At 73.7% G+C, this 55,414-nt stretch carries 52 protein-coding genes, 1 tRNA gene and 4 pseudogenes (1 of these 57 running past the window's edge); 25 read left to right on the forward strand and 32 right to left on the reverse strand.

Translation table 11 applies throughout. The features are described from left to right. Both ACZ4V6_RS07730 and ACZ4V6_RS07735 read left to right on the forward strand, forming a co-directional pair. On the forward strand, positions 1-962 hold the 3' portion of the coding sequence (locus ACZ4V6_RS07730; protein WP_467823614.1) for a helix-turn-helix transcriptional regulator. Its footprint begins 73 nt before the window's first position; only the last 962 of its 1,035 coding nucleotides appear in the window; the start codon falls outside the window, past its left edge; it ends in the stop codon at positions 960-962. Continuing rightward, positions 959-1,942 carry a helix-turn-helix transcriptional regulator gene (locus tag ACZ4V6_RS07735; protein ID WP_467823616.1) on the forward strand — a complete coding sequence of 328 codons (984 nt, stop codon included), beginning with the start codon at positions 959-961 and terminating at the stop codon, positions 1,940-1,942. The genes ACZ4V6_RS07730 and ACZ4V6_RS07735 overlap by 4 nt, the downstream gene beginning before the upstream one ends. Here the strand turns inward: ACZ4V6_RS07735 and ACZ4V6_RS07740 are convergent. The 7 genes from ACZ4V6_RS07740 to ACZ4V6_RS07770 form a co-directional block, all read right to left on the reverse strand. Then, entirely contained in the window at positions 1,905-2,927 is a 1,023-nt protein-coding gene (locus ACZ4V6_RS07740) for a helix-turn-helix transcriptional regulator (protein WP_467823618.1), read from the reverse strand. The genes ACZ4V6_RS07735 and ACZ4V6_RS07740 overlap by 38 nt on opposite strands. A 139-nt stretch (positions 2,928-3,066) precedes the next feature. Next, entirely contained in the window at positions 3,067-4,185 is a 1,119-nt protein-coding gene (locus ACZ4V6_RS07745; protein WP_467823620.1) for a sugar ABC transporter substrate-binding protein, read from the reverse strand. 246 nt (positions 4,186-4,431) lie between these two features. Further along, the gene (locus tag ACZ4V6_RS07750; protein ID WP_467823623.1) at positions 4,432-4,887 is read right to left on the reverse strand and encodes a heat shock protein transcriptional repressor HspR; all 456 of its coding nucleotides are present in this window, start codon (positions 4,885-4,887) and stop codon (positions 4,432-4,434) included. Positions 4,888-4,892: 5 nt separating this feature from the next. Further along, the gene (gene dnaJ / locus ACZ4V6_RS07755) at positions 4,893-6,077 is read right to left on the reverse strand and encodes a molecular chaperone DnaJ (protein WP_467823626.1); all 1,185 of its coding nucleotides are present in this window, start codon (positions 6,075-6,077) and stop codon (positions 4,893-4,895) included. A 42-nt stretch (positions 6,078-6,119) separates the two neighbouring features. Beyond that, positions 6,120-6,767, reverse strand: a complete 648-nt coding sequence (gene grpE, locus ACZ4V6_RS07760; RefSeq protein WP_467823629.1) for a nucleotide exchange factor GrpE — start codon at positions 6,765-6,767, stop codon at positions 6,120-6,122. Further along, positions 6,764-8,614, reverse strand: coding sequence for a molecular chaperone DnaK (dnaK, locus tag ACZ4V6_RS07765; protein WP_467823632.1), 1,851 nt, complete (start codon positions 8,612-8,614; stop codon positions 6,764-6,766). The genes grpE and dnaK overlap by 4 nt, the downstream gene beginning before the upstream one ends. 94 nt (positions 8,615-8,708) lie before the next feature. After that, the gene (locus ACZ4V6_RS07770) at positions 8,709-9,842 is read right to left on the reverse strand and encodes an MraY family glycosyltransferase (protein ID WP_467823635.1); all 1,134 of its coding nucleotides are present in this window, start codon (positions 9,840-9,842) and stop codon (positions 8,709-8,711) included. A gap of 245 nt (positions 9,843-10,087) precedes the next feature. On the opposite strand from ACZ4V6_RS07770, the gene ACZ4V6_RS07775 reads away from it, so the two are divergent. After that, complete coding sequence (locus tag ACZ4V6_RS07775) at positions 10,088-12,370, forward strand: heterodisulfide reductase-related iron-sulfur binding cluster (RefSeq protein WP_467823637.1); 2,283 nt, start codon at positions 10,088-10,090, stop codon at positions 12,368-12,370. Positions 12,371-12,553: 183 nt separating this feature from the next. After that, a complete protein-coding gene (locus ACZ4V6_RS07780; RefSeq protein WP_467823640.1) occupies positions 12,554-13,579 on the forward strand; it encodes a Yip1 family protein in 1,026 nt (341 codons plus the stop codon). A gap of 64 nt (positions 13,580-13,643) precedes the next feature. On the opposite strand, the gene ACZ4V6_RS07785 is transcribed toward ACZ4V6_RS07780, so the two are convergent. Together ACZ4V6_RS07785 and dcd are read right to left on the reverse strand one after the other, a co-directional pair. Continuing rightward, positions 13,644-14,141 carry a phosphoribosyltransferase gene (locus ACZ4V6_RS07785; protein ID WP_399875245.1) on the reverse strand — a complete coding sequence of 166 codons (498 nt, stop codon included), beginning with the start codon at positions 14,139-14,141 and terminating at the stop codon, positions 13,644-13,646. Between the two features lie 13 nt (positions 14,142-14,154). After that, complete coding sequence (dcd, locus tag ACZ4V6_RS07790) at positions 14,155-14,730, reverse strand: dCTP deaminase (RefSeq protein WP_189230045.1); 576 nt, start codon at positions 14,728-14,730, stop codon at positions 14,155-14,157. Positions 14,731-15,254: 524 nt separating this feature from the next. Between dcd and ACZ4V6_RS07795 the strand changes: the two genes are divergently transcribed. Further along, positions 15,255-15,328, forward strand: a tRNA-Gly gene (locus ACZ4V6_RS07795). A 49-nt stretch (positions 15,329-15,377) separates the two neighbouring features. On the opposite strand, the pseudogene ACZ4V6_RS07800 reads toward ACZ4V6_RS07795, so the two are convergent. Beyond that, positions 15,378-15,644, reverse strand: a pseudogene (locus ACZ4V6_RS07800) (tyrosine-type recombinase/integrase); the annotation flags it as partial. A 105-nt stretch (positions 15,645-15,749) separates the two neighbouring features. On the opposite strand from ACZ4V6_RS07800, the pseudogene ACZ4V6_RS07805 reads away from it, so the two are divergent. Both ACZ4V6_RS07805 and ACZ4V6_RS07810 read left to right on the forward strand, forming a co-directional pair. Continuing rightward, positions 15,750-17,093: pseudogene (locus ACZ4V6_RS07805) on the forward strand (IS1380 family transposase). 45 nt (positions 17,094-17,138) lie between these two features. Continuing rightward, positions 17,139-17,705 carry a Uma2 family endonuclease gene (locus ACZ4V6_RS07810; RefSeq protein ID WP_467823645.1) on the forward strand — a complete coding sequence of 189 codons (567 nt, stop codon included), beginning with the start codon at positions 17,139-17,141 and terminating at the stop codon, positions 17,703-17,705. 720 nt (positions 17,706-18,425) lie between these two features. On the opposite strand, the gene ACZ4V6_RS07815 is transcribed toward ACZ4V6_RS07810, so the two are convergent. From ACZ4V6_RS07815 to ACZ4V6_RS07825, 3 genes are all read right to left on the reverse strand, one after another. Next, positions 18,426-21,287: an FtsX-like permease family protein gene (locus ACZ4V6_RS07815; RefSeq protein WP_467823648.1), complete on the reverse strand. Its 2,862-nt coding sequence runs from the start codon at positions 21,285-21,287 to the stop codon at positions 18,426-18,428. Continuing rightward, positions 21,284-22,024 (reverse strand): ABC transporter ATP-binding protein, encoded by a 741-nt coding sequence (locus tag ACZ4V6_RS07820; protein WP_467823651.1) that lies wholly within the window; start codon positions 22,022-22,024, stop codon positions 21,284-21,286. The genes ACZ4V6_RS07815 and ACZ4V6_RS07820 overlap by 4 nt, the downstream gene beginning before the upstream one ends. A 208-nt stretch (positions 22,025-22,232) precedes the next feature. Further along, the gene (locus ACZ4V6_RS07825) at positions 22,233-22,883 is read right to left on the reverse strand and encodes a PadR family transcriptional regulator (RefSeq protein ID WP_467823654.1); all 651 of its coding nucleotides are present in this window, start codon (positions 22,881-22,883) and stop codon (positions 22,233-22,235) included. A gap of 523 nt (positions 22,884-23,406) precedes the next feature. On the opposite strand from ACZ4V6_RS07825, the gene ACZ4V6_RS07830 reads away from it, so the two are divergent. Together ACZ4V6_RS07830 and ACZ4V6_RS07835 are read left to right on the forward strand one after the other, a co-directional pair. Then, a complete protein-coding gene (locus ACZ4V6_RS07830; RefSeq protein ID WP_467823657.1) occupies positions 23,407-24,183 on the forward strand; it encodes a polysaccharide deacetylase family protein in 777 nt (258 codons plus the stop codon). A gap of 265 nt (positions 24,184-24,448) precedes the next feature. Then, positions 24,449-25,033: a TerD family protein gene (locus tag ACZ4V6_RS07835; RefSeq protein ID WP_467823659.1), complete on the forward strand. Its 585-nt coding sequence runs from the start codon at positions 24,449-24,451 to the stop codon at positions 25,031-25,033. Positions 25,034-25,192: 159 nt separating this feature from the next. On the opposite strand, the gene ACZ4V6_RS07840 is transcribed toward ACZ4V6_RS07835, so the two are convergent. Further along, positions 25,193-25,579 carry a BlaI/MecI/CopY family transcriptional regulator gene (locus tag ACZ4V6_RS07840; RefSeq protein ID WP_467823662.1) on the reverse strand — a complete coding sequence of 129 codons (387 nt, stop codon included), beginning with the start codon at positions 25,577-25,579 and terminating at the stop codon, positions 25,193-25,195. 126 nt (positions 25,580-25,705) lie between these two features. On the opposite strand from ACZ4V6_RS07840, the gene ACZ4V6_RS07845 reads away from it, so the two are divergent. From ACZ4V6_RS07845 to ACZ4V6_RS07860, 4 genes are all read left to right on the forward strand, one after another. Beyond that, on the forward strand, positions 25,706-25,969 hold the full coding sequence (locus ACZ4V6_RS07845; RefSeq protein ID WP_467823665.1) for a GlsB/YeaQ/YmgE family stress response membrane protein: 264 nt from the start codon (positions 25,706-25,708) through the stop codon (positions 25,967-25,969). Between the two features lie 400 nt (positions 25,970-26,369). After that, on the forward strand, positions 26,370-26,573 hold the full coding sequence (locus tag ACZ4V6_RS07850; RefSeq protein ID WP_077796268.1) for a cold-shock protein: 204 nt from the start codon (positions 26,370-26,372) through the stop codon (positions 26,571-26,573). Between the two features lie 268 nt (positions 26,574-26,841). Beyond that, positions 26,842-28,464 (forward strand): DEAD/DEAH box helicase, encoded by a 1,623-nt coding sequence (locus ACZ4V6_RS07855; protein ID WP_467823668.1) that lies wholly within the window; start codon positions 26,842-26,844, stop codon positions 28,462-28,464. Between the two features lie 103 nt (positions 28,465-28,567). Then, positions 28,568-28,888, forward strand: a complete 321-nt coding sequence (locus tag ACZ4V6_RS07860) for an SCO5918 family protein (RefSeq protein WP_467823671.1) — start codon at positions 28,568-28,570, stop codon at positions 28,886-28,888. Between the two features lie 38 nt (positions 28,889-28,926). On the opposite strand, the gene ACZ4V6_RS07865 is transcribed toward ACZ4V6_RS07860, so the two are convergent. From ACZ4V6_RS07865 to ACZ4V6_RS07885, 5 genes are all read right to left on the reverse strand, one after another. Beyond that, entirely contained in the window at positions 28,927-29,289 is a 363-nt protein-coding gene (locus ACZ4V6_RS07865; RefSeq protein ID WP_467823673.1) for a DUF952 domain-containing protein, read from the reverse strand. 34 nt (positions 29,290-29,323) lie between these two features. After that, positions 29,324-29,866: a hypothetical protein gene (locus ACZ4V6_RS07870; RefSeq protein WP_467823676.1), complete on the reverse strand. Its 543-nt coding sequence runs from the start codon at positions 29,864-29,866 to the stop codon at positions 29,324-29,326. Then, positions 29,850-30,341 carry an RNA polymerase sigma factor gene (locus tag ACZ4V6_RS07875; RefSeq protein ID WP_467823678.1) on the reverse strand — a complete coding sequence of 164 codons (492 nt, stop codon included), beginning with the start codon at positions 30,339-30,341 and terminating at the stop codon, positions 29,850-29,852. Before ACZ4V6_RS07875 ends, ACZ4V6_RS07870 begins: the two co-directional genes overlap by 17 nt. Before the next feature lie 61 nt (positions 30,342-30,402). Then, complete coding sequence (locus tag ACZ4V6_RS07880) at positions 30,403-31,065, reverse strand: class F sortase (protein WP_467823680.1); 663 nt, start codon at positions 31,063-31,065, stop codon at positions 30,403-30,405. Then, positions 31,062-31,451 (reverse strand): sortase-dependent protein, encoded by a 390-nt coding sequence (locus ACZ4V6_RS07885; RefSeq protein WP_467823683.1) that lies wholly within the window; start codon positions 31,449-31,451, stop codon positions 31,062-31,064. Before ACZ4V6_RS07885 ends, ACZ4V6_RS07880 begins: the two co-directional genes overlap by 4 nt. 227 nt (positions 31,452-31,678) lie before the next feature. On the opposite strand from ACZ4V6_RS07885, the gene ACZ4V6_RS07890 reads away from it, so the two are divergent. The 4 genes and pseudogenes from ACZ4V6_RS07890 to ACZ4V6_RS07905 form a co-directional block, all read left to right on the forward strand. Then, positions 31,679-32,680 carry an NAD-dependent epimerase/dehydratase family protein gene (locus ACZ4V6_RS07890; protein ID WP_467823686.1) on the forward strand — a complete coding sequence of 334 codons (1,002 nt, stop codon included), beginning with the start codon at positions 31,679-31,681 and terminating at the stop codon, positions 32,678-32,680. A 51-nt stretch (positions 32,681-32,731) separates the two neighbouring features. Further along, on the forward strand, positions 32,732-33,460 hold the full coding sequence (locus ACZ4V6_RS07895; protein ID WP_467823689.1) for a glycosyltransferase family 2 protein: 729 nt from the start codon (positions 32,732-32,734) through the stop codon (positions 33,458-33,460). Between the two features lie 2 nt (positions 33,461-33,462). Next, complete coding sequence (locus ACZ4V6_RS07900; RefSeq protein ID WP_467823691.1) at positions 33,463-34,095, forward strand: TIGR04282 family arsenosugar biosynthesis glycosyltransferase; 633 nt, start codon at positions 33,463-33,465, stop codon at positions 34,093-34,095. Next, positions 34,092-34,382, forward strand: a pseudogene (locus ACZ4V6_RS07905) (SAM-dependent methyltransferase); the annotation flags it as partial. The gene ACZ4V6_RS07900 and the pseudogene ACZ4V6_RS07905, both read left to right, overlap by 4 nt. 365 nt (positions 34,383-34,747) lie before the next feature. Here the strand turns inward: ACZ4V6_RS07905 and ACZ4V6_RS07910 are convergent. Together ACZ4V6_RS07910 and ACZ4V6_RS07915 are read right to left on the reverse strand one after the other, a co-directional pair. Next, on the reverse strand, positions 34,748-35,236 hold the full coding sequence (locus ACZ4V6_RS07910) for a hypothetical protein (RefSeq protein WP_467823694.1): 489 nt from the start codon (positions 35,234-35,236) through the stop codon (positions 34,748-34,750). After that, positions 35,233-36,474, reverse strand: a complete 1,242-nt coding sequence (locus ACZ4V6_RS07915) for a molybdopterin-dependent oxidoreductase (protein ID WP_467823696.1) — start codon at positions 36,472-36,474, stop codon at positions 35,233-35,235. The genes ACZ4V6_RS07910 and ACZ4V6_RS07915 overlap by 4 nt, the downstream gene beginning before the upstream one ends. 113 nt (positions 36,475-36,587) lie before the next feature. Between ACZ4V6_RS07915 and ACZ4V6_RS07920 the strand changes: the two genes are divergently transcribed. Further along, entirely contained in the window at positions 36,588-37,952 is a 1,365-nt protein-coding gene (locus tag ACZ4V6_RS07920; RefSeq protein WP_467823699.1) for a hypothetical protein, read from the forward strand. Between the two features lie 68 nt (positions 37,953-38,020). On the opposite strand, the gene ACZ4V6_RS07925 is transcribed toward ACZ4V6_RS07920, so the two are convergent. From ACZ4V6_RS07925 to ACZ4V6_RS07940, 4 genes are all read right to left on the reverse strand, one after another. Then, positions 38,021-38,224, reverse strand: coding sequence for a cold-shock protein (locus tag ACZ4V6_RS07925; RefSeq protein ID WP_003975194.1), 204 nt, complete (start codon positions 38,222-38,224; stop codon positions 38,021-38,023). A 238-nt stretch (positions 38,225-38,462) separates the two neighbouring features. Then, entirely contained in the window at positions 38,463-38,828 is a 366-nt protein-coding gene (locus ACZ4V6_RS07930) for a MerR family transcriptional regulator (RefSeq protein ID WP_467823701.1), read from the reverse strand. Positions 38,829-38,959: 131 nt separating this feature from the next. After that, positions 38,960-39,982: a hemolysin family protein gene (locus ACZ4V6_RS07935; protein WP_467823704.1), complete on the reverse strand. Its 1,023-nt coding sequence runs from the start codon at positions 39,980-39,982 to the stop codon at positions 38,960-38,962. Then, positions 39,979-41,349 carry a hemolysin family protein gene (locus ACZ4V6_RS07940; RefSeq protein ID WP_467823707.1) on the reverse strand — a complete coding sequence of 457 codons (1,371 nt, stop codon included), beginning with the start codon at positions 41,347-41,349 and terminating at the stop codon, positions 39,979-39,981. Before ACZ4V6_RS07940 ends, ACZ4V6_RS07935 begins: the two co-directional genes overlap by 4 nt. A gap of 285 nt (positions 41,350-41,634) precedes the next feature. On the opposite strand from ACZ4V6_RS07940, the gene ACZ4V6_RS07945 reads away from it, so the two are divergent. From ACZ4V6_RS07945 to ACZ4V6_RS07955, 3 genes and pseudogenes are all read left to right on the forward strand, one after another. Further along, positions 41,635-42,636, forward strand: a complete 1,002-nt coding sequence (locus tag ACZ4V6_RS07945) for a sporulation protein (RefSeq protein WP_467823709.1) — start codon at positions 41,635-41,637, stop codon at positions 42,634-42,636. Positions 42,637-42,824: 188 nt separating this feature from the next. Then, complete coding sequence (locus tag ACZ4V6_RS07950; RefSeq protein ID WP_467823712.1) at positions 42,825-43,103, forward strand: twin-arginine translocase TatA/TatE family subunit; 279 nt, start codon at positions 42,825-42,827, stop codon at positions 43,101-43,103. Next, positions 43,076-43,732 (forward strand): annotated as a pseudogene (locus ACZ4V6_RS07955) (serine hydrolase); the annotation flags it as partial. The gene ACZ4V6_RS07950 and the pseudogene ACZ4V6_RS07955, both read left to right, overlap by 28 nt. A gap of 40 nt (positions 43,733-43,772) precedes the next feature. Here ACZ4V6_RS07955 and ACZ4V6_RS07960 read toward each other — a convergent pair. After that, positions 43,773-45,398 (reverse strand): right-handed parallel beta-helix repeat-containing protein, encoded by a 1,626-nt coding sequence (locus ACZ4V6_RS07960; protein WP_467823715.1) that lies wholly within the window; start codon positions 45,396-45,398, stop codon positions 43,773-43,775. A gap of 147 nt (positions 45,399-45,545) precedes the next feature. Here ACZ4V6_RS07960 and ACZ4V6_RS07965 point away from each other — a divergent pair, with 147 nt between their 5' ends. Together ACZ4V6_RS07965 and ACZ4V6_RS07970 are read left to right on the forward strand one after the other, a co-directional pair. Beyond that, positions 45,546-45,914: a DUF6479 family protein gene (locus ACZ4V6_RS07965; protein WP_467823718.1), complete on the forward strand. Its 369-nt coding sequence runs from the start codon at positions 45,546-45,548 to the stop codon at positions 45,912-45,914. A gap of 140 nt (positions 45,915-46,054) precedes the next feature. Further along, positions 46,055-46,558 carry a hypothetical protein gene (locus ACZ4V6_RS07970; RefSeq protein WP_467823721.1) on the forward strand — a complete coding sequence of 168 codons (504 nt, stop codon included), beginning with the start codon at positions 46,055-46,057 and terminating at the stop codon, positions 46,556-46,558. A gap of 47 nt (positions 46,559-46,605) precedes the next feature. On the opposite strand, the gene ACZ4V6_RS07975 is transcribed toward ACZ4V6_RS07970, so the two are convergent. The 4 genes from ACZ4V6_RS07975 to ACZ4V6_RS07990 all read right to left on the reverse strand — a co-directional run bounded on the left by ACZ4V6_RS07975 (position 46,606) and on the right by ACZ4V6_RS07990 (position 52,073). Next, a complete protein-coding gene (locus ACZ4V6_RS07975) occupies positions 46,606-48,276 on the reverse strand; it encodes a glycoside hydrolase family 13 protein (RefSeq protein WP_467823724.1) in 1,671 nt (556 codons plus the stop codon). A 105-nt stretch (positions 48,277-48,381) separates the two neighbouring features. Beyond that, positions 48,382-49,377: a nucleoside hydrolase gene (locus ACZ4V6_RS07980; RefSeq protein ID WP_467823727.1), complete on the reverse strand. Its 996-nt coding sequence runs from the start codon at positions 49,375-49,377 to the stop codon at positions 48,382-48,384. Between the two features lie 561 nt (positions 49,378-49,938). After that, positions 49,939-50,646, reverse strand: a complete 708-nt coding sequence (locus ACZ4V6_RS07985; protein ID WP_467823730.1) for a GAF and ANTAR domain-containing protein — start codon at positions 50,644-50,646, stop codon at positions 49,939-49,941. A 77-nt stretch (positions 50,647-50,723) separates the two neighbouring features. Next, positions 50,724-52,073, reverse strand: coding sequence for a helix-turn-helix domain-containing protein (locus ACZ4V6_RS07990; RefSeq protein ID WP_467823733.1), 1,350 nt, complete (start codon positions 52,071-52,073; stop codon positions 50,724-50,726). A 115-nt stretch (positions 52,074-52,188) separates the two neighbouring features. Here ACZ4V6_RS07990 and ACZ4V6_RS07995 point away from each other — a divergent pair, with 115 nt between their 5' ends. After that, the gene (locus ACZ4V6_RS07995; protein WP_467823735.1) at positions 52,189-52,410 is read left to right on the forward strand and encodes a hypothetical protein; all 222 of its coding nucleotides are present in this window, start codon (positions 52,189-52,191) and stop codon (positions 52,408-52,410) included. 74 nt (positions 52,411-52,484) lie between these two features. Here ACZ4V6_RS07995 and ACZ4V6_RS08000 read toward each other — a convergent pair whose 3' ends face one another. Together ACZ4V6_RS08000 and ACZ4V6_RS08005 are read right to left on the reverse strand one after the other, a co-directional pair. After that, positions 52,485-53,552 (reverse strand): serine/threonine-protein kinase, encoded by a 1,068-nt coding sequence (locus ACZ4V6_RS08000; protein ID WP_467823737.1) that lies wholly within the window; start codon positions 53,550-53,552, stop codon positions 52,485-52,487. A 64-nt stretch (positions 53,553-53,616) separates the two neighbouring features. Further along, positions 53,617-54,855, reverse strand: a complete 1,239-nt coding sequence (locus tag ACZ4V6_RS08005; RefSeq protein ID WP_467824333.1) for a PP2C family protein-serine/threonine phosphatase — start codon at positions 54,853-54,855, stop codon at positions 53,617-53,619. A 70-nt stretch (positions 54,856-54,925) separates the two neighbouring features. Between ACZ4V6_RS08005 and ACZ4V6_RS08010 the strand changes: the two genes are divergently transcribed. Then, on the forward strand, positions 54,926-55,381 hold the full coding sequence (locus ACZ4V6_RS08010) for a hypothetical protein (protein WP_467823740.1): 456 nt from the start codon (positions 54,926-54,928) through the stop codon (positions 55,379-55,381). Positions 55,382-55,414: the final 33 nt, after the last annotated feature.

Raw genomic sequence — 55,414 nt, forward strand, 5'->3', positions numbered from 1 at the left:
AACTTTGCGACGAAGGCAGTCGCCTCTACGTCGGCGCTCTGCGTGCCGGCCGCATCGCACGCGCGGACGTCGAGGAAGCCCCTTGCCTCATGGAGTTCGCTCTGCTCCACCCGGACCCCGACGACGCCACCTGGCTGCGTCCCGTCCCTCCGACGGTCGCCCTGGCGCAGCGGCTCCACCCCATCGAGCGGGAGATCACGGAGCGCAGGCGCCTCTCGGTCGAACTCGCCGACGCCTTCGAACCCTTCATGGCCGCGAGCGCCCAGAGTGCCGCGACCACTCACGCCATCACCGTGCTGGAGGGCAAGGATCGCATCAACGCGGCCCTGAACCTGGCCACTTCCGAGTGTCACACCGAAGTACTCACCGTGCAGCCCGGCGGCCGCCGGCTGGAGAGCAACCTCCTGAAGGGCCTCGAACGGGACAGGCCGCTCATCGAACGCGGGGTACGGCTGCGGACGCTGTACCAGCACACCGCCCGGCACAGCCCCGAGACCCTGGCCTACGTGGAGCGGATCGCCAACGGCAAGGTCGAGGTGCGGACCATCGACGAACTGGTCGAGCGGCTCATCATCTGCGACGAGACGGTGGCTTTCATCCCGACGCGGGAGGACCGCCAGGTCGCCCTGGAACTCCGCCACCCCGGCCTGGTCCGGTACCTGGTCAAGGTCTTCGAGTTCATGTGGGCGCGCGCCGTCCCGCTCAAGGTCGGGACACCGTACGAGACGGCCCCCGACGGCATCACCGACATCCAGCACTCCATCGCCAAGCTCCTGGTCGAGGGCCACGTCGACGAGGCCATCGCCCGGCGCCTGGGGATGAACGTGCGCACCTGCCGCGCGCACATCGCCAAACTCGCGACCGTCCTGGGCAGCGGCAGCCGTGCGCAACTGGGCTACCTGATCGCGCAGTCGGGGATCCTCGAACAGGCCCAGGGCAGCCAGGGAGGGGGCCACTCGTGACCGGGGGGACGCACCGGCACGCACGGGAGGAGCTGTGCGAGGCGGGCCTCGGTCTCTACACCCGCGCCCTGCGGGAGGGGCACCTGCCCAGCGAGGAGGCGGCCGAAGCGCCCTGCCTGGTCGACAACGGCCTCCTGCATCCGTCGGTCGACGACCTGACCCGGATGGAGCCCGTCGCACCGGCCGTCGCCCTGCAGCGCCTGCTCCGTTCCTCGGAGGAGCGCATCGTCGGCGAACGCCGTCGTGGGCAACGGCTCGCCGATGCCTTCGAGCCCCTCGTGCGGCTCGGGGGGCCGGCCGCCGCGAGCGGGGACACCCCGTCCCTCAGGATCCTCAGCGGCAAGGAGCGGACGAGCCGGGCCATCGCCGAGGCCATGGCCGAAGGCCGGGACCAGCTCCTGGCCATCCAGCCGCACGACGGGCTCGTCGCCCCGCCCTTCCACCACCACGAAGCCGCCATGGAACGGGACCAGGCCTTCCTCGACAACGGCGGCCGGGTGCGCGCGCTGTACCAGCACACCGTCCGCCACGCCCCCCTGATCATCGGGCGTTACGAACGCCTGACGGGTGACGTGGAGGCGCGGACCCTCAACGAGGTCACCGAGCGCCTCGTCGTCGTGGACCGCACCGTCGCCTTCATCCCCGCCAGCGCCGACCGTTCACTCGCCCTGGAAGTCCGCCACCCCGCCCTGGTGGCCTACTTCATCAACATCTTCGACCGCCTCTGGCACCTCGCCACCCCCATGCACCCCCAGGCGGTCCGGCAGCCCACCCTCGGCGGCATCACCCCCCGCCAGCGCGCCATCGCCGCCCTCCTCGTGGAAGGGCACACGGACGCCTCGATCGCCGACCGCCTCGGCATGAACGTCCGTACCGCCCGCGTCCACATCGCCAAGCTCGCCGCCACCCTCGGCAGCGAGAGCCGCGCTCAGCTCGGTTACCTCATCGGACGTTCGGGGATTCTCGACCGGGAACGCTGACGGAGGGCGAGCCGTCCAGGCCGGCCTGGGCGATGCGCACCCCCAGCTGGGTCCGGCTCGTCGCGCCCAGGGTCTCCGACAGGCGGGCGATGTGCGCCCGGCACGTCCGCACGCTGATGCCCAGCCGCTCCGCGATCACCGCGTCCTGGTGGCCCTCCGCCAGCAGCGCCGCGATGGACCGCTCGCGGTGCGAGACGCCCTCGAAGCCGGTGTCCGGGAGCGGCGCCGACAGGGGCACCGCCAGGCGCCACAGGCGTTCGAAGACCGTCACCAGGTAGGTGATCAGCGCGGGGTGGCGCAGTTCCAGGGCCATCGTGCAGTCGGCGTTGGCGGGGATGAACGCCACCGTGCGGTCGAAGAGGATGAGGCGGTCGACGACCTCGTCGAGGGTGCGGGCCTCCACCGCGTCGCCCATCAGCTCCAGGTAGGTGAGCAGCCCCTGCCCGTGCCGGGCGACGTGCGTGTACAGGTCCCGCATCCGCACCCCGCGCCCGCGCAGCGCCAGCGCCCGGTGCAGCCCCTCCGTCAGCTCGTGCTCGCGCCGGATGCCGCCGGGCTGGACGGTGAGCACCTCCGTCGTGCACGCCTGGGTCGCCTCGTCCATCGCGCCCTGGATGCGGGTCAGCCCGTCCAGCACCCGGATCGCCGTGCCCTCCGTGGCCGCCGGCGTCCGGACGCGCCGGCCCAGACCCGCGTACCGCTCGAAGGCCTCCACCGCCGAGCCCACCCGCCGCTGGCTCGCCCTGACCTCCTCGTGCACCCCGCGCAGCAGCCGGGTCATGACCTCCTGCGGGGAGGTCGGCACGAGCCAGTCCATGTCGTCGGGGTCGGGGTGCAGCAGGGCCAGCTCCAGCAGGCAGGGCACCGGCTCCGCGTCCCGGCGCGGCACCCGGCCGAGCCGTACGGCCCGGGAGTACACGCGGTCCCCGGCCGCGCACAGCCGGTCGGCGCCGTGCGGATGCTCCTGAGCCCCGTGCCCGGCCATCGCCCATCCCACCCCCGGTTCCGGCTCTTTCCGCAGCGCAACTATGCGCGGCCGGGACCGGGTCCGCAACACGGCTCCGCGCCGGGCGGCGGCCGGAGGACACCGGTTCGCACCGGTATGCCCGTGCGGTGGGCGACGGCTACTTCAGCCCGATCTCCGCGCAGGCCGACGCGAACTTCGCCGTGCAGATGTCGGAGACCTTGTAGAAGCCGTCCGCCACGACGGTGTCCTTGATGTTCTTCTTCGTCAGGGCGACGACCGGGACGAGCTGCGCCGGGATGCCCCGGTGGCTGGGGCTGTCGACCCTGTCGCGGGTGAGCGCGTCGAACTGGATGTCCCGCCCCTGGAGGTACGCCACGACCATCTCCGCGGCGCTCTCGGCCTCCTGCGGGTAGGGCTTGTAGACGCTCATGTACTGCTCGCCGGCGACGATCCGCTGGACCGCCGGCAGCTCCGCGTCCTGACCGGTGATGGGCGGCAGGTCGGTGACGCCCGCCGCCTCCAGGGCGTCGATGATGCCGCCCGCCATGCCGTCGTTGGCGGAGTAGACGCCGGCGATGTTCTTCGCGCCGATCGCCTCGATCGCCTCCGCCATGTTCGCCTCGGCGTTCTCCGGCGCCCAGTCCTTGGTGTCGAAGGACTGGGCGATGGTCACCTTGCCGTTCAGCTCGGACATCGCACCGGCCTTGAACTGCTTGGCGTTCGGGTCGGTGGACGAGCCGTTCATCATGACGATCTTGTCGGAGGTGTCCGCCTCGCCGCCGAGCGCCTCGACGAGGGAGCGCCCCTGGACCTCGCCGACCAGCTCGTTGTCGAAGGAGATGTAGGCGTCGATCGGGCCCTCGGCCAGCCGGTCGTAGGCGATGACCGGGATGCCGGCGTCCTCGGCCTTCTGCACGCTCGACGCGATGTCGTGCGAGTCCACGGCGTCCAGGACGATGGCGTCGACCTTGTCGTCGATCATCTTCTGCATCTGCGCGGCCTGCTTGGAGGCGCTCGCCCCGGCGTTGGCGTACTCGACCTTGCCCTGCTCGCGGGTGAGGGAGGCGATCTTCTTCTCGAAGTACGGGTGGTCGAACTGCTCGTAGCGCGTGTTCGCCGTCTCCGGCAGCAGCAGGCCCACCGTGATGTCGTCGCCCTTCGACGGGCTCGCGCCGTCACTGCTCTCCGAAGCGCCCAGCGCACCACAGCCGACCAGCGAAACGGACATCGTGGACGCTGCCAGGGATATGGCGATACGACGGATGCAGGAGCTCACTTCTGGTGCCTTCCGGACGCGGGGGCCGCATTGCAACCCAGGTGACTGAAAAGCCAACGCGTCGCCGCCGTCATCGTCAAGCGGAACCACTTAACGAGATGACAACACCACGCTCCGCAGCCGATGTGGAGACGGAGCGGAATCACCTCCCGACTCCCTTTACAGGCCTTCCACGCGAGGGGCACGCGAAGGGGCCCGGAGGTTCGGGCGAACCTCCGGGCCCCTTCGCGGAATCCTCACGCGGCGTCAGTCCGGCGTCTGCTGCTGCCGCTTGGGCCGCCACACCACCAGCGCACTGGTCTGCTGGACCTCCTGGTACGGCACCAGGTCACGGCGGTACGACGCGTGCACCGCCGCCTCCCGCTGGCGCATCGCCGTGGCCGCGCCCTCCAGCGCGTCCGACAGCTCCGCTATGCGGGACTGGAGCGCGGCGACCTGGTTCTCCAGTTCGATGATGCGCTTGATTCCGGCCAGGTTGATGCCCTCGTCCTGCGACAACTGCTGCACCTGGCGGAGCAGTTCGATGTCGCGGGCCGAGTAGCGCCGGCCGCGCCCGGCCGTGCGGTCGGGGGAGACCAGGCCGAGGCGGTCGTACTGGCGCAGCGTCTGCGGGTGCAGACCGGAGAGCTGGGCCGCCACCGAGATGACGTAGACCGGGGTGTCCTCGGTCAGTTCATACGGGTTGCGTCGACGACCGTCCATTCCCGTCAAGCTCCCTTCGCGGCCTGGAACAGCTCCGCCCGCGGATCCTCGTCCGCGGTCACCTCGCGATACGCCTCGAGCGCGTCACGAGCCTTCCCCGACAGGTCCTTCGGGACACTCACCTCCACGGTGACCAGGAGGTCGCCGCGGGTGCCGTCCTTGCGGACCGCGCCCTTGCCCCGGGCGCGCATGGTGCGCCCGCCCGGCGTGCCCGCCGGCAGCTTCAGCGTGACGGGCGGACCGCCCAGGGTCGGGACGCGGACCTCGCCGCCGAGCGCCGCCTCGGCGAAGGTGACCGGGACGGTGACGGTGAGGTTGTCGCCCTTGCGGCCGAAGACGGGGTGTTCCTTGACGTGGACCACCACGTACAGGTCGCCCGCCGGGCCGCCCCGCTCGCCCGGCGCGCCCTTGCCGCGCAGCCGGATGCGCTGCCCGTCCGCCACCCCGGCCGGGATGCGGACCTGCATCGTCCGCGAGGACTTGGCGCGTCCGGAGCCCTTGCAGACGTCGCAGGGGTTCTCCGAGATCAGGCCGCGGCCCTTGCAGTCCGGGCAGGGGTCGGTCAGCGAGAAGCCGCCGCCGGAGCCCCGGGCGACCTGGCCGGTGCCGACGCAGGTCGGGCACACGCGCGGCGTGCCGTTCTTGTCGCCGGTGCCCGAACAGGCCTTGCAGGGCTGCTGGCTGGACATGCGCAGCGGGACCGTCGCGCCCTCGATCGCCTCCGTGAAGCTGAGGGTGACCTCGGACTCGACGTCCTGGCCGCGCCGCGGCTGGGTCCGCGTGCCGGCGCCGGTCCCGCCGGCGCCGGTGCGGTTGAACAGGCCCCCGAAGACGTCCCCGAGACCGCCGCCGAAGCCGCCGGCCCCGCCCTGGGCGCCTCCGAAGAGGTCGCCCAGGTCGAAGTTGAAGGTGCCGCCGCCGCCCGCGCCCGGCCCCGGGCGGAACCCGCCGTTGCCGAACAGCGCGCGGGCGTCGTCGTACTCCTTGCGCTTCTTGGGGTCACCGAGGACGTCGTTCGCCTCGGAGATCTCCTTGAAGCGCTCCTCGGCCTTCGTGTTGCCCTTGTTGGCGTCCGGGTGGAACTCGCGGGCGAGCTTCCGGTACGCCTTCTTGATCTCGGCCTCGGTGGCGTCCTTGGGGACGCCGAGGACCTTGTAGTAGTCCTTCTCGATGAAGTCCTTGGTGCTCATCCCCGACGTCCCTCCTCTCCTGCGTACGCGTACGTCGTGACGTCAGCCCTCCTCCGGGCCACCGTTCTCCTTGTCGTCGGCCGCCTCGGCCGGCTCCTCGGCCTTGACGGTCTGCGCACCCGGCTGCGGCTCGGCCACGGCCACCCGCGCGGGGCGGATGGTGCGCTCGCCGATCCGGTACCCGGGCTGCAGAATCGCCACGCACGTCGTCTCGGTGACGTCCGGTGCGTAGGAGTGCATCAGGGCCTCGTGGATCGTCGGGTCGAAGGGCTCGCCCTCCTTGCCGAACTGCTGGAGGCCCATCTTGGCCACCACGGTCTCCAGCGACTCCGCGACGGACTTGAACCCGCCGACGAGTTCGCCGTGCTCCCGGGCGCGGCCGACGTCGTCGAGCACGGGAAGCAGCTCGGACAGGAGGTTCGCCACGGCGATCTCCTTGACCGCGACGCGGTCCCGCTCGACCCGGCGGCGGTAGTTCTGGTACTCGGCCTGGAGGCGCTGGAGGTCCGCCGTGCGCTCGCCGAGCGCCGTGCGTGCCTGATCCAGCTGGGCCACCAGACCCGCGTTCTCACTCGCGTCCCCGGCCGGGGCCGCCTCCTCCTCGGAGGCGGCCGTCGGTTCGGCGGCGTCAGGGGCTGCGCCAGAGGGGACGTCGGGCTTCTCGTCGAAGCCCGGGGTCTCCTCGGTCACGCCGCACCGTCCTTGCGCTCGTCGTCCACGATCTCGGCGTCGACGACGTCGTCGTCGGCGCTCTTGTCACCGGCACCGGCACCCGGGGCCTCGCCGCCGGCGGCCTGCGCGCCCTGGGCGTCGGCGTACATGGCCTGGCCCAGCTTCTGCGAGACGGCGGCGACCTTCTCGGTGGCGGTGCGGATCTCGGCGGAGTCCTCGCCCTTGAGCTTCTCCTTCAGCTCGGCGACGGCCTGCTCGACCTCCGTCTTGACCTCGCCGGGGACCTTGTCCTCGTTGTCCTTGAGGAACTTCTCGGTCTGGTAGACGAGCTGCTCGCCCTGGTTGCGGGTCTCGGCGGCCTCGCGGCGGCGGTGGTCCTCCTCCGCGTACTGCTCGGCCTCCTGGCGCATGCGGTCGACCTCGTCCTTCGGCAGCGAGGAGCCGCCGGTGACGGTCATCTTCTGCTCCTTGCCCGTGCCCAGGTCCTTCGCGGTCACGTGCATGATGCCGTTGGCGTCGATGTCGAAGGAGACCTCGATCTGCGGGACGCCGCGGGGCGCCGGCGGCAGGCCGGTCAGCTCGAACATGCCGAGCTTCTTGTTGTACGCCGCGATCTCGCGCTCGCCCTGGTAGACCTGGATCTGCACGGAGGGCTGGTTGTCCTCGGCGGTGGTGAAGATCTCCGAGCGCTTGGTCGGGATCGTCGTGTTCCGCTCGATCAGCTTGGTCATGATGCCGCCCTTGGTCTCGATGCCGAGGGACAGCGGGGTGACGTCGAGCAGCAGGACGTCCTTGACCTCGCCCTTGAGGACACCGGCCTGGAGCGAGGCGCCGATGGCGACGACCTCGTCCGGGTTGACGCCCTTGTTGGCCTCCTTGCCGCCGGTCAGCTCCTTGACGAGCTCGGCGACGGCGGGCATGCGGGTGGAGCCGCCGACGAGGACGACGTGGTCGATCTCGGACAGCTGGATGCCGGCGTCCTTGATGACGTTGTGGAACGGCGTCTTGCAGCGCTCCAGCAGGTCGGCGGTCAGCTGCTGGAACTGGGCGCGCGTGAGCTTCTCGTCCAGGTGCAGCGGGCCCTCGGCGGAGGCCGTGATGTAGGGCAGGTTGATCGAGGTCTCGGTGGACGAGGACAGCTCGATCTTGGCCTTCTCGGCGGCCTCGCGCAGGCGCTGGAGGGCCATCTTGTCCTTGGACAGGTCCACGCCGTGACCGGACTGGAACTGCTTGACCAGGTAGTCGACGACGCGCTGGTCCCAGTCGTCACCACCGAGGTGGTTGTCACCGTTGGTGGCCTTCACCTCGACGACGCCGTCGCCGATCTCCAGCAGCGAGACGTCGAAGGTGCCGCCACCGAGGTCGAAGACGAGGATGATCTGCTCGTCCTTGTCGAGGCCGTACGCCAGCGCGGCGGCGGTCGGCTCGTTGACGATGCGCAGGACGTTCAGGCCCGCGATCTCGCCGGCCTCCTTGGTGGCCTGGCGCTCGGCGTCGTTGAAGTACGCCGGGACGGTGATCACCGCGTCGGTGACCTTCTCGCCCAGGTAGGCCTCGGCGTCCCGCTTCAGCTTCTGCAGCACGAAGGCGCTGATCTGCTGCGGGTTGAAGTCCTTGCCGTCCAGGTTGATCTTCCAGTCGGTGCCCATGTGGCGCTTGACCGACCGGATGGTCCTGTCGACGTTCGTGACCGCCTGGCGCTTGGCCACCTCGCCGACCAGCACCTCACCGTTCTTGGCGAAGGCGACGACGGACGGCGTGGTCCTGGCGCCCTCGGCGTTGGTGATGACGGTGGGCTCACCGCCCTCCAGAACGCTGACGACGGAGTTAGTCGTGCCCAGGTCGATGCCGACCGCACGTGCCATGGTGATTTCCTCCAGCTGACTTGAGTGGAACAGGCTCAAGTGTGCATGACGCGCACCGCCGGGTCAACAGACGTGAGTCGGCCAGACTCAACTCTTATCCGTTCCTTACGCGCAATGACGCGCTGACCTGCGCATTCCGCGAACCGATGGCCTGGCGAACCGGAAAATCCGCCCGCCGGGGGGAGGTGTGCACCCCGGTCCCGGGACGCGAGGCGGGGACCCGGCGCGACCCGCGGACGGCGGTGCCCGGACCGGTCCGCCGCGGCTCGTGCACCCGCACCCTCAGCAGCCCCAGCACCGCGGCGGCCGAGGCGCCCGCCACTCCCAGCACGGCCGCCTCCCCCAGCCGGCCGATGTGCACGAGCACCCCCACGAGTACCCCGCCGGACGCGCCCGCACCGAGCAGCACGACCACCCCTTGAGGGGTCAGCCCCAGCCGCCGCAGCCGGTGGGCGAGGTGATCGGGGCCGCCGCGCAGCGGGGACCGGCCGGCCAGCCGGCGCGACAGCAGGACGAGGACGGCGTCGGCGCTCGCCGGCGCGGTCAGCGCGAACAGCACTCCCGCACCGGCGCCGGGCGCCTGCCCCGCCCGGGTGAACACCGCCGCCCCGGCGAGCAGGAAGCCGGCGAAGAGCGCCCCGGACGCCCCGAGCGCGATCCGGGCGGGGTGCCAGTTGTGCAGCAGGAACCCGGTCAGCGCGGCGGCCAGCGCGCTCAGCAGCACCGCGAGCCCGTCCATCAGCTCCGCCGCCGCGCAGACGCCGACGCCGAAGGCGGTCACCACCCCCACCGCGCCGGCCAGCCCGTCGGCGTGGTCGAGCCCGCGGAAGGCCATGGCGACCAGCGCGATCCAGAGCACCGCCAGCGCCCCGGCCAGCGGCCCGGTCCCGTCGTACGGCACCACGCACGCCGCCGCGAGAGCCGTGCCGGCCAGCAGCCACCGCCGCCGCAGCCGCCAGAGGTCGGCGGCGAGGCCCAGCGCCCCGACGGCACAGCCGGCGACGAGCAGCCGGACCACACCCGTGCCGAGCGGGACGGCGCCCGTCCACTGGCAGGCGCCCGCGACCGCCCCGGTGGCGAGGACGACGGCCACGCCGCCGAGCAGGGGCACCGGGCGCGGACGGCGCCGGTCGACGAGGGCCAGACGCAGGGCGGACGCCCTCAGCAGGGCGGTGAGCAGGACGGCGAGGAGAAAGGAGACGGTGGCGGCAGTGATCCCGTAGAGCACGGACCTAAAATAGGCCGAATATCACGATGTGCGATGAATGTCCTGTCCAACCCGGCGTGGCGGCGACGGGCGACGGCCGGCGGGCGGTCAGGGTTGCCTCAGCGACGCAGATCACCGCGGCCCTGACTACAGTGCGGCTGGAGATACGGGTAGTCTCGGACAGACTGCATAAGTTACCGCTTAGTAATGTCGGGGTGGGTGAAGAACCCCGTCCCCAATCCCTCGCAGGCCCGAGGAGCCCCCAAATGCAACTCGCCGCGATCGTCGTGTCGCTGGTTCTGATTGTGGTCGGCGTGGCCCTGTTCGCCCGCGCCATCCTGCAGATCGTCAACTACATGCGGCTCGGCCAGAGCGTGCCCGCAGGCACCCGCACCGACGCACCCGGACAGCGCACCCTCACCGTGGCCAGGGAGTTCCTCGGCCATACCCGGATGAACCGCTGGGGCGTCATCGGCGTCGCGCACTGGTTCGTGGCGGTGGGCTTCTTCACCCTGCTGCTGACGATCGTCAACGCCATCGGACAGCTGTTCCAGGCCGACTGGATCCTTCCGGTCATCGGCGACTGGGCGCCGTACAACGTCTTCGTCGAGTTCATCGGCACGATGACGGTGCTCGGCATCCTGGTCCTGATCGTCGTCCGGCAGCTGAGCCACCCGAGGAAGCCGGGCCGCAAGTCCCGCTTCGCGGGGTCCAACTTCGGACAGGCGTACTTCGTCGAGGCCGTCATCCTCATCGTCGGCGTCTGCATCTTCATGCTGCACGCGCTGGAGGGCGCCCAGCACCACGTGGACGGCTACGAGGCGTCGTTCTTCATCTCGTACCCGGTGGTGTCGTGGCTGGAGGGCATGGACGTCTCCACGCTCCAGAACCTCACCTACTTCTTCGCCGGCCTGAAGATCGCGACCTCCTTCATCTGGATGATCACGGTCGGCCTGAAGACCGACATGGGCGTGGCCTGGCACCGCTTCCTCGCCTTCCCGAACATCTGGTTCAAGCGGAACGCGAACGGCGACACCTCGCTGGGCGCGCTGCTGCCCATGACGTCGGGCGGCAAGCCGATCGACTTCGCCGACCCCGGCGACGACGACGTCTTCGGCGTCTCCCAGGTCGAGCAGTTCTCGTGGAAGGGCCTGCTGGACTTCTCCACCTGCACCGAGTGCGGCCGCTGCCAGTCGCAGTGCCCCGCCTGGAACACCGGCAAGCCGCTCTCCCCCAAGCTCCTGATCATGTCCCTGCGCGACCACGCGCACGCCAAGGCCCCCTACCTGCTGGCCGGCGGCGGCAAGACGACGGAGGGCGAGGAGAAGGCGTCCGCCGAGCAGCTCGAGGGCGTCCCCGCGGCCGCTCTCGCCGAGGCCGAGCGCCCGCTGATCGGCACCGCCGAGGAGAACGGCGTCATCGACCCGGACGTCCTGTGGTCCTGCACCACCTGCGGCGCCTGCGTCGAGCAGTGCCCGGTCGACATCGAGCACGTCGACCACATCGTCGACATGCGCCGCTACCAGGTGATGATCGAGTCCGCGTTCCCGTCCGAGGCGGGCACGATGCTCAAGAACCTGGAGAAGAAGGGCAACCCCTGGGGCCTGGCCAAGAAGCAGCGCCTGGAGTGGACCAAGGAGGTCGACTTCGAGGTCCCGGTCGTCGGCAAGGACATCGAGGACCTCACCGAGGTCGAGTACCTGTACTGGGTCGGCTGCGCCGGCGCCCTCGAGGACCGCGCCAAGAAGACCACCAAGGCCTTCGCGGAGCTGCTGCACATGGCGGGCGTGAAGTTCGCCATCATGGGCGGCGACGAGAAGTGCACCGGTGACTCCGCCCGCCGCCTCGGCAACGAGCCCCTCTTCCAGGAGCTCGGCATGGAGAACGTCATGTCCCTCAACGCCGCCTTCGGCGAGGAGATGGACGACGAGGGCAAGGTCGTCCCGGAGTCGGCGAAGCCCAGGTCGGCGAAGAAGATCGTCGCCACCTGCCCGCACTGCCTCAACACCCTCGGCAACGAGTACCCGCAGCTCGGCGGCGACTACGAGGTCATCCACCACACCCAGCTGCTCCAGCACCTCGTCGACGAGGGCAAGCTGGTCCCGGTCACCCCGGTCGAGGGCATCATCACCTACCACGACCCGTGCTACCTGGGCCGGCACAACAAGATCTACACGCCGCCGCGCGAGATCATCGCCGCCGTCCCGGGCGTCCGCAACGAGGAGATGCACCGCCACAAGGAGCGCGGCTTCTGCTGCGGCGCCGGCGGCGCGCGGATGTGGATGGAGGAGCGGATCGGCAAGCGCATCAACAACGAGCGCGTCGACGAGGCCCTGTCCCTCAACCCGGACATCGTCTCCACCGCCTGCCCGTTCTGCCTCGTCATGCTCACCGACTCGGTCAACGGCAAGAAGAACGACGGCAAGGCGAAGGAGTCCGTCCAGGTCGTCGACGTCGCCCAGCTCCTGCTGGAGTCCGTCAAGACCCCGGCCGACCCGGCCGGCGAGGCCGAGCCCGAGAGCGAGCCGACGCCCGAGCCGGTGAAGTAGCCCCCTTTCGGCCACGACAGACCGGCCGACGCCCCCGGATCCGCCAGGACCCGGGGGCGTCGCCGTTCCCCTGTGAGGCCGGCGGGACGGACGGGACGGGTTGCGGAACGCGCGCGGCGGACGGGCCGCAGCCGCGGCGGCCCCGGGAGGCATGAGGGGCGCATCCGGGGCCTCCCGTAGGGGATGTCACAGCTCGGCCGCAAAGGACCCCCCGAAAGCCCGGCCCCCGCACGTCACTCTCCGGGACCAGGTACGTTCGAAGGCGTGGCTGGATTCAGGATCGGACGCGGCCGGGACAACGGCGCTCCTCACGCGCGACCGCAACACCCTCCGTACGGACAGCAGATGCCGCAGGGACCGTCGTACGGCGCTCCCTCGGCGCCTCGGCAGCCGTACCCGCAGCAGCCGTACGGGCCCGGCGGCCCCGGTGGTCCCGGCGGCGGGCCCTGGCCGCAGCCCCACGGCGGCCACGGGGAACCGGAGTACTTCGGCGACGGCGGCCACCCCCAGGGCGGCCCGCACCACCCGCACGGCGCACCGGCCCCGCACGACCCGTACGCGGCCAACAACCCCGGTCACACCCAGGCGTTCGCGATCGGCGAGGACCCCTACACCCAGGGCGAGACCTACCGCGCCGGCTCGGCGGCACCGCCCCCCGGTCCGGTCGGCCCGCGCCTGCACTGGAAGGCGCTGCTGAAGGGCATCGTCACCGCCCCCGACCAGACCTTCCTCCGGATGCGGGACTACACGCTGTGGGGCCCCGCCCTCGTCGTCACCCTCCTCTACGGCCTGCTGGCGGTCTTCGGCTTCGACGGCGCCCGCGAGGACGCGATCAACGCGACCCTCTCGAACGCGGTCCCGATCGTCCTGACCACGGCCGTGGCGATGGCGCTGAGCGCCTTCGTGCTGGGCGTCGTCACCCACACCCTGGCCCGCCAGCTCGGCGGCGACGGCGCCTGGCAGCCCACGGTCGGCCTGTCCATGCTGATCATGTCGATCACGGACGCGCCCCGCCTGGTCGTCGCGATGTTCGCCGGCGGCGACGCGCCCTTCGTGCAGATCCTCGGCTGGATCACGTGGGTCGCGGCCGGCGCCCTGCTGACCCTGATGGTCGGCCGCTCCCACGACCTGCCCTGGCCCAAGGCGCTCGGTGCGTCCGCGATCCAGCTGGTCGCACTGCTGTCGATCGTCAAGCTGGGCACGTTCTGACACCCACCACGCGGAAGGGCCCCCGGCGCCTGGCGCCGGGGGCCCTTCCGCGTGTCCGGACGGCTCAGGCGTCCAGCACCTGCCCGTCCCGCCGCACGACGGGCGGCTGGACGCTCCACGGGAAGTTGATCCAGTCGTCGGTGCGCTTCCACACGTACTCGCACTGGACGAGCGAGTGGGACTTCTCGTAGATCACCGCGCTGCGCACCTCGGCGACCGTGTCGAGGCAGAAGTCCCGCACCAGCTTGAGCGTCTTGCCGGTGTCGGCGACGTCGTCGGTGATGAGGACCTTCTTCTCGGAGAAGTCGATGACGTTGGGCACGGGCGCGAGCATGACCGGCATCTCGAGCGTGGTGCCGACGCCGGTGTAGAACTCCACGTTCACCAGGTGGATGTTCTTGCAGTCCAGCGCGTAGGCCAGTCCGCCGGCCACGAAGACCCCGCCGCGGGCGATGGAGAGCACTATGTCCGGCTCGTACCCGTCGTCGGCGACCGCCTGGGCGAGCTCGCGGACGGCGACGCCGAACTGCTCGTAGGTCAGGTTCTCCCGTACATCACTCATGCGCGCGTCCTGCTCATACCTGGGTCCGATGGAAGTTGATGAAGGACCGGGAGGCGGTCGGCCCCCGCTGCCCCTGGTACCGCGAGCCGTACCGCTCGCTGCCGTACGGGTGGTCGGCCGGCGAGGTGAGCCGGAACATGCAGAGCTGCCCGATCTTCATCCCGGGCCACAGCTTGATCGGCAGGGTCGCGAGATTGCTGAGCTCGAGCGTCACGTGACCGGAGAACCCGGGGTCGATGAACCCGGCGGTGGAGTGCGTGACCAGCCCGAGCCGTCCGAGCGAGCTCTTGCCCTCCAGCCGCGAGGCGAGATCGTCGGGCAGCGAGACGACCTCGTACGTACTGGCCAGTACGAACTCGCCCGGGTGCAGGATGAACGGCTCGTCCCCCTCCGGCTCCACGAGCCGGGTCAGATCCGCCTGCTCGACGGAGGGGTCGATGTGCGGGTACCGGTGATTCTCGAACACCCGGAAGTAGCGGTCGAGGCGCACGTCGATGCTCGACGGCTGCACCATGGAGTCGTCGAAGGGATCGATGCGCACCCGTCCGGAATCGATCTCGGCCCGGATGTCCTTGTCTGAGAGAAGCACGCACCGAGGATACGCAAGGCGCGCGGAGCAGCGACAATCGCCGCCGCGCCGCGCGCCCGGTACTGCTGGGGTCTTCGTGCCCGGAGGCCGGCTACCGCTTCACCGGCTCCACCGGCACGGCACTCCGCAGCCGCGCACACCGCGGACATCGGACGAGCCGGCCGGGACCGAGCCGCTCGGCCTGCTGCATCGGAAACGTGGCGGCGGTGAACACGTGCCCGTCGGCACAGCGGAGGACGGTGCGATCCATCAAGTCCTTCAAGTCCCTTCCCCAAGAGCCGCGTCTGGCTGGACTACCCTGACGACGAAAGCCACATTACGGGATCAAAGAGACGACTCTCCAGGCGGCACTCCGCCCCTCCCGGGCACCCTCCGGAACACCCCCACGGTACGCCCCGACTCCAGCCCCGCGCAGCCGCTTCCGCCCCCTGAAAGACCCTCAGGCCCCACGGCGTGAACACCGGGGGCCTGCGATGAGGTAGAGTGACCGAGCGTCCACCACCGGTCTCCGGTCGGCGGATTACGCGGGTGTAGTTTAATGGTAGAACATCAGCTTCCCAAGCTGAGAGCGCGAGTTCGATTCTCGTCACCCGCTCCATGAAGAAGGCCCAGGTCGGCGACCTGGGCCTTCTTGCTGTTCTCGGCGATCACCCGCCGCGTGCCGGATTCGCGCCAGAAGGCTTGTCCGACACCTTCCTGGCTGCGGCGGCCCGCGCCTTCCGCACGGTGGCGTCGAGGCCGGCCGCGACCTCCTGCTGTCGCTCGTCGTCGAAGTGCTGATGGATCAGCGCCGCCTTCTTCGAGGACTGGCCCGCGCGGACCATCGTGTCCTTGAGGGGGGCACCGGGCCGGGTGGACAGCGTGTGCCCCGTGTGGCGGAGGTCGTAGAAGCGGAAGCCCTCGGGCATGCCGACGACGACCACCGTGGCGAGCGCTCCCGCGTAGAGGGTGAGCGGGCGGCCGGCGGATGGCACCGGCGCCTGCTCCCGGTGCTGCGCTGTGAGGGTCGTGGGCGGCGTATCGGGTCGTACCCGCGTGTCCACATCGAGGGCGGCGGCCGGGCGATGGTCTCGCAGGCCGGAGGCGTGCTGCTGGTCGAGACCGTCCGCAAGGCCGGTCTCGACACCGCGATAACCGCGGCGCTGACGCCGTGGCGGAAGCCGCGGGCTGACCACGATCCGGGGAAGATCCTGCTGGACGTCGCACTGGCGGTGGCGCTGGGGGGAGACTGCCTCGCCGGTGTCGGCATGCCGCGGGCCGAGCCGGCCGTGTTCGGGGCGGTCGCCTCCGATCCGACGGTCTCCCGCCTGATCGACTCCTTCGCCTCTTCCGGCGACCGAGCTCTGCAGGTCATCCGTTCCGCGCGGCCGAAGTCCACGGAAATGTCTGGTGGTTGGCCTATCGGGAAGCGCCCGATGCCGACGGGACGGTGACCGTCGATCTCGACGGGGTGCTGGTGATCGCGCACTCCGGCAAGGGGGACGCGGCCCCGACCTGGAAACGGACCTGGGCCATCACCCGCTGATGGGGTTCGCCGATCACGGGCCGGGCGGCACCGGAGAGCCGGTGGCGGCCCTGCTCAGGCCCGGGAACGCAGGCTCGAACACCGCCACCGACCACGTCACCGCCGCCCAACCGGCTCTGGCTCAACTGCCGAAGGAGTACCGGCGCGGGCGTCAGACCCTGATCCGCACCGACTCAGCGGGCGGCACCCACGACTTCGTCGCCTGGCTCGCCCGGCGAGGGCGGTGGCTGTCCTACTCGGTCGGCATGACGGTCACCGACGCGATCCACCAGCATGTGCTGAAGGTTCCGGCCTCGGCCTGGACACCGGCCGCCGAGGCGGACGGCGAGATCCGGGACGGGACCTGGGGCGCCGAACTCACCGGCGACGTCCTGGACGGCTGGCCCAAGGCATGCGGCTGATCGTCAGGAAGGAACGGCCCTACCCCGGGGCCCAGTCGCGGCTCACGGACGCGGACGGCATGCGGCTTACCTGTCTCGCCACCAACACCGTCGGCTGGCCGATCGCCGAACTCGAGCTCCGTCACCGGCTACGAGCGAGGGCCGAGGACCGGATCCGGGCCGCCCTGGCCACCGGCCTGCGGGATTTCCCTCTGCACCGCACCGCCCAGAACCAGATCTGGGCGGAGATCGTGCAGATCGCTCTCGATCTGCCGGCCCGGATGCCGATGTTCGCTCTGACCGGCACAGCCGGGCTCTGGGAACCCCGCCGCCTGAGCCTCCGCCTGTTCAGCGCGGCCGGGCAGTTCGTGACCAACAGAACGTTCGCATGGCTGATGAGAGGCAACCGCGAGCCGAGTTCTGCGCAGAACGCCGGACGAGCGAACGCAGTACGCTGAGTTGCGCGGGACCAGGCCCGCCGCACAGTGTCCGGGAGGCGTGTCATGACTGCCGAGATGGTGGCCCCGGCGTGGATGCACGAGCAGATCACGGCGGAGGAGTACGAGTCGTGGTCCGAGGAGCAGTGCGCCGGCATCGAGATCGTGGACGGAATGGTCGTCGTGAGTCCCAGCGCGTCCAAGCGGCACAATCGGCTGGCCCGGCTCCTGGCGAATGCCCTGGACGCCGCCGCAGGCCCGGACTGGAACGCCGACACTGATTTCGACGTCCGGCTGCAGGACGTCCCGCTGACCAATCGCCGCCCCGACGTCATCGTCTACCGTGCGGACACGATCGACATCACACCCACCCGGCCCGAGCACGTACTGCTCGTGGCCGAGGTCGTGTCGCCGGGCTCGGAAACCACCGACCGGATCGTGAAGGTGGACCAGTACGCCAAGGCCGGGATCGGCTTCTACTGGCGGATCGAGCAAGCCGCGACGGGTGCACCGCTGGTGTACACGTACCTGCTCGACCCCGCGACGAGGACGTACCGCGAGGGGGACGTGTTTGCCGGCGTCTTGAAGGTCACCGCCCCCTTCGCGGCGGAGATCGACCTCGGCCGGATTTGAATGGGTCGCGGGCAGGAGGGATGCTCGGCCTGCGGCGTTGCGCCCCACAAATTCCTCCGGATCATGTGCGGAGGCAACCGAGGCCCCCTCGGCGGGCAGAACTCGGGGGCGTAGGTTCGACGCGTACGCATCTGCACCTCTGGTCGGGCCGCTTCACCGCGCCCTGCCCACTGCGTGCCCTTCGGAGCGGACAACTACGGTCAACAGGAGCATGCGCCGAAGTAGCACACCCCCATCGTTGACCATGTACCCGCAGGTCAGAGCGGGGGCGACCGTCCAAGCGCCGTCGCTTCCCAAGCTGAGAGCGCGAGTTCGATTCTCGTCACCCGCTCCATGTGAAACCCCCAGGTCACAGACCTGGGGGTTTTCATTATCTAGACCATTTTGGGGGTTCCGTGCCCTCTGCGTGCCCCAAGTGCAGGTCAGCCGCTCCCTCCAGGGACTCTCGGGCGCAGATTGGGTCGAGAGGCACTCCCGAGGGCCCGAGTCGGCAGCGTGCCCGTAGCGTGCCCTCAAGACCGGTGCACCACGGTCGACAGCGGTGCGACACCACACGCCCGGACGCCACTCCAAGGCACATATCCCCAGGTCAGAGCTATCCTGCCTCACAAGCGCCATCGCTTCCCAAGCTGTTCTTGCGCACGCGTGCTTTCCCACACGGTGTGCCCCTGGGCGAGGGTGGATCACCCTCGCCCAGGGGCACGGTCCGGCAGCGGAGGCTCAGTGCGCTTCGCGGCGGGCCAGCTCCCCGCGCGAGCGGGTCACCAGCGCGGCCAGCAGGGCGGCGCCGAGGGGCACGGCGACCAGGAGGGCGGCGAGTGTCCCCCAGGGGACGACGATCGGCACGTACGGCGGGGCGTCACCGACGTTGGCCCACCCCTGGTCGAGAGTCTCCCGGTAGAAGCGCATCTGCTCGCGCTCCTCGGTGAGCCGCAGCCCGACCGCGGGCAGGACACCGGCCGCCGAGCCGAGGACCACCCCCATCGCGGCGACCACACCGCACTGGAAGCCGCTGAGCATGCGGCGCACCCGGGGCGGGGCGCCGACCGCGGCGAGCGTCTTGAGATCGGCCTCCGCGTCGGCCTGGGCGAGACCGGTGGCTATGCCGGCCGCACCGATGGTGACCAGGCCGGCGAAGACGGCCAGCGCGAGCAGGACGAGCCCGTTCTCGTCGACCCAGCCCTGCTCCACGGTCAGCTCGACGTTGCTGCCGAGCTTGGCGATCTCGGCGTCGAGCCTCTGCAGTTGCTCGGTGCTGGGCAGCCGGTCGGTGCTGAAGAAGGCGCCGAGGGGGACGGTGGTCAGTCCGGCGGCCTTGGCGGCGGCGGGGCTGAGCACGCTCTCCACTCCGTAGGAGTCGGGCGAGCCGGGCACCTGGTAGGCGGGGAAGGACTTCAGCTCGCCCGGGACCGGCTTGTTCTGCTCGACGGCGCGGTCGGCGGCCTCCGGGTCGGTGATCAGCTTGATGCCGACGGTGCCGTTCCTGTCGACCTGGGGCCTGTGGAAGCTGAGGAGCTTTCCGTCGGCGAGGGCCTTGGCCGCACCCGGGTCGTCGATGCCGAGGACCTTCAGGAGCGGGGCGTCGGCGACGAGGAGACCCTCCTCGACGTAGATGCCGTTGCCGTCGCGCGAGAGGCAGCGCCAGTCCTTGGCGAGGGCGCGCCGCTGCTCCTTGGTGTACTTCTCCACCAGGTCGGAGCCGTCGGGGGAGACGGCCCACAGCGGGCACTCGTTGGCCGGCGGGATGACGACGTCGAAGCGGCCACAGCCCTCGCCCTCGTCATACGGGTCGCAGCCGGGCTTGCCGACGACGATCCGGAACACGTCGGCGCGGACGTCGACGGGCAGCGTCCGCTGCACGGCGTCGCGGACCGCGGGGACGTCCCGGCCCCCCTCCTCGGTGACGAGCGCGGCGACGGCCCCGTGCGGCAGGCTGGCCCGGTACTCGGCCAGACTCTGGGCGTCGCGGCTCGCGGCGTACGTCGAGACGGCGACGGTGCCCGCGACGGCGGCCAGGACGGCGGCGACAGCGGGTGCCGTACGGCCCCGGTTGCGGACGGCGTCCCGCAGGGCGAGGCGCGGCGAGAGCGGCAGCCAGCGGCCGGCCCGGCCGAACAGGCCGACCAGGGCGGGCGTCATGGCGACCACACCCAGCTCGGCGATGGCCGAGCCACCCGCGACCAGGACGAACTGGTCGGAGACGACCGAGCCGTACAGGGCGATGGCCGCGCCGAGCAGGACAGCGCCGAAGCCGATCAGCGGCAGCACGCGGTTGCTGCGGCGCACGCCGCGACGGCCGGTGAGGGAGGCCAGGACGGTCTGCCGGGAGGCGGTGACGGCCGGGATGACCGCGGAGAGCAGGCCGGTGAGGACGGCGAGCGCGGCGATGGCGAGCAGTTCCAGCGGCCTGACGGTGAAGCCGCCGAACCGCTGCCCCATGTAGTCCTCGAGGAGCGGCCGGAGGGCGAAGGTCAGGACCAGGGCGAGGACGATGCCGACCAGGGCCGCCGCGACGCCGATGACCAGGCCGCCGCTCAGCACGATGGCCCGGATATGGCTGCGGGCACCGCCGTTGGCGCCGACCAGGCCGAGCTGGCGGCGGGAACGACGGGCGCCGACGGCGAAGGCGGGACCGGCGAGCAGGCAGATCTCCAGCATCGCCAAGCCGACGACCGTGCCCGCGGCGGCGAGCGCGGCGGCGTCGGCACCCCCGCTGTTCTTGGCCCAGTCCTTTCTCTGGTAAAGCGGCACCTCGGAGTCGGCGGGCGGGTCGAGGACCACGACGCGCGAGGTGACCAGGACGCCCTTGACGTTGATCGCCTGGACCGTGTTCCACGTGAAACCACCGGCCTTCTTCACCAGGTAGGTGGTGGAGATGTCGGGCTTCGACAGTCCGGCCTTCTCGACCGCCTTGGCGTACGGCGCCAGGAAGGCCCCCGGCAGGGCGTTGACCTGCTGTGCCGTGAGGTCGCTGGGCAACTCGTACGAGCCGCTGATCACATAGGTGCGGTCGAAGCCGCGGGCGGTGAGGGTGGAGCCGACGGACAGCCCGCTGCTCTCCAGGAACCGGGTGGTCGCGGCGATCTCGTCGTTCTTCTCGGGGAAGCGGCCCTCCTGCAGCCGCATGATGCCCCGGGCGACGGGATCGGCGGCGGCCAGCTCACGGACCTCGGTCTGGAGCAGACCGTGAGTGGTGGTCAGCTTGGCGGTGCCGCTGCTGTCGGTCAGCACCGTCGAACCGGCCGGGATGGTCTTGGTGACATCGGTCGGGCCGTCGGGCCAGGGCGTGCCCGGCGAGTAGTAGTCCCCGGCCGGGGTGCTCTGCTCGCCCTCGGGGTCCTGCAGGATGGCCACGCCGCCCGTCCGGGCGTCGGAGAAGCGAGCGTCGGCGGCACCCAGGGTGCGCTCCATCCGCTGCGCGGGGGTGAGTTCGGCGCTGCGCAGGGTCAGGTCCAGGGCGCTCACGCCCAGGATCGGCAGCGCGATCATGGCGAGGACGAGGAAGCTGCGGCCCTTGGAGCGCCAGGCGTCACGGCGGGCGATGCGGACCGCGGCCCGCCAGGAGTGGAACCAGGTCGTCACCGCTGGGCCGCCCGGCCGGTCAGGAGCGAGTCGGCGTCGCTGCGTATGGTCTGGTCGACGACGGCGCCGTCCCGCAGGAAGACGACCCGGTCGGCCCAGGCGGCGAACCGCGGCTCGTGGGTGACCATGATGCCGGCGGCTCCGGCGTCGCAGCGGGAGCGCAGCAGGGCCAGCACGGACTCGCCGGTCTCGGAGTCGAGGGCGCCGGTGGGCTCGTCGGCGAGGACGAGTCGGCGGTCGCCGACGAGAGCGCGGGCGATGGCCACGCGCTGCTGCTGGCCGCCGGACAACTCGTCGGGGAACCGGTCGGCGAGTTGGCCGAGGTCCATCTCGGCGAGGGCGGCGAGGGCCTCGGTGCGGGCCTTGCGGGCCGATATGCCGTCCAGTTCGCGGGGCAGGGCCACATTCTCGGCGGCGGTGAGGGCCGGGATGAGGTTGTAGTCCTGAAAGACGTAGCCGATGCTGCGGCGGCGCAGGGCGGCGAGCCCTTTGATGCCGAGGGCGGTGATGTCGGTGCCCTCGACGAAGACCTGCCCGGAGGTGGGGTTGTCGAGGCCACCGGCGATGGTGAGCAGGGTGGACTTGCCGGAGCCCGACGGGCCCATGACGGCGACGAGTTCACCGGGGTGGACGTCGAGGTCGATGCCGCGCAGGGCGTGCACCTCGGTGGCGCCGGAGCCGTGGACGCGGGTCAGGTTCCGCAGACTCAGCACGGGTTGCTGCTGTTGTGTGGACATGGTTCCCCCTCGGGCGTACGCCGGCGAACGGCCGGACGTCGGTGCGACAGACGGACCGTCCTTGGCAGCGCCGTGCGTACGGTATGGGTCTGGCCGGGTGGTTCGGAGTCTTCGGGTGCTACGAGTGGGTCGGGTGGAGCCGGTGGACTCGGTCGGCCCTGTGGGTCCGGTCGTTCGGACACTCAGGGCCGGTCGCGAAGGTCGGACGTCACGGGCGGTGGCGTGCGGCCTCCTCTGCCCCGGCCGCCGCCCGCGCCCCCGTCGCTCCCGCCACCGCCCCCGGCGAGGCCGGCTCCGGCCCCGCCGCCCGGGCGGTCGACGAGAGACGGATCAGCCGGGACTCGCAGTGGTCGAGCCAGCGCGCCTCGGCCTCGGTCTGGAAGATCAGCTGCTCCAGGACGAGGAGCCAGGCGATGTCGTCCCGCTCCCGGTCCCCGTTCCTCTCCACGGCGGTGAGGGCCTGCGCCTTCAGCCGGGTGTAGTCCTGCATGGCCTTCACGGTGTGCCGACGCTGGGACTGGATGACGTCACGGATGTCGACCCCGGGCGCCCCGACCGCCATGGCCAGCTTGATGGCCAGCTCGTCACGGGCCGGGCTGGTGCGGTCGACGGGGTGCTCGAACCAGCTGCGAAGTTCGACGCGACCGCTGTCGGTGATCGCGTAGAGCGAGTGGCCGGCCTCGTCCTCACCGTCCTGCACGACCATGCCGTCGCGTTCGAGCCGGCTGAGCGTCGTGTAGACCTGACCCACGTTGAGCGGCCAGGTGGAGCCGGTGCGGAACTCGAACTCCGTACGGAGCTGTGAGCCGTAGCGCGGGCCGCGTTCGAGGAGGGCGAGAAGCCCGTGGCGGATCGACATACCGAGTATGTATACCGAGTAAGTCCGCGATGGACAAGCGTCCTGAGGCGGACGCCGGAGGTCCGACTCAAGGGGGATCCGGGCCGTCGCGAGCCGCTCAGCGGCGGCGCGTCCGCACCCCGAGGAAGCCGATACCGAGGCCCGCCAGAGCCAGCACCACGCCAGTGTGAACACGGGAATCCGCCGGTCGGAGAGGCCGAGGGGGGCCTCGGTGCCGGTCCCGTGAGCGGCCGCCGACTGCTCCGCGGGCAAGCTCTCGGCGGCCGGGGCGTCCGTCTTGGGTACCGCACCGACCACCTCGTCCGACTCCTCGGCGGGCTCCTCCTCTGTTGCCGTTGCAGTACGAGCGGGCTTCACCGGGCTCGTGGAGGACGGCGAGCCGGAGGGGTCGGCCGGGTTGTCCGCGAACTCCCCCGGGATTGTCCGCGATCGGTAACGGACGCATCCCGCCGCCGCCGTTCGTCGTCCTGCCAGGTGGACTCGAGGTGATCGAGGCGGACGACTGCGGGGAAGCGGGGCGGAGATGGCACGGCACAGTGGCGGGCGGGGCTGGTACGGCAAGGTCGTCGGGGCGGCGCTCGGGGTGACGATGCTCGCCGTCGGTGCGTCGGTGTGGACCGCGCAGGCCGGCTCCGTGGGCGCTTCCTCGTCACCGGAGGCGACCGCGCCGGCCGCGCCCGGCGGTGCCGGCGAGCAGGTCGCGGTGACCATCGCACACGCCTCGGACGCGGGGGCGCGCGGCGTCAACATCACCGTCGACGACGGCCCCGACCCCGCGTGGACGCCCCAGGTGCTCGACGTGCTGCGGGAGTACGGGGTGAAGGCCACCTTCTGCGTGACGGGGGCCCAGGCGCAGGCCCACCCGGACCTCGTGAAGGAGGTGGTCGCGGCCGGGCACCGCCTGTGCAACCACTCGGTCTCGCACGACACCGCCATGGACAAGAAGTCCGAGGCCTACCAGTCGCAGGAGATCCTCGACGCCGAACGCATGATCGTCGAGGCGTCCGGGGGCGTGAGGCCGATGTACTACCGGGCACCGGGGGGCGCCTTCACCCCCTACAGCCGCAAGCTCGCCGCCTCCCACGGCATGCGCCCGCTGGGCTGGAACGTGGACACCAAGGACTTCGAGCAGCCGGGCACGGACGCCATCGTCGCCACCGTGGAGCGGGAGCTCCCCAACGGGCCGACGGTCCTCTTCCACGACGCGGGAGGCGACCGCGCCCAGACCGTCGAGGCCCTGCGCCGCGTCCTGCCCCGGCTCAAGGAGCAGGGCTACTCCTTCGGCTTCCCGGTGCGCTGAGCCGACGGCCGACGGCCGGCGGCCACGCGCGGGGACCGACGACGCCGCGCGCGTCCGCGAAGCGGTGGGGCCGCGGGAGGAGGCCGCACGGCTGAGCCGCGACGGCTTCCCCGGAAGGAAACACGAGGGACCCGGGTGTCTCCGGTCGCCTCGGAACCGTGGTCGGGCACCGGGTGAGGCCGCGCGATCCGACCCGTCGTCCCGCATTTCCCGCGCGCCAGGCAGACTTTGCCGTGTAGTTCCGTTGACGGAGGAGGACTCGCGCATGATCACGCTCACCAAGGAAGACGGCCCGGCCGACCTGGACGGAGTGACCCATCTGTCCATCGGCGTCTCCTGGGACCCGACCGCCGGCAGCAGCGGCGGGGTCATGGGCAAGCTGCGCCGCAAGAGCGGTACCGACCTGGACCTGATCGCCATCGCCATGCAGGGCGGCGACCCGGTGCGCCTGGCCGGGATCGACTCGCTCGACCCGATGGGCAACGGCTCGCTGCTGCACAGCGGTGACAACCAGACGGGGCACGGGGACGGGGACGACGAGACGGTGACCGTCGAGTTCGCCCGGCTCCCCGCCCCCATCACGTCGATCGTGTTCATCGCCGCGGCCTACAAGAAGGGCAGCTCCTTCCAGAAGGCCCGCAACGTCAGCTTCAAGGTCTACGACGCGACCGGCGGCAGCTCCCAGCAGGTCGCCGACATCTGGCCCAGCCTGCTCAGCCAGGACAACGGCTGCGCCGTGGCCAAGGCCGTGCGGGTCGGTGACACGTGGAAGCTGCAGGTGATCAACGAGACGGGGAAGATCAAGCAGGGCGACGAGCACGCCCTGATGCGTTTCGCCGTCAGCAAGTAGGACGGGAGCGGCGGCGCGGCAGCCGTCGCCCGGGGGCGGGGAGCCGGCGGGGCGGGAAGCGGGGCCCGCGGAGAGCTCCGTGCCGGTGGCGGTTCCGCCTCCGCCCGTCCGCCCGGTCCCCGGCGACCGTCCGGCGGCCGGCCGGGAAGGCGTGCCGCGTCAGTCCTCCTCCGCGGCCCGCGCGTCGCCCAGCAGGTCGCGCAGCAGCCGCTCGTCGGCCGGACCGAGGCCGGACACGAAGCTCGCCAGGACCGCCTCGCGGTCGCTCTCCGCGTCCAGCACCCGGCGCATCCTGCGGGCGGCCAGACCCGCCTGGTCCGCGGCCGGCGTCCAGGCGAACGACCGGCCCGCGCGCTCCCGGCTCACTACGCCCTTGTCCAGCAGCCGGGTCAGGATCGTGACCACCGTCGTGTGGGCCAGGTCCCCGCCCAGGCGCTCCCGCACCCAGCCGGCCGTCACCGGGCCCTCCGCCTCACGCAGCGCCGACAGCACCAGTGCCTCCAGTTCGCCCTGTCCCCGCCGCCGGGGACGCCGGTGATCCGTCACGCCGCACTCCCTTCCGCCGCCGCCCGTTTCCCGGGCGGACATCGTATAGACGCCCGGGCCGGCCGGACTGTACGCGCATCGAACGGGCATCCGTATGGGCGAGATAAGACCACCCGAGGGGCAAACGTGGAGATATCAGGAATCATCAGCGCCGTCGTGATCGGCGTCGTCATCGGCGTGCTGGGCCGGCTCGTCGCCCCCGGACGCCAGCGCATCGGCATCCTGTGGACCATCGCGGTCGGTATCGTGGCCGCCTTCATCGGATCGGCCCTCGCCGCGGCGTTCGGCGTCGCCGACACCGAGGGCGTCGACTGGGTCGAGTGGCTCATCCAGATCGTCCTCGCGGCGCTGGGCGTGGCCGCCCTCGACCGGGCCAAGGCCCGCCGCTGACGGGCCCCGCACCCGCTCGCGGCCGGTGTGCTTCTTGTCTCGGCACGGGGCGGGGACGACGTCCGCGGCGTCTCCCGTGCCGAGAGGGGCGCCGGCGCCCCACGGAGCCGTCCGCGGAGGTCACAGCGGTGCGAGGGGCGGCGGCACCGACGGACCCTGCGGTCGGAGCGGAGCAATATCTGTGGCCATGGAAGGAGAATTCGGCACGACGCGCCGGGAATATTCCCCTCCCGGCCGTCCACGGCCGGATTATTCCACGCGTCCGGCCGATCACGGCGTGCTACTGTCGATGGAAGTTGCAGTAGTGGTTGCCTGAAGGTTTTTCCGACGGGGTGATCATCGCGGCGACCGGAGCGCGCACAGGGCGGGCTCCGAGCACCGTTTCCGAAGGAGATTCATCATGGCCACCGGTACCGTGAAGTGGTTCAACGCCGAAAAGGGCTTCGGCTTCATCGAGCAGGACGGCGGCGGCCCCGACGTCTTCGCCCACTACTCGAACATCAACGCCCAGGGCTTCCGCGAGCTGCTGGAAGGCCAGAAGGTGTCGTTCGACGTGGCGCAGGGCCAGAAGGGCCCGACGGCCGAGAACATCGTTCCCGCCTGACGCTCACGCGCACTTCGCAGCTGGGGCCCGCACCTCAAGGGGTGCGGGTCCCAGCTCGCCGCGTTTCAGGGCGCGTTTCCGCATTCCTCCGGTTCTCCCCCGGTTCTTTCATTCCCTGAATTCTCTGTTTCCCCGGATTCACCCGTTTCTCCCGGTCGCCCGGCCCACCTCGCCGAAGCCGACCGGGGCCGGCTCGTTCTTGCGATTCCCTGCGCTGCTCCTCGCTGCGGGACTCCCTCGATACGTGCCGTATCAAGGAAGGTTCCCCATGAACCGCACACGAACGAACAGCCGTTTCTCCCGCACCCGCGGCGGAGCCCCGGGCTCCGGCAAGGGCGGCGGCCGGTTCTCCGAAGGCTCCGGGCGGTCCGGCGGTCCGCGCCGCGCCCAGGGCTCCGGACGCCGGCCGGCCGCTCCCCAGGGCGAGTTCGCGCTGCCGGAGACGATCACCCCGGCGCTGCCCGCCGTGGAGTCCTTCGCCGACCTCGACATGCCGCCGGCCCTGCTGGCCGCGCTCGGCCGCGAGGGCGTGACCGAGCCGTTCCCGATCCAGGCGGCGACCCTGCCCAACTCGCTGGCCGGCCGTGACGTGCTCGGCCGCGGCCGTACCGGTTCGGGCAAGACCCTCGCCTTCGGCCTCGCCCTGCTGGCCCGTACGGCGGGACGCCGTGCCGAGCCGCGGCAGCCGCTCGCCCTCGTCCTCGTTCCCACCCGCGAACTCGCCCAGCAGGTCACCGACTCGCTCACCCCGTACGCCCGCGCCGTGGGCCTGCGGTCGGCCACCGTCGTCGGCGGCATGTCGATCGGCAAGCAGGCCGGCGCCCTGCGGGCGGGGGCCGAGGTCCTCGTCGCGACGCCCGGCCGCCTCAAGGACCTCATCGACCGGGGCGACTGCCGGCTGGACGACGTCGAGACCACGGTCCTGGACGAGGCCGACCAGATGACCGACATGGGCTTCATGCCCCAGGTCACCGCCCTGCTCGACCAGGTGCGCCCCGACGGGCAGCGGCTGCTCTTCTCCGCCACCCTCGACCGCAACGTCGACCGGCTGGTCAAGCGCTACCTGAGCGACCCCGTGGTCCACTCCGTCGACCCGTCGGCCGGCGCGGTCACCACGATGGAGCACCACGTGCTGCACGTGCACGAGACGGACAAGCACCGCACGACCACCGAGATCGCGGCGCGCGACGGCCGGGTCATCATGTTCCTGGACACCAAGCACGCCGTGGACAAGCTGGTGAAGCATCTGCTGAACAGCGGCGTCCGCGCGGCGGGCCTGCACGGCGGCAAGTCCCAGCCGCAGCGCACGCGGACCCTCGCCCAGTTCAAGGACGGACACGTCACGGCGCTGGTGGCGACCAACGTCGCGGCCCGCGGCATCCACGTCGACAACCTCGACCTGGTCGTCAACGTGGATCCGCCCACCGACCACAAGGACTACCTGCACCGCGGCGGCCGTACGGCCCGCGCGGGCGAGTCCGGCAGCGTCGTCACCCTGGTCACCCCCGGCCAGCGCCGTGACATCAGCCGGCTGATGGCGTCGGCCGGCATCACCCCGCAGATCACCCCGGTCCGGTCGGGCGAGGCGGAGCTGACCCGCATCACCGGCGCGCAGGCGCCGTCCGGCGTCCCCGTCGTCATCACCGCGCCGGCCGTGGAGCGTCCCCGACGCGCCGCGTCCGGGGGCTCCCCGTCCCGTGGCCGCCGTGGCCGCGGCGGCGCACCGGGCCGCACCGCCCAGGGCGGCGGCACCGGTCAGGGCGGCGGCACCGGTCAGGGGCGCACGGGACAGGGCCGGTCCGCGCAGGGTGGCTCCGCCCAGGGGCGGACCGCCGGGGAGACGCCCCGGCGCAGGCCTCGGCGGCAGTCCTCCGGCGACTCGGCCGCCTAGACCGTCGGCACGACCGGGGCCCCGGCACCGGGGCCCCGTCCGGCAGAACGGCCACCACGAACGGCAACTCCTCCGATTCCCTCCCTTCCCCCTGTGAGGCGTCATGCGCTGTGTCATCGCCCGGTACCCCTTCGACCTGACCAAGGACGGAGTGCTCAGCTCGATGAAGGGCGTCACGCCCGAGCCCATCACGGGTGAGTCCGTGACCATCGGCCGCCGCCGTTACCCCGTCAAGCAGGTCGGCGCGGTCATCACCCGTCAGGACCGCCGTGACTTCACCGGCGGCGAGGTCACCCGGGCCATGGCCCGGCTCGGCTTCACCTGCCACCCCGCCCCCGGGGCCGCACCCGAACCCGCGCCCGCCGCCACGCCGGTGCAGACCGCTTCGGCGCTGCTCGGCGGCGCCTCGCCGCTGGACGGCTGAGGCCGCGCCGGACGGCGGGACGGACGAGGGCCACGGCATCAGCCGGCGGCGGCCAGACCGGCCGCCCGGCCCTCGTCGTCCCACCGCACCTCCAGGACCCGCTCGACGGCGTCCCGGTCGACCGGTCCGAACACGTGCGGGAACAGGGTGCCTTCGGCCACCCCGGGCGGCGGGGCGGGGGCCGCCGCCTCCCACACGCACGGCGAGGTGAGCCGCTCCTCGTCGATGCCCAGGGCGAGCAGGGGCCGGGGAGCGGTGCGGTAGAAGGCGTCGGCGACGGCGAGGGTCGTCTCCTCGTCCGGTGAGCAGTGGACGAAACCGTCCTCGGCGAGCGACGCGGGCGCGTACGGCCGGCCGGGGTCGGCGTCCCAGTCGGCGAGCGGTACGACGTGATAGATCATCGTCCGATTGTCCCGGTGGTACGCCTTCGCGTCCTCACGCCGAGGGCGTGGCCGCGGTGCCCGGGCGGGCCGCCGGCCCGGCCGGGGGCGGGACCGAGGTCGCCGGCGCCGGCCGGCCCACGGCCGGTGACGTGCTCGGCCCGGCGGACGGCTCGACGGGGACGGACGTGCGGGGGACCGGCCGGCCCGGGTCCCGGGACGGGGCGTCGGACGGAGCGGGCGCGGACGGCGACGGCGACGGCGCGGACGGCGGCGGCGCGGACGGCGAGGGCGCGGACGGCGACGGCGAGGGGACGGCCGGGGGCGCCAGCGGAACGGCCGGGCGGGCCGGCGGGCCGGGGTCCGTCCACGGGACGGGCAGCGTGACCAGGGCGGCGACGGCGGCGCAGGTCACGGCGGCCCCGGCGGCGGCCCGCAGCAGACGGCGCCGGGACGCCGCCCGGCGGATCGCCTCGTAGCGGCCCGGCGGCGGGCCCAGGAAGTCCGGATCCGGGCGCAGGACCACCAGCAGCGGGTCGTGCGGATCGTCGTGCGCGTGTTCCGGGCCGTCCGGATCGTCCTCAAAGCGTGTGGTCAAGGCTTCTCCTCAGATGGACGCGGAGCAGTTCGCGGGCCGCGTGCAGATCGGCCTTGACGGTTCCTTCCTTGCGCCCGGTCAGCACGGACACCTCCCGGATCGGCATGTCAGCGTAGTAGTGGAGGAGGATCGGCACGCGCAGTCGCTCCGGCAGGGACTGCACGAGCAGGCGCACCGAGGGGTCGGCCTGCTCGGGGTGCGGGCGGATGGCGACCTCCGCGGTGACCCGGCGCACGGCCCGGCGCTCGCGCTCCAGCTTGCGCCAGTGGTCCCGGACGAGGTTGGCGGCGGTGACGTAGAGGAAACCGCGGGGCTCGTCCACGGACGTCCAGCGGGCCCAGAGCCGGGTGAACGCCTCCGAGGCGATCTCGTGGGCCGTCCCGTCGTCGTCGACGAGGCGGCGGCACCAGCCGGCCAGACGGGGGTAGAGGGCGGCGAACAGCTCGGACGCCGCCCTGTCACGGGACCGTTTCAACGCTCTCCATGGTCGTGGGGGCAGGGGGAAGACGCCGGTGCGGGGGTGCGCGTTCCCGCGGTCACGACGGCGCGGAAGCCGTCGGCGCGCCGGCGGACGCCGTGTCCGTGGCGGACGCCGTGGCGGACAGCGCGGCGAAGGCGATGACGTTGTCCCGGTAGCCGTGGCCGTCGTGCGGGCCGCCGCACGTGATGAGCCGCAGCTCCGGGCGGTCCACGTCCCCGTAGACGTCCTGGGTCGGGAAGTCGGCCTTCGCCACCGTGCGCACGGACGTGACGGTGAACACCGCGACCGTGCCGTTCTCCAGGCGCGCCTCGATCCGGTCGCCGGGGCGCAGCCGCGCGAGGTGGCGGAAGACGCCGTCCCCGTGGGCGCCGACCGTGACGTGGCCGAGGACGACCGACGGCCCCACCTGCCCCGGCGTCGGCGAATGCCGGTACCAGCCCGCGCGGTCGTGGTCCGTGACGGGCGGCACCTGCACCGTGCCGTCCGGTTCCAGTCCCAGCCGCATCACCGGGGTGTCGACCCCGATGGCCGGGATGCGCAGGCCGACCGGGACCGACCGCCCCAGGGGCCGCACCGGCCCGTCGTGGGACCGCACGGGGGGTGCCGTGCGGGCGGGCGGTGGGGTGGCGGCCTCCTCGGCCCCGTGCCCGCCGCCGCAGCCCACGAGCAGCGAGGCCAGGGCGAGGCCGGTCAGGGCGCGCCGGGAGAACGCGCTCACGCCCCGGTCGCCCGGCGGCGGCGTACGACGAAGGCGACCGCGCCGCCCGCGGCGAGCAGCGTGCCGGCGCCCGCGCCGACGAGCGTGCCACCGTCCCCGGGGGACGACGGGGCCGTCGCGCCGGTGTCGGGCGCGCCCTCGGGCACGGCGGAGACCTGACCGCCCGGGGTCCCGCCCGGCTCGGCGGCCGGGGCCGGGGAGCTGACGGACGGCACCGGCACCGGCACCTCGCTCGGCTCGGCGGCCGGGGCGGGGGAACTGACGGACGGCACCGGGCTCGGCCTGCTGCCGGGTGCGGAGGTCGGGTCGTCGGCGAACGCGGGGACGGTGCCCGCCAGTACGGCGGTGCACGCGAGGGCCAGGGCACTGAGGACGGTGCGGCGCATCGGGTCGCTCTCTCTCGTCGGTCGGTCGGTCCGCCCGCCCGTGGTCGGTGGGCGGGACGCGTGGTCGCGTGGATCGCGGACCGAGCGGAGAGACGAGGCGGCGGCGGAGCGGGTTGCAAAGAGATGGCAAAGTCGCCGGGGCGGCCGTGCCCGCCCGCTTCCCGCGGACCCGTGACGTGCCGGCCGGGCGCCCCGCCCCGGCGCCCCCGCGGACCTAGCGTGGCCGTATGCGCGTACTGGTCACCGGCGGTGCCGGGTTCATCGGGTCCCACGTCGTGGAGGCGCTGCGGGCGCACGGGCACGAGCCCGTCGGCTACGACGTCCGCGAGGACCCCCGCGCCGACGTGCGCGACCCGGCGGCCGTCGCCGGGGCGCTGGCCGGGGTGGACGCCGTGTGCCACCAGGCGGCGATGGTCGGGCTCGGCAACGGCTTCGCCGACGCGGCGGAGTACGTCTCGCGCAACGACCTCGGCACCGCCGTGCTGCTCACCGCCATGGCGGAGGCGGGCGTACGGCGGCTGGTGCTGGCCGGGTCGGTGGTCGTGTACGGGGAGGGGCGGTACGCGTGCGGCCGGCACGGGACGGTGCGGCCCGGGCCGCGTGCCGTCGCCGACCTGGACGCGGGCCGGTTCGATCCCGCGTGCCCGGTCTGCGGCGCGGACCTGGCCCCGGGCCTCGTCGGCGAGGACGCCCCGGCCGACCCGCGCAACGTGTACGCCGGCACCAAACTGGCCCAGGAGCACCTGGCCGCCGCCTGGGCCCGGACGACCGGCGCGGCGGCGGTGTCGCTGCGCTACCACAACGTGTACGGACCCCGGATGCCCCGCGACACCCCGTACGCGGGCGTCGCGTCCTTCTTCCGCTCCGCGCTCGCCCGCGGCGAGGCCCCGCGCGTCTTCGAGGACGGCCGCCAGCGCCGGGACTTCGTGCACGTGCGGGACGTGGCCGCGGCGAACGTCGCGGCGCTGGAGGCCGCGCCGCCGGCCGGGACGCTCACGGTCTACAACACCGGCAGCGGCGACCCGCGCACGGTGGGCGAGATGGCCGCCGCCCTGTCCGCCGCGTACGGCGGGCCCGATCCGGTCGTCACCGGCGAGTACCGCCTCGGCGACGTACGCCACATCACCGCCGACTCCTCGCGGCTGCGGGCCGAACTCGGCTGGCGGCCGCGGGTGGGGTTCGCGGAGGGGATGCGGGAGTTCGCGCGGGCGGAACCGCGCGGGGCCTGACCCCGTGCGTCCCCGCCGGTTCGTCCGGTTCGCCCGGTTCGGGTTCGTAGGGTGAGGGCCGTGACCACCTCGCCCGCCCCGGATGTCGACGTCGTGCTGCCCTGCCTGAACGAGGCCGGGGCGCTCCCCTGGGTCCTGGCCCGGATCCCCGACGGCTGGCGCGCGCTCGTCGTCGACAACGGCTCCACCGACGGCTCGGCGGACCTCGCCCGCGCCCTCGGCGCGACGGTCGTGACCGAGCCGCGCCGCGGCTTCGGCGCCGCCTGCCACGCCGGGCTGACCGCCGCCACCGCCGACGTCGTCTGCTTCTGCGACTGCGACGCCTCCCTCGACCCGGTCCTGCTGGTGCCCTTCGTGCGCGAGATCCGCGCCGGCACGGCCGATCTGGTGCTCGGCCGCAGGCGCCCCCGGGGCCGGGGCGCGTGGCCCGCGCACGCCCGCGCGGGCAACCTCGCGCTCGCCCGGATGCTGCGCCGTCGCACGGGCCTCGGCCTGCGCGACCTCGGCCCGCTGCGCGCCGCCCGCCGCGAGCGGCTGCTCGCCCTCGGCCTCACCGACCGGCGCAGCGGCTACCCCCTCCAGATGGTGGTGCGCGCCGCCGACGCGGGCTGGCGGATCACCGAGCACGACGTCCCCTACCTGCCCCGCGCCGGGGCCTCGAAGGTGACGGGGACCTGGCGCGGCACCTGGCAGGCGGTGCGGGACATGCGCCGGGTCCTGGCCGAGGATCCGGCCGGGCCGGTCCCGCGTCACACGGCCCGCGGGGGGAACTCACGGTGAGCATGGCGACCACCCTCCTCGTCATCGCCAAGGAGCCGCGTCCGGGCCGGGTCAAGACCCGCCTCACCCCGCCCTGCTCCCCCGCCGAGGCGGCATCGCTCGCCGAGGCGGCCCTCGCCGACACCCTGAGCGCCGTGGCCGCCGCGCCCGCTCGGCGCCGGGTGCTGGTGCTCGACGGCGCCCCCGGCCCCTGGCTGCCGGCCGGCTTCGACGTCGTACCGCAGGGCGCGGGCGGGCTCGACGAACGGCTCGCGGACGCCTTCGCCGGGTGCGACGGGCCCGCCCTGCTGGTCGGGATGGACACCCCGCAGGTGACGCCGGAGCTGCTCGCCGTGGACTTCGCCGGGTGCGACGCGTACTTCGGCCCGGCCGAGGACGGCGGCTTCTGGGCGCTGGGCCTGGCCCGCCCCGCCCCGGGTCTGCTGCGGGGCGTGCCCATGTCGACGCCGGTGACGGGGGCGGTGCAGCGCGCGCGGCTCGTCTCGGCCGGGCTGCGGGTGCGCGACCTGCCGCCGCTGCGCGACGTGGACACCGCCGCCGACGCGCGGGCCGTCGCCCGACTGGCCCCGCACGGCCGCTTCGCCGCCCGGCTGGCCGGGTGCCCGGCGCTCACGGACGAGCGGACGGGCCGATGAGCGGCTCGGCGAACGGGGCGGCGAGCCGTGCCCGGGCCGGCCGGGCGCCGCCCCGGCCCCCGTCCCCTGGGCCGCCTCCGGCTCCTACGCCGCCGCCCTGCGCGCCGGCCGGGGGCCGTCGTTCCCGCGCCGCGCGGACGGGCCGGCTGCTGCCCCTGGAGGCGGAGCGCCGGTGCGACCGGGCCGACGCGGCCGACCGGGAGGTGCTGGACCGGTGCGAGGGCGCCGTGCTCGACGTGGGCTGCGGGCCCGGCCGGCTGGTGGCGGAGCTCTCCGCCCGGGGCCGGACCGTCCTCGGCATCGACGTCAGCGAGGCCGCCGTCGCCCGCACCGTACGGCTCGGCGGCCAGGCGCTGTGCCGCTCCGTCTTCGAGCCGCTGCCCGGCGGGGGACGCTGGGGCACCGTCCTCCTCATGGACGGCGACGTCGGCATCGGCGGCGACCCCCGTGCCCTGCCCGCCCGGGTGGCCGCCCCGCTCGCGCCCGGCGGCCCGCTGATCGCCGAGACGGCCGGGACCGACGTCGGCGAACGCGCCCGGGTGCAGGTCGTCGGCGTCACCGCCGGCCACGCGGCGGGCAGCCCCTTCCCGTGGACCCGTCCGGGCACGCCCGCCCTGCTGCGCCACGCGGGCGCCGGCCGGCGGACCGCCGCTCAGTGGACGTCGGGCGTCCGCCGGTTCGTCGCGCCGCGCAGCGTCAGGAGCAGGGCCGAGCCACCGAACAGCACGGCCGTGATCAGCAGCCAGCGGGTCGAGAAGCCCTCGGCCGACAGCCCGGCGACCGACCGGTAGCGCCGGTCCACCCGGCCGCTGACCAGCGGGAACCACACGAGCAGCAGCAGCCCGGAGAACGCGGCCGGAACCCGTACGTACAGCACCCACGCCCGGCGCCCGGCCGCGTCCAGTCCGCGGACGACCGCCCGGTCGGCCACCGCGTACAGCGGCAGCAGCACGAGGTCGTGCAGCAGCGCCGCCCCCACGAACCACAGGGCCACGCCGAGCCCGTCGCCGGCGAGCAGCCGCACGCCCGCGTACCCGGCGAGCGCGAACGAGCAGAGCAGCAGGAGGATCTGGAGGGGGCTGCCGGTCACGGACCGCCACCCGGCCGCGTGGTCCCGCGTCCACTTCGTCACGGCGCTCACCCCAGGTCTCCGAACGTCAGCCTCGTCACCCACTTGGTGTTCAGCACACCGGGCGCGGCGGGCACGATGATCCGCGCCGGATACCCGTGGTCCGCGCTCAGCGTCTCCCCGTTGACGGACAGCGCGAGCAGGGAGCGCGCGTCGGCCACCTGGTTGGCGCGCAGCGCCCCGCTGCGGAAGGCGCCGTGCCGCTGGAGGGACTCCACGAACACGTCCGGCGGGTCGTCCTCGAAGCCCACGCGCGCGGCGAGGTCCCGCAGCCGTACGCCGCGCCACCACTGGTCGGACGTCGACCAGCCCTCGACGCAGGCGATGGGCAGCGCCGCGCTGTGCTGCCCCATGTCCAGCAGCTCGGCCCGGCCGAGCCGGACGGTTCCCGTGCGCCCGGTGACGACGAGCCGCCAGGCGTCCTCGCGGGTCTCGGCCGGGTCGATGCCCGCGTACGCGGCCGTCTTGTTGATCTGGAACCCGTTGGGACCGTTCCCCGGTTCGGGCCCGCCGTGCGGCGAGAGCACGGCCGTCTCCCGCAGCGGTCCGTCGAAGCTGCGGCCGGCGTTGGTGACGAACATCAGCGCCGAGCCGCCGCCGACCAGCCACAGCGCCCCGCGCCGGGAGACGGTGGGCGGGTCGGGCCGCGGGGCGGCCAGGTCGTCGTCGCGTTCGTCGCGCGGCGTCCTCAGGGCGCGCAGCGCGAGCGGCGTCTTGAGCGCGACGTGCACGGCGAACGCGGCGAAGAACACCCAGGCGCCGTAGAAGTGCAGCGGGTAGAAGGAGCCGGGGAAGACGTAGTCCAGCTGGACGTTGAGCACCCCCGTCACGAACTGGAACAGCCCGCCCCCGACCAGCAGCAGCAGCGAGATCCGCTCCAGCCCGTGGGCGAGCGAGCGGACCGGCGGCAGCGCGAACAGCCGCGGCACGACCGACCACAGCTTGGCCAGCAGCACCGGGATCAGCGTGAGGCCCAGGGTGACGTGGACACCTTGGTCGAGGCGGTACAGCCAGGCCGGGCCGGCCGGCCACGCGAAGAGGTAGAAGCCGAGGATCCCCTTGTCCGGGGTCTTGTCGTTGACCGGGTCGAGGCCGGGGTTGTAGGCGGCGTACGAGAGCAGGCCCGTCACGAACAGCACGGTGACGCCGACGAGCAGGACGAGGCCGAGCACCGCCGTGAACCGGCGGCCCCGCAGCGGGCTGCGCCAGAAGCCCGGGGAGGACGGGAGCCGTGAGGCGAGGTCGCGCATGCCCCGACCGTAGGCCGGGACCGGCCGCGGGACCGGTCCGCGACCCGTGACGAAACGCTGACGTCCGCCGCGTGCACCAGTCCCCGGCCCGTCCCGCGGCCTACGGTGCCGAGGTGATCCGCCAACGCCCCGGCCGCCGCGACTCCCGCGGTCTTCGCGATCTGTACGCCGTCGTGCCCGCCGTGCTCCTCGTGACGGCGGCCGTGCTGATCGGCCGTCACCTCCAGGCCACCGACCACTCGCTGCTGGTCGGCTGGCCGCCGCTGGTCGGCCGCTGGGACCCGCACGTCGGCCCCGGCACGCCCGCGGCCGTCCTGTCGGCGGTGGCGACGGCGGTGTACGGCCCGTCCGTCGCCGCCCGCCTGCCGTGGCGTGCGCTGCTCGCCGCGTCCTGGGGCGCGGCGACGGCCTGGATCTGGTCCCTCGCCCTGGTCGACGGCTGGCACCGGGGCGTCGCGGTCCGGCTCACCACCCGCTTCGAGTACCTCCGGGTCATCGACCGCTGGCACGACGTCCCGGCGACCCTGCGCGACTTCACCCGCCACATCCTGATCGACTCCCCCGACAACTGGCCCGCCCACGTCGCCGGTCACCCTCCGGCGGCCACGCTCACCTTCGTGCTGCTCGACCGGATCGGGCTGGGGGGCGGGGGCTGGGCCGGGGCCTGGTGCATCACCGTGGGCGCCACGGGGTGCCTGGCGGTGCTGGTGGCGGTGCGCGCGCTGGCCGGCGAACGGCTCGCCCGCCGGGCGGCGCCCTTCCTGGTGGTGACGCCGGCCGCGGTGTGGGTGGGCACGTCGGCCGACGGGTACTTCGCGGCGGTCGCGGCCTGGTCCGTGGCGCTGCTGGCCCTCGCGGTCACCGGACGCTCGCTGTGGTGGGCGGCGGGCTCGGGGCTGCTGTTCGGCCTGACCTGCTACCTGTCGTACGGGCTGACGCTGTTCGCGGTGATCGGCGCGGCGGTGCTGTGGCTCGGCCGGCGCGGGGTGCGGGAGCGGCCGGTGCTGTTCGTGCCGCTGCTGGCGGGGGCGGCGGCGGTGCCGGTGGCGTTCACCGTGGCCGGGTTCGACTGGTGGGAGGCGTACCGCCTGCTGGTCGAGCGGTACTACCAGGGGGCGGCCGGCATCCGGCCGTACGGCTACTGGGTGTGGGCCGACCTCGCCTGCGCGGTGCTCATCACGGGCCTGGCGACGGTGGCGGGCCTGCGGCGGTCCGGGGGCGTGCTCCTGGCCGGACGGCGCGGCGGGACCGTGGACCCCGAGGACGGCCGGGCGGCGGTGCTCGTGACCGCCGGGCTGCTGGCCCTGCTGGCCGCCGACCTGTCCGGCATGAGCAAGGCGGAGACGGAACGCATCTGGCTCCCCTTCGCCCTGTGGCTGCTGCCGGCCTGCGCCTTCCTGGACCGCCCGCGGGTGTGGCTGGCGGCGCAGGCGGTACTGGCGCTGCTCCTCAACCATCTGCTCGCGACCGGCTGGTGAGCGGGCCCGGGCACACGCGGAAGGGCCCGCACCTTTCGGTGCGGGCCCTCCTGTGCGCTGCGCGCGTGTTACGCGGGAACGATGTTCTCCGCCTGCGGGCCCTTCTGGCCCTGCGTGACGTCGAAGTTCACCCGCTGGCCCTCCTGGAGCTCACGGAAGCCCTGGGTGGCGATGTTCGAGTAGTGGGCGAAGACGTCGGCGCCGCCGCCGTCCTGCGCGATGAAACCGAAGCCCTTTTCGGCGTTGAACCACTTCACGGTACCGGAAGCCATGTTTTTCTCCTAAGCAGTGCTGAAGACCCGCACCGTGCGGGTCTTCCCATCGCTGCGATGATCACCTGCCCGGAAAACCGGTAACGCGAATGGCAACCACAACTGCAACTGATGTCGAGACTAGCACGGAATAGCCGGGAGGCCCGGGCGACTAATCACGGCGAAAATCACTGCGAGAATGGGAATGCGGATATCTTCTCGCTTACCCGCGAATATCTGTTTCGCCGGTGTCAGATTTTCACCCGCGGCCGCCGTCCCCGGGCCGCTCGGCCGCGCGGCGCAGCTCCTCGTTGATCCGCAGCGCCTCCTCCAGGTCGTCCTCGAGCCGGACGATGCGGCAGGCGGCCTCGATCGGCGTGCCCTGGTCGACCAGTTCGCGGGCCCGGGCGGCGCGGCGCAGCTGCTGCCGCGAGTACCGGCGGTGGCCGCCCTCCGACCGCATGGGGCTGATCAGATCCGCCTCACCGAGGGCGCGGAGAAACCCGGGCGTGGCGCCGATCAGGGCGGCCGCCCTTCCCATGGTGTAGGCCGGGTAGTGATCGTCGTCGAGCCGGTCGGCGGCCGGTGTCCGGCCTTCGGCGTCCAGCCTGCTCTCCGAGGGCATGCATACCTTCCCGCGGACCGCCGAGGACACGGCCCGCCGCGGGGAATCCGTTCCCCCACACCTGAACTCTAGTCGCGCCGGTCGGATACCTGCTGCGGCGAACACATATCCGACCGGTGCGGCGAACCGGGTCAGGGCGCCACCGGCGCCGGTCCCACCAGTTCCGTCAGGACGTCCTCCATCGTCACGAAGCCCAGGACCGTGCCCGTCCCGCCGGTGACCGCGGCCAGGTGGCTGTCCTCGGCGCGCAGGGCGGTGAGGGTGTCGTCGAGGGGGGTGTCGATGCGGACCCGGGTGACCCGGTGCAGGGCGCTGCGGGGGAAGGGGCGGTCGCGGTCGGTGATGCCCAGGGTGTCCTTGATGTGCAGGTAGCCGAGCACGGTGCCGCCGGGGCCGGTGACCGGGAAGCGGGAGTAGCCCGCCTCGGCGGCCAGGCGTTCCAGCTGGGCCGGGGTGACCGTGTGGTCGACCGTGCGCATCTTCTGGGCCGGGACCAGGATCTCGCCGACCGGGCGGGTGCCCAGCTCCAGCGCGTCCCGCAGGCGCTCGCCGTCGGCCGGGGTCAGCAGCCCGGCCTCGCTGGCGTCGACGACCATGCGGGCCAGCTGGTCGTCGGTGAAGACGGCCTCGACCTCGTCCTTCGGCTCCACCCGCAGCAGCCTGAGCAGCGTGTTGGCGAAGGCGTTGATGCCGAAGACGACCGGCTTCAGCGCCCGGGTGAGGGCGACCAGCGGGGGGCCGAGGACCAGCGCGGTGGTCGCCGGGGCGGCCAGCGCGATGTTCTTCGGGATCATCTCGCCGATCAGCATGTGCAGGTAGGTCGCGAGGGCCAGGGCGATGGCGAAGGCCACGGGGTGGACCAGCGCGTGCGGCATGTGGACGGCCTCGAAGGCCGGCTCCATCAGGTGCGCGATGGCCGGTTCCGCGACCGCGCCGAGCACCAGGGAGGAGACGGTGATGCCGAGCTGGGCCGTCGCCATCATGGCCGACAGGTGCTCCAGCCCCCACAGGGTCATCCGGGCCCGCTTGTCGCCCGCCTTGGCGCGCGGCTCGATCTGGCTGCGGCGCACGGAGATCAGGGCGAACTCGCCGCCGACGAAGAACGCGTTGGTCAGCAGCGTCAGGGCGCCGACGAGGAGCTGTACGGCGGTCATCGGGCCACCTCCGGCTCCCGGTGGGACGCCTCCGCCGGCTCCGCCGGCTCGGCGGCCGGCTCGGGCCGTGCCGGGGCGGTGATGCGCAGGCGGTCGGCGCGGTGGTGGTCGACGTCCAGGACGTCCAGGCGCCAGCCGTCCAGGTCGATGACGTCGCCCTCGGCGGGGATGCGCGCCAGGTGGGTGGCGACGAGGCCGGCCAGGGTCTCGTAGGGGCCGTCGGGCGCGGTCAGGCCGATCGCCGCGAGCCGGTCCAGCCGGAGCGAGCCGTCGGCCACCCAGGCCGCGCGGCCGTCCGCCCGGGCGGGGGCGGGCAGCAGGTCGGGCACCTCGACGGGGTCGTGCTCGTCACGCACCTCGCCGACGACCTCCTCCACGATGTCCTCGACGGTCGCCACGCCCGCGGTGCCGCCGTACTCGTCGATGACGACGGCCATGGTGCGGGTGGCGCGCATGCGCTCCAGGAGGCGGTCGGCGGGCAGGCTGTCCGGCACCAGGAGCGGCGCGGTGGCCAGCTCGGTGACCGGGGTGGCCGCGCGCCGCTCGGGCTCCAGGGCCAGCACGTCGCGGATGTGCACGGTGCCGATGACCTCGTCCAGGCTGTCCCGGTAGACCGGGAAGCGGGACAGGCCGGTGGCGTGCGAGAGGTTGGCGGCGTCCGCGGCGGTGGCGTGGGCCTCCAGGGCCTTGACGTCCACGCGCGGCGTCATGACGTTCTCCGCGGTCAGCTCGCTCAGGTGCAGGGTGCGCACGAACAGCTCGGCGGAGTCGGCCTCCAGGGCGCCCTCGGCGGCCGAGTGCTGGGCGAGGGCGACCAGCTCCTCGGGGCTGCGGGCGGAGGCCAGTTCCTCGGCCGGTTCCAGGCCGAAGCGGCGGACGAAACGGTTCGCCGTGTTGTTCAGGTGCCGGATGAAGGGGCCGAACGCGGCGGTGAAGCCGCGCTGCGGGCCGGCGACGACCTTGGCGACCGCCAGCGGGCTGGAGATCGCCCAGTTCTTGGGGACCAGCTCGCCGACGACCATCAGGACGACGGTGGAGACGGCCACGCCGAGCACGGTCGCCACCGTGGAGGCGGCACCGCCCAGGCCGGCCGCCGTCAGCGGGCCGCGCAGCAGCGCCGCGAGCGACGGCTCGGCGAGCATGCCGATGACCAGCGAGGTCACGGTGATGCCGAGCTGGGCGCCGGAGAGCTGGAGGGTCAGGCCGCGCACGGCCTTCAGGGCGCCGTCGGCGCCGCGCTCGCCGGACTCGGCGGCACGCTCCAGGTCACCGCGCTCGACGGTGGTGAGCGAGAACTCGGCCGCGACGAAGACGGCGCAGGCCAGGGTGAGGAGGAGGGCCAGCAGGAGCAGCAGGACCTCGGTCACCGCGCCACCCCGCTTCCCTCACGCGCGTGCAGGGGGGCTGGCGGACCGTCCATGTCGGCACGGCCGGTACTGGGGGGCTCCATTGCGGAACGGGACTCCTTTGACGGGGTCGGCGGGGGCGGTGTGGTCCGCCCGGGGTTTCCCTCACATGGTAAAGGACGAGCAAAGACAGCGGGAGTCCGCGGACCCCTATGCTTCTACTCGCCTGTAGAGAACGGCCGGACGGTTCCGGTTGTTCCCCGCACGCATGTCCCCCGGCACGAACGTGAAGGAGTGAACGCCTCGATGGTGTTCAAGCGGCTGCTCGGTTCCCTCGGCGTGGGCGGGCCCACGGTGGACACGGTCCTCGACCCCGCGCCGGCCCGGCCGGGCGGTGCGCTGACGGGCCGGGTCGACCTCGTCGGCGGCACCACGGAGGTCGACGTCGAGCACATCACCCTGGAGCTGGTGGCCCGGGTCGAGGCCGAGCACGCGGACGGGGAGAGCGAGGGCGTCGTCGCCTTCGACCGGTTCACCGTCGGCGGCGGCTTCCGGCTGGCCGCCGAGGAGCGGCGCAGCGTGCCCTTCACGGTGACGCTGCCCTGGGAGACCCCGGTCACCGAGCTGCACGGGCAGCCGCTGGGCGTCGTCCTCGGCGTGCGCACCGAGCTGGCGGTCGCCGGTGCCCGGGACAAGGGCGACCTCGACCCGCTGGCCGTGGCGCCCCTGCCCGCGCAGGAGGCCGTCCTGGAGGCGCTCGGGCAGCTCGGCTTCGGCTTCAAGTCGGCCGACCTGGAGTACGGCCGCATCGGCGGCACCGGGCAGCAGCTGCCCTTCTACCAGGAGATCGAGCTCGCCCCGGCCCCGCAGTACGCCCACCAGGCCGACGAGATCGAGCTGACCTTCCTGGCCGCGCCCGGCGGGCTGGAGGTGGTCCTGGAGGCGGACAAGCGCGGAGGTCTCCTCGGGGGCGGCCACGACGCCCTGAGCCGCTTCACCGTGCCGCACGGGGGAACCGCGGTGCAGGACTGGGGTGCCCTCGTCGACGGCTGGGTCCGGGAGCTCGTCGAGCACCGGGCGTCCTACGGCTCCCACGCCGTGTACGGGCACGGGGGCGGCCACGGGCACGAGCCCGGGCACCACTCCGGTCCGGGCGTCGGCACCGCCGTCGCGGCGGGCGCGGCCGGGCTCGCGGTGGGCGTCGTCGGCGGCATGGTGGCGGCCGAGGCCGTCGACGAGATCGGGGACTTCTTCGAGGGCGGCGAGGGCGACGAGGGCGACGAGGGGGACGAGGGGGAGGAAGGGTGAGCGACGGCGGGGCGAGGACGGGCGGACCGTCGTCCGCGGCGCCCGCCCCGGCCTCGGCCCGCCGCCGCCCGCGTCCGGCCGCCGGCCGGCGGCCCCGCCGGACCCCGATCGACCCGGGGTCCTTCCTGCCGTAGATTCCGACCGGGCCCGCGACACGGGCCCGGACCGCACGTCACCTGGGGAGCCCCGTGTTCGGACTGAGCGAGCTCGCGATCATTCTCGTCGTCGTCATAGCCGTCCTCGCCGTCAAGAGGCTCCCCGGCCTGGCCCGCTCGGCGGGCAGGTCGGCGCGCATCCTCAAGGCGGAGGCCCGGGCGGCGAAGGACGAGCAGGCCCCGGCGGGGGACCCGGGGACGCCGCGCGTGATCCCCGGCGAGACGGTCCGCCGCGAGGACGCCGCCGGCGGCGGTGCCACCGGCCCGGGAGACGCCGGCGCCGGACCGGACCGGGGCGACGCCCGGGCCTGACGGCCCGGCGGGACGCGTCTCAGGACGGGTCGTCCGGGAGCGACGCCGCGTTCCTGATGATGTCCGTCAGCGACAACACCGCCGCCGACCTGCTGCTGGAACGGGTCGGCCTGGACGCCGTCAACCGCACCACGGCCCGGCTCGGCCTCACCCGCACACGGGCCGTGTCGTCCTTCGGCGAGATGCTCGCCGCGATGCGGGAGGACGCGGGACCGGACGGCGCCCGGGCACTGGCCGGCCCGCACGTCATCACCCGGCTGCGGTCCCTGGACCCGGCCCGCGCCAACCACAGCACCCCGCGCGACATGACCCGCCTGCTCACCGCCGTCTGGCGGGACGAGGCCTGCCCGCCCGAGTACGGCGCCGCCATGCGCCGCATCCTGGGCCTCCAGGTCTGGCCGCACCGCCTGGCCTCGGGCTTCCCCTTCGACGACGTGCACGTGGCCGGCAAGACCGGCACCCTGCCGACCCTGCGCAACGAGGTCGGCGTCGTCGAGTACCCCGACGGGGGCCGCTACGCCGTGGCCGTCTTCACCCGCACCGCCCGGACCGCGGCCACCCTCCCGGCGGCCGACGCGGTGATCGGCACGGCGGCCCGGATCGCGGTGGACGCGCTGCGGGCGCCGTGACGCACGGTGACGCGCCGGGGCGGGCGTCCGGCGGGCGCGCTCAGCGGTCGTTGTCCCGCCAGCGCCCGCCGTTCGGGGCCGAGTCGAAGCGGGTGGCCGCCGAGGCGTTGCCGCCGAAGTCGTTGCCGGAGACCCGGCCGCCGGTCCAGGTGGCCTCGTGCGCGATCCACAGGGCGTGGGTCTGGGTGCGGGGGTGCCCGTCGTCGCGGACGCGGTTGCCGTGCACGTACGGGTGGGTCACGGCGGCCGCCGCGGTGATGCCGCAGCGCGGTTCCGGGGCGGCCGGGAGGCGGTAGGCGGTGCCGGGGGCGGGGGTGCCCCCGGGCCAGGCCGTCGTGGCGCCGGGACGCCCGGGGACGAGGAGGAGCCCGGTGGCGGTGTTGTCGGCGACCAGGGCGGTGACCGCGCCGTTCCCGTCGCCGACCGTCAGCTCCTTGCCGCGGTGGCCGCCCGGGAGCCAGTCGGCGCTCTCGTCGGTCAGGGACAGCGGCCCGAAGTCCACGCCCGCGCCGCCCCCGCGCGCCGCCGGCGCGGCCCGGCGCCCGTTGTCCCGGATCCGGTTGCCGAAGACCGCCGGTTCGTGCAGGGCGGCGTCGACGCGGACGCCGTCCAGGCCGTTGTCGTGGATGTCGTCGGACTCCAGGACGATGTCCCGGGCCGGTTCCTGGTCGCCCCCGGCGAGATTGTGCTGCCAGTACCCGTAGCGGCCGTTGCCGCTGACGCGGTTGCCGCGGAACGCGTAGGGGCCCGGCGTGTTGCCGAGCGCGATCCCGTCGCCCGGGTTGCCGTCGATCACGCACCCGGTGACGATGCCGCCCCGGCCGCCGACCGAGGTCGTGCCCTGCGCCGACACGTCGAACCCGGCGACGTGGTTGCCGAGCATCGTGCAGGACGTCACCAGCAGCCCGTCCGCTCCCCAGTCGGAGATGCCGTAGCGGTTGTCCTCGGTGTGGCAGGCGGTGACGCGGATGCCCCGGGGCGGCGTCCAGTCGTCCTTCTGGAGCTCCAGGAAGATCCCGTTGGTGCCGTTGCCGACGGCGGTGCAGGCGGTGACCGTCAGCCGTTCCACCGGCCCCCAGCCGCCGACCCCGATCCCGATGCCCGCGCCGCCCATCTGCTCCCCGGCGTCCTGCCGGCCGCACCGCTCGACCAGCAGGCCCTCGACCACCGTGTCCTGGAGGAAGTCGCAGCCGAAGCCGGTGGCGGCGGTGTCGTGGATGTGGAGGTCGCTGAAGCGCCCGCGCAGCACGTACTGCAGCCCGAGGCCCTTGGCCAGCACGTCGTACTCGGGCGTGTGCACCCCCGACCCGTCGATCTCGAAGTGCGCGAAGGTGACGTCGGCGATGTGGCGGTCCCGCCCGGCGCCGTGCTGGGCGGTGGTGAACCAGGCCAGCGGCACGGGCTGCTCCGGGGCGCCGGGGTTGGCGAGGACGAAGCAGGTCGTCCCCCGGCCGGCGCCGACGAGCGAGACGCCGCTGCGCCAGCGCACGGGCCGGTCCCGGATCAGGTGGCGTCCGGCGGGCACGTGGACCGTGCGCGGCCGGCCGTCGGCGGCGGTGGCGTCACCGAGCGCGTCCACCAGCTCCTGCAGGGCGGGCCCGTCGTCGGTGGTGCCGTCCCCGGCCAGACCGTGCTCGTGGGCGTCGGCCGTCAACGGCGCAGTCATACGCGCGCTCCTTCCGCCGGTGACGCTCCGGCGGGCCGCCCACCGGCGCACCGCCGCTCGCTGCGTACCGGGTACCAGACCTCCGCCGCCCTCAACCACCGGGACATACCGGGCGCTTTATCTCAATCCGGGGTACATAATCAGAACATGAGTACGGCAACGTATGAACTGCTGGCCGCTTCGCACGCGCTCAACCTGGCCGGGGCCTTCATCGGCGGGCTGGTCATCGCGGGCGTGCTGATCCTGGCCGTGCGCATCGGCATGAGGGCCATGGAGCAGGAGTCGCCCCGCCCCCGCGCCGACGAACAGCCTCACCTCCCCCCCACCGGCCCCGTCCACGAGGAACGGGAGATCCGGGAACCGGACGAGATCCCGCTGAACACCGACGGGAGCCCACGGCTGATGCCGTACCAGCTCCATCACTCGGGCAGCCGGCGAGGAGCGGACCAGAGCCGGCGCCGTTGGCTGCCGGGGTCGAGCGGCTCCTTCGGCAGCGGCAGCCCGGGGCGCATCTGACCCTCCGCCGCCCTCCGTCGCCCTCCGTCCGGCCTCGTCCGGGCGAGCACCGGCTGCGGTCCGGCGGCGGGGCGCCTTGACTGGGAGGGACCCCGCGTGTCCTCGCGGGAGCGGACGCGTACGAGGTCCCTGGAGGCGACATGACCGGTCCCCGGGCGTGCCGGGCGGCGGTGGTGACACTGCTGGCGGCCGCCGTGCTGGCGGGCTGCTCCGACGACGGCGGCGACAGCGGCGGCACCCCCACGAATCCCGCGAGCTCGGCGGTCAGCCGGGCCGCCTCGGCCGCGTCCTCGCTCGCCTCCGAGGGCTCGGACGCCCTGGCCTCGGCGACGGCGGAGGCAGGCCGGTGGCTCGACGACATCACGGCGGGCGCCGACGTCAAGGGCGACGTGAGGGCGGGGACGCCGAGGACCGACGCCGACGGGCGCACCACGGTCGACGTCACCGTCCGCAACACCGCGGACGGGACGAAGTCCTTCGCGGTGCAGATGAACTTCACCGGCCCCGACGGCGCCCTGCTCGACACGGTCGTCGTCACCGTCGACGACGTTCCCGCCGGCCGGTCCGGCGGCGCCACCGCCCGCAGCACCCACGACCTGTCCGGGGACGTGCGGGCGGTGGTGGCCCGCGCGGTGCGCTACTGAGGGACCGCGCGGCCCGCACCGGGCGGGCCGCGCGCGACGCGACACCGCTACCCCACCAGCCACGCCGTCGTGTCCGGCCCCAGCCGGCCGTCCTCCAGGGGCACGCTGGTCAGCACCACCTCGCCCGCCGGCAGGTCGACCGGCGCGTCCGAGAGGTTGGCGACGCAGCGCCAGCCGTCCGAGCGGTCGAACTGGAGCACGCCGGGCGGCACGTCGTCCGCCCAGGTCAGCGACTCGCCGTCGAGCAGTTTGCGGCGCAGGCGCAGGGCCGTGCGGTACAGCTCCAGGGTCGAGCCCGCCACCCCGTCCTGGGCCTGGACGGAGTACTCCGCGAAGCTCGGCGGCTGCGGCAGCCAGGCCCCGCCCGCGCCGAAGCCGTACGACGGCCCGCTCGTCGTCCACGGCAGCGGCACCCGGCACCCGTCGCGGCCCTTGCGGACGTGCCCGGTCTGCTCCCAGATCGGGTCCTGGAGGACCTCGGTGGGCAGGTCGGCCACCTCCGGCAGGCCGAGCTCCTCGCCCTGGTAGACGTACGCCGAGCCGGGCAGCGCCAGCATCAGCAGCGTCGCCGCGCGGGCCCGGCGCAGGCCCGCCCGCTCGTCGACCGCCGGGGCGTGGCCGCCGGACAGCAGCCAGGCGTCCGTGTCGGTGCCGGGCGGCAGGACCAGCCGGGTGGCGTGGCGGACCACGTCGTGGTTGGACAGCACCCAGGTCGCGGAGGCGCCGGCGGCGTCGGCGTCGGCCAGCGAACCGGCGATGATCCCGCGCAGCTCCGCCGCGTCCCAGCGGCCCTGGAGGTACTCGAAGTTGAAGGCCTGGCCCAGCTCGTCCGGGCGGGCGTACAGCGCGCGCCGGGCGCCCGGGACCCAGGCCTCGGCCACCGCCGTCCTCGGCGGGTTGTAGGCGTCGAGGATCTTGCGCCAGTCGCGGTAGACCTCGTGCACGTCGTCGCGGTCGTAGAAGGGGTGGGTGCCCGGGGCGAACTCCGCGAGGGCGGTCTCGCTGCTCAGCCCGGGGGCGCCGAGGTCGCGCAGCGGCTCGGTGAGGTCCTTGACCAGCGCATGGGCCACGTCGACGCGGAAGCCGTCGACACCGCGGTCGCACCAGAACTTCAGCGTGGTGCGGAAGTCGGCGCGGACCTGCTCGTTCTCCCAGTTCAGGTCGGGCTGCTGGGGCGCGAAGAGGTGCAGGTACCACTGGCCGTCCGGCACCCGCTGCCAGGCGCTGCCGCCGAAGACGGACTGCCAGTCGGTGGGCGGGAGCTCGCCGTGCTCGCCGCGGCCGTCCCGGAAGACGTAGCGGTCGCGGGCGGCCGAGCCGGGACCGGCGTCCAGGGCCTCGCGGAACCAGGCGTGGCGGTGCGAGGTGTGGTTGGGGACCAGGTCGACGATCACCTTCAGGCCGAGGCGGTGGGCCTCGGCGGCCAGGGCGTCGAAGTCGTCCAGGGTGCCCAGGCGCGGGTCGACGTCGCGGTGGTCGTCGACGTCGTAGCCGCCGTCGGCCAGCTCGGACGGGTAGAACGGGCTGAGCCACAGGGCGTCGACGCCGAGGGCGGCCAGGTGGGTCAGGCGCTGGGTGATGCCGCGCAGGTCACCGAGCCCGTCGCCGTCGGCGTCGGCGAAGCTGCGGGGGTAGATCTGGTAGATGACGGCCTGCCGCCACCAGTTGGGGTCCTTGGACGACAGGTCGGGCGTGCTGGTGGTGCTGCGGACGGTCACGCGGTCTCCTTCGCGGTGCGTGCGGGCGACAGGAACAGATCTGTCCACATCACCCCAGAAGTGAACGCGCGGGCGGCGGGACGCGCCGGTGAGCGGGCCCCCGTCCTAGGTACCCGGTGCGTTTCGGCGTTCGACCGCGCTCAGGTACAGGTCCACGTACCGGGTCACGTCGACGTCCAACGCCACGTCCACGAGCGGCTGTTCGCGCGTGCCCTCGTGGATCTCGGACTCGCCGGGGCGGACGCGGCGGTCGACGAGGGTCTGGCCGCGGGCCGGGCCGGGGGCGAGGGACACCTCGACCGGCAGCCGGTGGGTGGTCAGGCCCGCCGGGTCGGCGACCGCGCAGACCGCGCCCGCGTCGCCGAGGCCGCCGCCGGGGTCGGTCTCGTCGGTGGCGGGGCCGCGGTGGGCGAGCAGCTCACCGGCGAGCCGGGTGCCGGGCTCGGTGCTCGCGCGCAGGCGGCGCACGTCGGGGCCGGGGACGACCACGCGCTGGAAGACGTCCAGCCCGTACATGGTGATCGGCACCCCGGCGGTGAGCAGGATCGCCGCCGCCTCCGGGTCGTGCCAGACGTTGAACTCGGCGACCGGCGTCGCGTTCCCGGTGGCCACCGCACCGCCCATGAACACGATCCGCTCGATGTTGCGGGTCACCTCCGGGTGGGTGCGCAGCAGCAGGGCGATGTTGGTGGCGGGCGCGGTGGGGATCAGGGTGACCGGGCGCGGGGAGGCGAGGATCTCGCGGCGCAGCAGCGTCACCGCGTCCACGTCGACGGGGGTGCGGACGGGCGCGGGCAGGCCGAGGTCGCCCATGCCGTCGCGGCCGTGCACGTGCCGGGCGGTGCGCACGGCCTCGATCAGCGGTCGTTCCGCGCCCCGGGCGACGGGGACGCCGGGGGCGCCGGCCTGCTCCAGCACGGTGAGGGTGTTGCGCACGACGCCGTCCACGTCGGTGTTCCCGGCCACGCAGGTGACCGCCCGCAGCTCGAGCCCCGGGTGGCGGACCGCCAGCAGCAGGGCCAGGGCGTCGTCGATGCCGGTGTCGCAGTCGATGATCACCGGGACGGGCGGGTGCGGGTGCGGGTGCGGATCGGTCGGCACGGCGTGGCTCCTTGCGCTGCGGGGGCCGGTGCGGCGACCCTACGCGGCCGGGCCGGGCTTCCCCGGCAGGGGCCGCGCGCGGTCGCCCGGGCAGGCGGCGGCGGGCGGCGGGTGCCGCAGCCGGCGGACAGCCGTGGAGACGGCGGACGACAAGCGGGAATCCGACGGACGACAGGCGGGAACCCGGCGGCGGTGGACAGCGGGTGCCGCAGCCGGCGAACGGCCGTGGAGACGGCGGACGACAAGCGGGGACCCGACGGACGACAAGCGGGAACCCGGCGGCGGTGGACAGCGGGCGCCGCAGCCGGCGAACGGCCATGGAGACGGCGGACGACAAGCGGGAACCCGGCGGCGGTGGACAGCGGGCGCCGCAGCCGGCGAACGGCCATGGAGACGGCGGACGACAAGCGGGAACCCGACGGACGACAAGCGGGGACCCGGTGGCGGGGCGGGCGCGGCCCCCGCTCCACCGGGTCGCCGGGGGTGTCGTTCGGGTCAGGAGGGCTCCGGGCGACGGCGCCTCGCGACCCCGGCGGGGTCCGGACGGCACCCCCGGCCGTCCTAGCCGTCGCGGTCGAAGCGGTGCCGGTGGGTGAGGACGTCGCGGGCGACGTCGCGGGCGGTGCGTCCCCGGGCGAAGGCGGCGCCGCGCAGCCGGGCCAGGGCCTCGTCGGAGCCGACGCCCAGCTGGGCCATGATCATGCCGACGGCCCGGTGGACCTCGTCGTGGTCGCCGGCCAGCCCGCTCAGCCAGGCGTCCTCCCCGTCCCCGTCGCCGTACTCCACCTCGCGCGGCAGCGCCGTCAGGGCCGTGGTCATGACGCCGGCCAGGAGCCGGGCCGTGTTCAGCTCGGGTCCGGTGAGGCCGCCGGGGGTGTCGCGGTAGAGGTCCAGGGTGCCGACGCACACCGTGTCGCTGCCCAGCGGCAGCGCGTGGACGGCGCTCACGCCGACGGCCGTCGCCTGCTGGGCGAAGACGGGCCAGCGTTCGGCGTCGGCGCCGGACCGCAGGTCGCGGGCGAGCACCGGGGCGCCCGTCGCGGCGGCGAGGACGCACGGCCCGTCGCCCAGGGTGGCCTGGACCTCCGCGAGGTACGAGGCACGGTCGCCGCTGGCGCACAGCCGGACCGGGTGGCCGCCACCGCCGCGCAGCGACGCGCTCGCGCCGTCCACGGGCAGCAGCCTGACCGCGACCCTGCAGAGCCGTCCGAGCACCTCGGCGGCGTGCCCGCCGTCCGGGGGCCATCGGGAGTGGTCGCCGGCCGGCACGCCCACCGCCTCCTTCGCTCACGTGGCCGGAAGCCCGACTACCCGTGACCGACCGGCGGAAACCGGGACGACCGGCCCTACAGCGGAGGCTGCGCGGGCGCCGGGCCCAGGGTGGTCGTGCCGGGCGCCGTGCGGTGCCCGAGGCCGGTGCGGTAGGCGTCCAGGGCCGCCTCCACCCGGCCGGTGCGGCGCAGCAGGTCGCCCAGCAGCCGGCACAGGTCGGCCAGGTCACCGGCCGCGCCCGCCCGCTCCAGCAGGCTCAGCGCGCGCACGTAGTGCTCCTCGGCGGCCTCGGTGTCGCCGGAGTCCTCGGCGATGATGCCGAGCAGCCGGTGCGCGCCCGCCGCGTGCACGGCACCGCGTTCGGAGGTCAGGTCCTCCAGCACCCCGCGCAGCAGTCCGGCCGCCTCCGCGGACTTGCCGCGCCGGTGCAGCACGTCGGCCAGCTCGACGGCGACCTGGCTGCTGTAGAGGGCGGCACGGGTGGCGGACAGCATGTCCAGGGCCTGCCGCATCTCCTCCTCGGCGCGGGGGAGCTCGCCGTTCTGGGCGCAGACGTAGCCGCGCATCCAGTGGCAGTTGGCCAGCTCGGTGCGGAGTTGCAGCGTGCGGTACAGCTCGGCCGCCTTGGCCAGGGAGGCGTCCGCCTCGGCGAGGCGGCCCTCGGCGAGCAGCGTGCGGGCGACGGAGCGGTGCATGCGGGCCACCAGCGCCGGGTCGCCGGCCCGGGGCGCGAGGGCGAGGGCGAGTTCGGCGGCCTGGGCGGCCCGCGCGTGCGCGCCCATGTCCATGTAGGGGCCGATGACGCTGGCGTAGAGCAGCAGCAGCGCGTCGGGGTCGTGCAGGCCGCCGCGGTTCAGCTCGTCGAGGGTGGACTCCAGGAGGTAGACGGCGTACCGGAGTTCACCGGCGAGGTAGTGGGTGAGGGCGCGTCCGCGCAGGGCCGGGACCCGGGCCGGCAGCGGCGCGCCGGCGTCGGCCAGGCACTCCTCGGCCCGCTCGAAGTACCGCCGGCCGCTCGCCAGCTCGCCGGTCTCCACCGCGCACTCGCCGAGCCCGAGCAGCGCCTCGGCCCGCTCCTCGGGCAGCTCGTACTCCTCGGCCTCGGCGAGCAGCTCGCCGTACTGGCCGGCCGCCCGCTCGGCGCCGCCGGTGGCGAGCGTGCGCCGCGCCTCGGTGAGCCGCAGCCGCAGGTCGGTGGCGAGCCGTGCCGGACGGCCGGTGGCCAGCTCCTCGTAGCCGACGCCGAGCCGCTCGGCGAGGTGCCGCAGCGCCTCGTCGGAGGGGCGGACGCGGCCGGCCTCCAGGGTGGAGATGTAGGCGGGCGTGTACGCCGGTTCGGCGAGCTGCCGCTGCGTCATCCCGCGCTCGGCCCGCAGCCGCTGCACCCGCCGTCCGATGGCCACACGGTCTTCACGGTCCCCCACTGCCAACTCCCCCTGCGCCCCTTGCCGTCCGGCTCCGGCGGCCCTAGGTTAAATTGCGGATTAAGCCTGCTTAACAGCGCTTGAAAGCCTCCCACACCTTCCCCCAGAGGACGCCGTGCCCGACCGCACACGCACCGTCGAACGGTACGCCAGGGGCCTCACCGCCGCCGTCGTGGCCGTGGCCGCCCTGATCCTGGCCGGCAACGCGGGCCCGGCCCAGTCGGCGGAGGACCCCCCGGAGGGCGGGAGCGTCCGGGTGGAGGAGGCCGGCGGCTCCCTCGCGCCGGACGCCCGGCCGGACGGGAGCACCCCGGCGCCGCGGCCCGGTCCCGGCTGACCTCCGGTGGCGGGAGGGCGCCCGCGCCGCGCACGCGGGCGCGCGCACCGGCCGGGGCCCGCGGAGGGGGTGCGTCAGTCCTGGGTCTGCAACCGGCCCAGTTCCCGCTGCACGTGGTCCAGCGCGCCCTCGCGCCGGCCGGGTACCCGGCCGCGCAGCGCGGCGAGCGCGGCACCCAGTTCGCGGGCCCGCGCGGCGTCGCGGATCCGTCCCCACTGGTGGTGGGCCCGGTCCACGGCCGCCTCCACGGCGGGCGTCCCCGGTTCCTGCCCGGCCCGCAGGCGGGCCTCGGCCACCGCCAGCCAGGCACGGCAGGAACGCGCCGGGTCCCCGGCGAACATCGCCAGGTCGGCCCGGACCTCCGCCCAGTGCAGCGCGTCCTCGGAGGCGGGCCCGAGCGCGAGGGCGGCGGCCCGCTCGTGGCGCGCGGCCAGCGCGTCGGCGTCGCCGTGCCGCCCCGACCGCACGGCGGCCGAGATGACGGCGTGCGGGTCCCCCGCCACCGGCCCGGGCGCCGCCAGCACCAGGTCCGCGCCGCTCCCGCCGCCGTCGGCCGCGCAGCGGGCCAGCGCCTCCTCGTGCAGCCGGTCCGGCGGCGGCCGGTGCCCGCTGCGCAGGACGGTCGCGACGCCGCGCATGTACGCGGGGGCGGCCACGGTCCGCCGCGAGGGCGGGGGCGCGACGCGACCGTAGACGGCGTTGTTGCGTCCCGAGTCCAGCGGGCGGGTCCGCAGCCACTCCCAGGCCTCCCGGTCGGCGTGCAGATCCAGCAGCAGCGTCGTCGCGCCGCTCGGCCGCAGCCGGAGCTCCTCGCGGATCCAGTGCCAGGGCAGGGCGGTGTAGCGGACCGTCGAGGGGGTCGTCCGGGCCAGCGCCAGGTGGGGCAGGCGCTCGCGCCGGTCCAGGTGGAGCTGCCCGGTGACGTACACGGTCAGCGGGCCGGGGGCCGCCGCGGCCGCGCGGAGCCGGGTGAGGACGGCCTGCGGCTCCAGCGGGTCGGCGAGCTCGACGACGTTCGCGGTGTCCGTGCCGGCCAGCACGGCGGGCGGCACGGCGGCGAGCACGGGGAGCACGGAGGCGGCGTCCACCAGACACCCCCGGCCCACGGGCGACGCCGCGAGCAGCAGCACGGTTCCGGGCATGTCCCCTCCCCCTGTCGATCACGTACGGCAGCACGGTAGCCGCTGCGGCCGCGACGCGGGGCGCTCAGCCGTTCAGCCGCCGTACCGCGAACACCATGGTGTCGTCGGCCGGCCGCCCCCGGCAGTGCCGCAGCGTTCCGTCCCGCACGAGGGCCACCAGCCGCCGCGGCGCGGCGTTGCGCGGATCGGCGGCGACGGCGCGGGCCACCTCTTCGCCGTGCCGGTAGAAACACCCCTCGGCGTCGCGGGCCTCGGTCACCCCGTCGGTGACCAGCAGCAGCGTCTCGTCCCGGGCGAGGGCCACCCGGCTCACGGACACCTGCGGCCCGGGGACGAGCTCGGCCATGCCCAGCGGCAGCCCGCCGGCCGCCGGCAGCTCCCGCACACCGCCCGGGCCGACCGCCAGCGGGGGGTCGTGGCCGAGGACCACGGCGTCCACGGCGTCGGGCAGGCCGTCGGAGAAGCCGATCAGCACGGCGGTGGCGAAGCGGTCGCCGTCGGACCGGCCGAGGGCGGCCGTGTGCCTGCGGTGGCGCACCATGCGGGTCTCCAGGCGCTCGGCGACCGTCACGAGGTCCGCCTCGTGGTAGCCGGCCTCCCGGAACGTGCTGAGCAGCGCGGCCGCGGTCTCCACCGCGCCCAGGCCCTTTCCCTGGACGTCGCCGATGAGGACGCGGGTGCCGTGCGGGCCGGGCTGGATGTCGTAGAAGTCGCCGCCCACGCGGGCCTCGGTGTCCGCGGGGAGGTAGACGGCGGCGTGGTCGAGGCCGCCGAACCCCTCCGGGAGCGGGCGCAGCACGGTGCGGCGGGTGGTGTCGGCGATGTCCCGCATGCGCAGCATGCGCCGCTCGCCGGCGACGCGGAGCGTGGCGGCGGCCACGGCGATGAGTCCGCCCAGGGCGACGAGGACCAGGCCCGAGGTGTCGGTCCTGTCCTGGTGCTGCCAGGTGGTGTCGGCCAGGACGAAGACGGCGACCGCGAGCGCCGCGAACACCCCCGTCTCCAGCGTCCCGCAGATCGCGGCCGCGACGCCGGGCACGAGCACGGTCCAGGAGATGATCTGGAACGCGCCGGTCATGGTGTCGGCCGCGACGATGCCGGCGAGCAGCACCAGCGGGACCAGCCAGGCGACGCTCCGGCCGTGGACGCTCAGCAGTTCGCGCCGGGAGACGGCGTCCCCCTGGCCGGCGGCCCGGACGAGCCGGCCGGCCAGCCGCCACCGGCCGTGCGCCGGCCCCGGCGCAGCCCCTTTCCCGCGACCCCTCACGGCCCCCAGCGAAGCACGGGCCCCCACCCCCCGCATCCTGACTTGCCGCCCGCCCCTCCCCGGTGTGCCCTGGTAGTCGGGGGCGAGGAGAGAGAGGAGTGCTCTCATGGCTCACGCGGTATCCACCCGGGGAGCGTCCGACCGGACGCCGGCCACGCGCCCGACGAGGACGCCCGACGTCTTCGGCCCCCGCACCCACCTGGTGGCGAAGTGGGCGGTGCCCGTCCTGGCCGGGCTCGTCTACGGCTACTGGGCCGCGGCCAACCGGCGCTACGGCGGCCCCATCACCGGCTGGAACCTGCTGTTCGGCTTCCTGACCGCCCTCGCGTTCGCCGTCCTGTACGCCGTGGTCCGGGCGGTGGCGTCGCGGCTGCCGCGCGAGGGACACGCGGTGCTGTGGGGCGCGTTCGCCGGCAGCGCGCTGGGTTTCCTGTACGCGCAGAGCAGCGTGCCCCTGTTCACGTGCATCCTCCTCTCGCTGATCCTGGCGGCCGCGGTGACCGCCGCGCTGCTCTACCGCTCCTACACGTCCGAGGACGCCGGGGGTCACCGGACCTCCTGAGCCGCGCCGCCCGCGGTCCCCGGCGGCGCCGGG

The organism is Streptomyces sp. NPDC029152 (assembly GCF_055564355.1).

Excerpts from the sequence above, each read along its gene's own strand:
- ACZ4V6_RS07740 (WP_467823618.1), bottom strand. The coding sequence starts at position 2,927 with ATGGCCGGGCACGGGGCTCAGGAGCATCCGCACGGCGCCGACCGGCTG.
- ACZ4V6_RS07750 (WP_467823623.1), bottom strand. The coding sequence starts at position 4,887 with ATGGACGGTCGTCGACGCAACCCGTATGAACTGACCGAGGACACCCCG.
- dnaJ (WP_467823626.1), bottom strand. The coding sequence starts at position 6,077 with ATGAGCACCAAGGACTTCATCGAGAAGGACTACTACAAGGTCCTCGGC.
- dnaK (WP_467823632.1), bottom strand. The coding sequence starts at position 8,614 with ATGGCACGTGCGGTCGGCATCGACCTGGGCACGACTAACTCCGTCGTC.
- ACZ4V6_RS07775 (WP_467823637.1), top strand. The coding sequence starts at position 10,088 with ATGCAACTCGCCGCGATCGTCGTGTCGCTGGTTCTGATTGTGGTCGGC.
- ACZ4V6_RS07780 (WP_467823640.1), top strand. The coding sequence starts at position 12,554 with ATGTCACAGCTCGGCCGCAAAGGACCCCCCGAAAGCCCGGCCCCCGCA.
- ACZ4V6_RS07785 (WP_399875245.1), bottom strand. The coding sequence starts at position 14,141 with ATGAGTGATGTACGGGAGAACCTGACCTACGAGCAGTTCGGCGTCGCC.
- ACZ4V6_RS07810 (WP_467823645.1), top strand. The coding sequence starts at position 17,139 with ATGACTGCCGAGATGGTGGCCCCGGCGTGGATGCACGAGCAGATCACG.
- ACZ4V6_RS07820 (WP_467823651.1), bottom strand. The coding sequence starts at position 22,024 with ATGTCCACACAACAGCAGCAACCCGTGCTGAGTCTGCGGAACCTGACC.
- ACZ4V6_RS07825 (WP_467823654.1), bottom strand. The coding sequence starts at position 22,883 with ATGTCGATCCGCCACGGGCTTCTCGCCCTCCTCGAACGCGGCCCGCGC.
- ACZ4V6_RS07830 (WP_467823657.1), top strand. The coding sequence starts at position 23,407 with ATGGCACGGCACAGTGGCGGGCGGGGCTGGTACGGCAAGGTCGTCGGG.
- ACZ4V6_RS07835 (WP_467823659.1), top strand. The coding sequence starts at position 24,449 with ATGATCACGCTCACCAAGGAAGACGGCCCGGCCGACCTGGACGGAGTG.
- ACZ4V6_RS07850 (WP_077796268.1), top strand. The coding sequence starts at position 26,370 with ATGGCCACCGGTACCGTGAAGTGGTTCAACGCCGAAAAGGGCTTCGGC.
- ACZ4V6_RS07855 (WP_467823668.1), top strand. The coding sequence starts at position 26,842 with ATGAACCGCACACGAACGAACAGCCGTTTCTCCCGCACCCGCGGCGGA.
- ACZ4V6_RS07860 (WP_467823671.1), top strand. The coding sequence starts at position 28,568 with ATGCGCTGTGTCATCGCCCGGTACCCCTTCGACCTGACCAAGGACGGA.
- ACZ4V6_RS07865 (WP_467823673.1), bottom strand. The coding sequence starts at position 29,289 with ATGATCTATCACGTCGTACCGCTCGCCGACTGGGACGCCGACCCCGGC.
- ACZ4V6_RS07885 (WP_467823683.1), bottom strand. The coding sequence starts at position 31,451 with ATGCGCCGCACCGTCCTCAGTGCCCTGGCCCTCGCGTGCACCGCCGTA.
- ACZ4V6_RS07890 (WP_467823686.1), top strand. The coding sequence starts at position 31,679 with ATGCGCGTACTGGTCACCGGCGGTGCCGGGTTCATCGGGTCCCACGTC.
- ACZ4V6_RS07900 (WP_467823691.1), top strand. The coding sequence starts at position 33,463 with ATGGCGACCACCCTCCTCGTCATCGCCAAGGAGCCGCGTCCGGGCCGG.
- ACZ4V6_RS07915 (WP_467823696.1), bottom strand. The coding sequence starts at position 36,474 with ATGCGCGACCTCGCCTCACGGCTCCCGTCCTCCCCGGGCTTCTGGCGC.
- ACZ4V6_RS07925 (WP_003975194.1), bottom strand. The coding sequence starts at position 38,224 with ATGGCTTCCGGTACCGTGAAGTGGTTCAACGCCGAAAAGGGCTTCGGT.
- ACZ4V6_RS07930 (WP_467823701.1), bottom strand. The coding sequence starts at position 38,828 with ATGCCCTCGGAGAGCAGGCTGGACGCCGAAGGCCGGACACCGGCCGCC.
- ACZ4V6_RS07935 (WP_467823704.1), bottom strand. The coding sequence starts at position 39,982 with ATGACCGCCGTACAGCTCCTCGTCGGCGCCCTGACGCTGCTGACCAAC.
- ACZ4V6_RS07945 (WP_467823709.1), top strand. The coding sequence starts at position 41,635 with ATGGTGTTCAAGCGGCTGCTCGGTTCCCTCGGCGTGGGCGGGCCCACG.
- ACZ4V6_RS07960 (WP_467823715.1), bottom strand. The coding sequence starts at position 45,398 with ATGACTGCGCCGTTGACGGCCGACGCCCACGAGCACGGTCTGGCCGGG.
- ACZ4V6_RS07965 (WP_467823718.1), top strand. The coding sequence starts at position 45,546 with ATGAGTACGGCAACGTATGAACTGCTGGCCGCTTCGCACGCGCTCAAC.
- ACZ4V6_RS07970 (WP_467823721.1), top strand. The coding sequence starts at position 46,055 with ATGACCGGTCCCCGGGCGTGCCGGGCGGCGGTGGTGACACTGCTGGCG.
- ACZ4V6_RS08000 (WP_467823737.1), bottom strand. The coding sequence starts at position 53,552 with ATGCCCGGAACCGTGCTGCTGCTCGCGGCGTCGCCCGTGGGCCGGGGG.
- ACZ4V6_RS08005 (WP_467824333.1), bottom strand. The coding sequence starts at position 54,855 with ATGCGGGGGGTGGGGGCCCGTGCTTCGCTGGGGGCCGTGAGGGGTCGC.
- ACZ4V6_RS08010 (WP_467823740.1), top strand. The coding sequence starts at position 54,926 with ATGGCTCACGCGGTATCCACCCGGGGAGCGTCCGACCGGACGCCGGCC.